The organism is Rhodoferax sp. (assembly GCF_018063565.1).
Taxonomy (GTDB): Bacteria; Pseudomonadota; Gammaproteobacteria; order Burkholderiales; family Burkholderiaceae_C; genus Rhodoferax.
Genome location: NZ_JAGPBB010000028.1, coordinates 1 through 42,191, shown reverse-complemented (window position 1 = coordinate 42,191; position 42,191 = coordinate 1). Strand labels below are relative to the sequence as shown.

At 59.3% G+C, this 42,191-nt stretch carries 37 protein-coding genes and 1 pseudogene; 33 read left to right on the top strand and 5 right to left on the bottom strand.

Features of this window, described 5'->3' with window-relative positions; translation table 11 throughout:
• From KBF66_RS08720 to KBF66_RS08700, 5 genes are all read right to left on the bottom strand, one after another.
• On the bottom strand, window positions 1-800 hold an 800-nt coding region (locus KBF66_RS08720), incomplete at its 3' end, for an efflux RND transporter permease subunit (protein ID WP_296655186.1).
• Entirely contained in the window at window positions 797-2,098 is a 1,302-nt protein-coding gene (locus KBF66_RS08715) for an efflux RND transporter periplasmic adaptor subunit (protein WP_296655184.1), read from the bottom strand. The genes KBF66_RS08720 and KBF66_RS08715, both read right to left, overlap by 4 nt.
• 90 nt (window positions 2,099-2,188) lie before the next feature.
• Window positions 2,189-2,809, bottom strand: a complete 621-nt coding sequence (locus tag KBF66_RS08710; RefSeq protein ID WP_296655182.1) for a glutathione S-transferase family protein — start codon at window positions 2,807-2,809, stop codon at window positions 2,189-2,191.
• A gap of 2 nt (window positions 2,810-2,811) precedes the next feature.
• Window positions 2,812-3,522 carry a glutathione S-transferase N-terminal domain-containing protein gene (locus KBF66_RS08705; RefSeq protein ID WP_296655179.1) on the bottom strand — a complete coding sequence of 237 codons (711 nt, stop codon included), beginning with the start codon at window positions 3,520-3,522 and terminating at the stop codon, window positions 2,812-2,814.
• On the bottom strand, window positions 3,519-4,007 hold the full coding sequence (locus tag KBF66_RS08700) for a type II secretion system protein N (protein ID WP_296655178.1): 489 nt from the start codon (window positions 4,005-4,007) through the stop codon (window positions 3,519-3,521). The genes KBF66_RS08705 and KBF66_RS08700 overlap by 4 nt, the downstream gene beginning before the upstream one ends.
• A gap of 34 nt (window positions 4,008-4,041) precedes the next feature.
• Between KBF66_RS08700 and gspG the strand changes: the two genes are divergently transcribed.
• The 33 genes and pseudogenes from gspG to KBF66_RS08535 form a co-directional block, all read left to right on the top strand.
• Entirely contained in the window at window positions 4,042-4,500 is a 459-nt protein-coding gene (gene gspG, locus KBF66_RS08695) for a type II secretion system major pseudopilin GspG (protein WP_296655176.1), read from the top strand.
• Window positions 4,472-5,008 carry a prepilin-type N-terminal cleavage/methylation domain-containing protein gene (locus KBF66_RS08690; RefSeq protein ID WP_296655174.1) on the top strand — a complete coding sequence of 179 codons (537 nt, stop codon included), beginning with the start codon at window positions 4,472-4,474 and terminating at the stop codon, window positions 5,006-5,008. The genes gspG and KBF66_RS08690 overlap by 29 nt, the downstream gene beginning before the upstream one ends.
• Window positions 5,005-5,379 (top strand): type II secretion system minor pseudopilin GspI, encoded by a 375-nt coding sequence (gspI, locus tag KBF66_RS08685; RefSeq protein ID WP_296655172.1) that lies wholly within the window; start codon window positions 5,005-5,007, stop codon window positions 5,377-5,379. Before KBF66_RS08690 ends, gspI begins: the two co-directional genes overlap by 4 nt.
• A gap of 1 nt (window position 5,380) precedes the next feature.
• Window positions 5,381-6,049, top strand: a complete 669-nt coding sequence (locus tag KBF66_RS08680) for a prepilin-type N-terminal cleavage/methylation domain-containing protein (RefSeq protein WP_296655169.1) — start codon at window positions 5,381-5,383, stop codon at window positions 6,047-6,049.
• Window positions 6,046-7,056, top strand: a complete 1,011-nt coding sequence (gspK, locus tag KBF66_RS08675; protein WP_296655166.1) for a type II secretion system minor pseudopilin GspK — start codon at window positions 6,046-6,048, stop codon at window positions 7,054-7,056. Before KBF66_RS08680 ends, gspK begins: the two co-directional genes overlap by 4 nt.
• A 14-nt stretch (window positions 7,057-7,070) precedes the next feature.
• Complete coding sequence (gene gspL, locus KBF66_RS08670; RefSeq protein ID WP_296655163.1) at window positions 7,071-8,381, top strand: type II secretion system protein GspL; 1,311 nt, start codon at window positions 7,071-7,073, stop codon at window positions 8,379-8,381.
• A complete protein-coding gene (gene gspM, locus KBF66_RS08665; protein ID WP_296655159.1) occupies window positions 8,378-8,857 on the top strand; it encodes a type II secretion system protein GspM in 480 nt (159 codons plus the stop codon). Before gspL ends, gspM begins: the two co-directional genes overlap by 4 nt.
• Window positions 8,854-9,654: a type II secretion system protein N gene (gene gspN / locus KBF66_RS08660; protein ID WP_296655157.1), complete on the top strand. Its 801-nt coding sequence runs from the start codon at window positions 8,854-8,856 to the stop codon at window positions 9,652-9,654. Before gspM ends, gspN begins: the two co-directional genes overlap by 4 nt.
• Before the next feature lie 6 nt (window positions 9,655-9,660).
• Window positions 9,661-11,769, top strand: coding sequence for a type II secretion system secretin GspD (gene gspD, locus KBF66_RS08655; RefSeq protein WP_296655154.1), 2,109 nt, complete (start codon window positions 9,661-9,663; stop codon window positions 11,767-11,769).
• 36 nt (window positions 11,770-11,805) lie between these two features.
• Window positions 11,806-13,245: a type II secretion system ATPase GspE gene (gene gspE / locus KBF66_RS08650; protein ID WP_296655151.1), complete on the top strand. Its 1,440-nt coding sequence runs from the start codon at window positions 11,806-11,808 to the stop codon at window positions 13,243-13,245.
• Window positions 13,246-13,344: 99 nt separating this feature from the next.
• Window positions 13,345-13,899: a thioredoxin family protein gene (locus KBF66_RS08645; RefSeq protein ID WP_296655148.1), complete on the top strand. Its 555-nt coding sequence runs from the start codon at window positions 13,345-13,347 to the stop codon at window positions 13,897-13,899.
• Window positions 13,900-13,905: 6 nt separating this feature from the next.
• A complete protein-coding gene (gspF, locus tag KBF66_RS08640; protein WP_296655146.1) occupies window positions 13,906-15,129 on the top strand; it encodes a type II secretion system inner membrane protein GspF in 1,224 nt (407 codons plus the stop codon).
• A 191-nt stretch (window positions 15,130-15,320) separates the two neighbouring features.
• Window positions 15,321-17,159, top strand: a complete 1,839-nt coding sequence (locus tag KBF66_RS08635; RefSeq protein WP_296655142.1) for a hypothetical protein — start codon at window positions 15,321-15,323, stop codon at window positions 17,157-17,159.
• A 65-nt stretch (window positions 17,160-17,224) separates the two neighbouring features.
• Window positions 17,225-18,787, top strand: a complete 1,563-nt coding sequence (locus tag KBF66_RS08630; protein ID WP_296655139.1) for a serine/threonine-protein kinase — start codon at window positions 17,225-17,227, stop codon at window positions 18,785-18,787.
• Between the two features lie 7 nt (window positions 18,788-18,794).
• A complete protein-coding gene (locus KBF66_RS08625; protein ID WP_296655137.1) occupies window positions 18,795-20,582 on the top strand; it encodes a serine/threonine-protein kinase in 1,788 nt (595 codons plus the stop codon).
• 24 nt (window positions 20,583-20,606) lie between these two features.
• Window positions 20,607-21,098, top strand: a complete 492-nt coding sequence (locus KBF66_RS08620) for a TssQ family T6SS-associated lipoprotein (protein WP_296655135.1) — start codon at window positions 20,607-20,609, stop codon at window positions 21,096-21,098.
• Window positions 21,099-21,140: 42 nt separating this feature from the next.
• The gene (gene tagH, locus KBF66_RS08615; protein ID WP_296655133.1) at window positions 21,141-23,081 is read left to right on the top strand and encodes a type VI secretion system-associated FHA domain protein TagH; all 1,941 of its coding nucleotides are present in this window, start codon (window positions 21,141-21,143) and stop codon (window positions 23,079-23,081) included.
• Window positions 23,081-23,914 (top strand): PP2C family serine/threonine-protein phosphatase, encoded by an 834-nt coding sequence (locus KBF66_RS08610; RefSeq protein WP_296655131.1) that lies wholly within the window; start codon window positions 23,081-23,083, stop codon window positions 23,912-23,914. Before tagH ends, KBF66_RS08610 begins: the two co-directional genes overlap by 1 nt.
• 120 nt (window positions 23,915-24,034) lie before the next feature.
• Entirely contained in the window at window positions 24,035-25,069 is a 1,035-nt protein-coding gene (gene tssA, locus KBF66_RS08605; RefSeq protein ID WP_296655130.1) for a type VI secretion system protein TssA, read from the top strand.
• 62 nt (window positions 25,070-25,131) lie between these two features.
• Window positions 25,132-25,644: a type VI secretion system contractile sheath small subunit gene (gene tssB / locus KBF66_RS08600; RefSeq protein WP_296655127.1), complete on the top strand. Its 513-nt coding sequence runs from the start codon at window positions 25,132-25,134 to the stop codon at window positions 25,642-25,644.
• A gap of 24 nt (window positions 25,645-25,668) precedes the next feature.
• Window positions 25,669-27,165, top strand: coding sequence for a type VI secretion system contractile sheath large subunit (gene tssC, locus KBF66_RS08595; protein ID WP_296655125.1), 1,497 nt, complete (start codon window positions 25,669-25,671; stop codon window positions 27,163-27,165).
• A 111-nt stretch (window positions 27,166-27,276) separates the two neighbouring features.
• The gene (locus KBF66_RS08590) at window positions 27,277-27,765 is read left to right on the top strand and encodes a type VI secretion system tube protein Hcp (protein ID WP_296655123.1); all 489 of its coding nucleotides are present in this window, start codon (window positions 27,277-27,279) and stop codon (window positions 27,763-27,765) included.
• Between the two features lie 47 nt (window positions 27,766-27,812).
• On the top strand, window positions 27,813-28,616 hold the full coding sequence (locus KBF66_RS08585) for a type VI secretion system accessory protein TagJ (protein WP_296655121.1): 804 nt from the start codon (window positions 27,813-27,815) through the stop codon (window positions 28,614-28,616).
• Between the two features lie 54 nt (window positions 28,617-28,670).
• Window positions 28,671-29,201, top strand: a complete 531-nt coding sequence (tssE, locus tag KBF66_RS08580; RefSeq protein WP_296655119.1) for a type VI secretion system baseplate subunit TssE — start codon at window positions 28,671-28,673, stop codon at window positions 29,199-29,201.
• 1 nt (window position 29,202) lies between these two features.
• Window positions 29,203-31,077: a type VI secretion system baseplate subunit TssF gene (tssF, locus tag KBF66_RS08575; protein ID WP_296655117.1), complete on the top strand. Its 1,875-nt coding sequence runs from the start codon at window positions 29,203-29,205 to the stop codon at window positions 31,075-31,077.
• Window positions 31,074-32,189, top strand: coding sequence for a type VI secretion system baseplate subunit TssG (tssG, locus tag KBF66_RS08570; RefSeq protein WP_296655115.1), 1,116 nt, complete (start codon window positions 31,074-31,076; stop codon window positions 32,187-32,189). The genes tssF and tssG overlap by 4 nt, the downstream gene beginning before the upstream one ends.
• A gap of 33 nt (window positions 32,190-32,222) precedes the next feature.
• Window positions 32,223-34,901, top strand: coding sequence for a type VI secretion system ATPase TssH (gene tssH, locus KBF66_RS08565; protein WP_296655113.1), 2,679 nt, complete (start codon window positions 32,223-32,225; stop codon window positions 34,899-34,901).
• Window positions 34,888-37,302, top strand: coding sequence for a type VI secretion system tip protein TssI/VgrG (gene tssI, locus KBF66_RS08560; protein ID WP_296655110.1), 2,415 nt, complete (start codon window positions 34,888-34,890; stop codon window positions 37,300-37,302). Before tssH ends, tssI begins: the two co-directional genes overlap by 14 nt.
• 6 nt (window positions 37,303-37,308) lie before the next feature.
• On the top strand, window positions 37,309-38,403 hold the full coding sequence (locus KBF66_RS08555) for a hypothetical protein (protein ID WP_296655107.1): 1,095 nt from the start codon (window positions 37,309-37,311) through the stop codon (window positions 38,401-38,403).
• Window positions 38,400-38,792 (top strand): hypothetical protein, encoded by a 393-nt coding sequence (locus tag KBF66_RS08550; RefSeq protein WP_296655106.1) that lies wholly within the window; start codon window positions 38,400-38,402, stop codon window positions 38,790-38,792. The genes KBF66_RS08555 and KBF66_RS08550 overlap by 4 nt, the downstream gene beginning before the upstream one ends.
• Before the next feature lie 18 nt (window positions 38,793-38,810).
• The gene (gene tssK, locus KBF66_RS08545) at window positions 38,811-40,145 is read left to right on the top strand and encodes a type VI secretion system baseplate subunit TssK (protein ID WP_296655103.1); all 1,335 of its coding nucleotides are present in this window, start codon (window positions 38,811-38,813) and stop codon (window positions 40,143-40,145) included.
• Window positions 40,142-41,488, top strand: a complete 1,347-nt coding sequence (locus KBF66_RS08540; protein WP_296655100.1) for a DotU family type VI secretion system protein — start codon at window positions 40,142-40,144, stop codon at window positions 41,486-41,488. Before tssK ends, KBF66_RS08540 begins: the two co-directional genes overlap by 4 nt.
• A gap of 11 nt (window positions 41,489-41,499) precedes the next feature.
• Window positions 41,500-42,191 (top strand): annotated as a pseudogene (locus KBF66_RS08535) (type VI secretion system membrane subunit TssM); the annotation flags it as partial.

Genomic DNA, 42,191 nt, shown 5'->3' with positions numbered 1-42,191 from the left:
TCCAGGCTGTCTTCCACGCGCGCCACGTCTTTCAGGCGCACTGGGTTGCCGCCACGCACACTGACGATCAGGTCGCCAAATTCGGCGGCATTTTTCAGCTGCTTGTTGGCTTGCAGCACCAGCGTTTGTTTGGGGCCTTCGAGCGTGCCGACTGGTGTGTTGACGTTGGCGGCGCGCAGGGCGGCGGCCACCTCGTCCAGGCCCATGTTACGCGCCGCCAGTGCGTCGGGCTGCACCCGCACCCGCACGGCATAGCGTTTGGCGCCAAAGATGTTGATCTGTGCCACGCCGCTGATGGTCGAGAGGGTGGGTGAAATCAAATGCTCGGCATAGTCCTGCAAATCGGCTGGCGCGATGGAGGGCGAGCGCAGCGAAATCAGCAGCACCGGCGCATCAGCCGGGTTGACCTTGCGGTACGACGGCGGGCTGGTCATGTCGTCAGGCAAGGCACGCTGGGCGCGCAACAGCGCAGCCTGAACATCTACCGAGGCCGCGTCAATGTTGCGGCCTTCTTCAAATTCAAGCGTCAGCGAGGTGTTTCCCAGGGTGCTGGTGGAGCTGATGGTTTGCAGGCCGGGCACCGTCTGGAACTGTTTCTCCAGAGGCAACGCCACCGAGGTGGCCATGGTTTCCGGGCTGGCACCGGGCAGACTCGCGCTGACACTGATCACCGGCGTGTCGTAACTGGGCAGCGCCGCAATCGGGATGCTTCGAAAACCAATCACGCCGGCCATCACAATGGCCAGGTTCAGCAGCACCGTCATCACCGGACGGCGGATAAACAGTTCGGACAAATTCATGGCTGGCTCGACTTCTTGCCCATGGCAGACGCCGGCGCTTCAGCGGCCTGTGCACTGGCATCTGCAGGCGGTGCAGCACCGCCACCGCCTCCCATGCCGGCACCTTTGCCCATGCCTTTGCCGGCGCCCGAGGCCGCGCTGGCTGGCGGGCGCACCACCACGGCAGCATTGGGGCGCAGGTTTTGCCGACCGTCCAGCGCCAATTCCTCGCCGGGCTTCACGCCGCTGATGGCGGCATCGCCGCCATCAGCGTGCAGCAGTTTGACGGGTCGCAGTGTGGCCACGCCATCGGCAATCACATAAACGATAGGTCCGCGAATGCTCTGGATCACCGCTGGCTGCGGTACCACCACCACGTCCTTGAGTGTGTTGACGGTTTGCGCCACTTCCACAAACGCGCCCGGCCACAGTTTGGCGTCGGGGTTGGCAAACACCGCCTTGGCCTTGACCGTGCCCGAGCTGGTATCGACCGCGTTGTCCATGAATTGCAGGCGCCCTTTGAAACTGCCACCACCGTCGGCCAAGGTTGCCGAGACTTGGGCACCACCGTCCTTGAGGGCAGCAAGCGCGCTGGCAATATCGCGCTGCGGCACGCTAAAGGCAACGCCAATCGGGTCTAGCTGCGTCACTGTCACCAGTGTGGTCTGGTTGGCCAGCACCGCACTGCCGGCAAAAACCGCCACCGCCCCGGCACGCCCGGCATGCGGCGCGCTGATGCGTGCATACGAAAGTGCCACCTTGCTGGCGGACACCGCTGCCTCGTCGGCCACCAGCGTCGCGCCCCAGGATTCCACCTGGGTTTGAGCCGTATCGACGGCCACCTGCGACACAAAGTTCTGCGCCAGCAATTGCCGGGCGCGATCAAGCTGCCGTTTGGCATCGGCCAGGCTGACCTTGTCTTTGGCCAGCTGCGCCTGCGCGCGGGCCAGGTTGGCTTCTTCGGTGCGTGCATCCAACGTAAACAGCAGTTGCCCGGCTTTGACAAACTGGCCTTCCTTGAAGTGCACCTGGCGCACCGTGCTGGTGACCTGCGCCTTGACGTCCACCACAGTCAGTGGCACGACTGTTCCGGTTGCCTTCAGGTTGACGGCGAGGTCGCGCTTTTTGGCTTTGACCGTGGTGATCGACACCGGAGGTGAGGACCCTGAAGCGGCTTTGGCGGGCGCGCTGGCACCGGGTGTCGCCCCCGAGGCTGGGTTGGCCGGCGCATCTGCCGGTTTGGAGCAGCCCGCAAGGGCCAGACAGGCCAGCGCAGCAAAGCTACTGGCCGTAACAGAGAGGCGGCGTGTGAGGTTCATGACCCATGATAAATCAGTCAAATGAAATGTCTGGCTCGTGCCCACGAAGGCCGTGCAAAACTTTTGTAAAGCGCGCGACGCCGCGGCCTTTTAGCGTGCCTTGGCGCTGGGCCGCTCAGCGACCTTGTCGCGCCACGCCTGAAGCGCCGGCAAACCGTGAGCGGCGGGTTTGAACTTCATCAGTTTGGCAAACTCGATGGCGCAAAACGCGGTGATGTCGGCCACAGTGAATCGCTCGCCCGCCATCCAGGGCTGGTGGCCCAGCAGTTGGTCAAACCACTGCGCAGCCTCCAGCACCTTTTGCGCCTGCGACTGCCCAAAACTGGCAAACTGTGGCTGCTCCAGCACTGCCAGGCCAGGGTGAGTGTGACGCACGCTGTTGGCAATCCCCAAAAACAGCGACCACTCCACCCGTCGGTCGGCCATCTCGATGAAGGCGCGCTCCTCAAAGTTGCTGCCCATCAGGTTGGGTCCAGGATAGAGACCCTCAAGGTAGGTGCAGATGGCACGGGTTTCGGTCAGCACCCGCCCGTCGTCAAGTTCCAGCGCTGGCACTTTGGCCAACGGGCTCTTGGCACGGTAAATCTCACCTTTGTGTTCCAGCGTATTGAGGTCGATGTTCACCAGTTCGATGTTTGTGATGTTTTTTTCGACCAGGAACATGGTCACGCGGCGCGGGTTGGGTGCACCTTGGGCAACGTAGAGCTTCACAATCAAACTCCTGAGCGGGTGGATTGGCCTGTTTCGAGCATTTTGCGGGCGTTTTCGACAAACTGCTTGATCTGTTGCGGGTCGTCCCGCTGGGTATCCCGGACTGACGGCGGGTTGTTGATGCCACGTTGCACGGCAGGTCGGGCGCGTATCTGGTCGCACCAGCGCTGCAGATGGGGCAGATCGTCCAAGTCAACGCCCGACCAGCGGTGCGTGCGCACCCAGGCCCAGTTCGCAATGTCGGCGATCGAGTAGTCACCTGCCAGAAACTCATGCTGTTTCAAATGGGTGTCCAGTACCCGAAACAGTCGCTTGCTTTCACCCTGGTAACGGTCGATCACGCTGGGTATCTTTTCTGGAAAATATCGGTAGAACACGTTGGCCTGGCCCATCATGGGGCCGATGCCACCCATCTGGAACATCAGCCACTGCACTACCCGTGAGCGCCCTTTGGCATCGCGCGGCATGAGCTGGCCGGTTTTTTCGGCCAGATACATCAGGCAGGCACCCGATTCAAACACCGCAAAATCATCCGCCTCCCGGTCCACCAATGCTGGAATGCGTCCGTTGGGGTTAATGGCCAGGAACTCAGGACGTTTCTGCTCTCCCAGGCCGAGGTCCAGCACGATCAGGTGATAGGGCAGGCCAAGCTCTTCCAGGGTGATGGAGACTTTGTGGCCGTTTGGTGTCGCGGCACTGTACAGGTCGATCATGGCAGCTTCACCAGTGGAGGCAGCTCCAGTTTCACCGTGGCCGCGCTTTGCAGATCAGGGGCCAGGTAGGCGCTGCGCGCCTTGACTGAATGCAAGACCAACCCGTCCACGATGGCTTGCCCGACGCGATAGGGTTTGGCCGTGGCGCCTTCGATGGCAATCAAGGCACTGCCACGGGAACCGGCGCCACCCTGCGCGATCACGCCCAGCAGTTTCAGATTGCTTTGCGGAACCACCGCGCTGGTCGCGGATGGCGCTTGCCCGGGCCGCGCACCCAGCAGCCTGGCCACGGCCTCCGGGTCTGTGGGAGGGGTGTCCGTCATTAGCGGTGCTGACGGTTGCGCCATGTCGCGCCCGGGCCACTTCAGCACCCAGTATGTCGCGCTGGCAGCGGCCAGTGCGGCCAACAAAAGTGTCAGCAAACGTATCAACCAGGGGTTGGCAGGGGTTGGCTCGGGGTGGCGCAGCATGGGCACGATTATCATCGCATCACCCTTCGATTCACCATTGCCACAGGCCATGACCACTTCAATCCGTTCACCCCTCCCGTTTGACATCGCTCGCCGCTTCAGCCGGGGCTTTACTTTGATTGAGCTGATGGTGGTGTTGCTGATCATCGGTGTGCTGGCCGCGCTGGTGGTACCCAATGTGCTGGACCGTGCCGATGACGCGCGGGTGACCGCAGCCAAAACAGATGTCACCAACCTGATGCAGGCGCTCAAACTCTACCGGCTCGACAACCAGCGTTATCCGACGGCCGAACAGGGTTTGCAGGCGCTGCTGACCAAGCCGACCAGCCCGCCGGTCCCGACCAACTGGAAAACCTACCTCGATCAGTTGCCCAAAGACCCTTGGGGGCAGGCCTATGTTTACCTTAACCCCGGGATCAAAGGCGACGTGGATGTGATGTCCTACGGTGCCGACGGCCAGTCGGGTGGTGAAGGCAAGAATGCTGATATTGGCAGCTGGCAACCCTGATCCGAGCATCCGTCCACCGGCCGGTGGGGACGCGGCTGGCTTCACACTGCTGGAGTTGCTGGTGGTGCTGGCCATTGTGGGTCTGGCGTCGACAGGTGTGGGGCTGGCGCTGCGTGATGGTACGCAGGACCGGCTCGAACGTGAGGCGTTGCGTCTGGGGGCGCTGATGGAAGCGGCACGGGCACAATCACAGGCGCTCGGAGTGCCGCTGCGCTGGCAACCCACTGCGGCGGGTTTTGCGTTCTCAGGTGCCAACGGGCCAGCGGCTGAAGCAGCACCGATCACGCCGTGGCTGGATGCCGATACCCGAGCCAGCGTGATGGGGCCTTTGCCGGCCTCCACGCGTCCGCCGGGCCGCAAGGCAGAAGTCGGCCAGGCACTGCTCCTGGGCCCGGATCCGATCATCGCGCCTCAAGCGGTCACCCTGTTTTCAGCCAGTGAACCGCAGCGTCAGGTTCTGCTGGCGACCGATGGTGTACGGCCTTTTGCGGTGCAGGGCCAGCCATGAGCGGTGTTGAGGGTGCGCGTCGGTCAGCAGGGTTCACCCTGGTTGAAGTATTGGTCGCACTGGGGATTGTGGCGATTGCCCTGACGGCCGGGTTGCAGGCCAGCTCGGCACTGACACGCCACGCCAATCGGCAGAGTGACATGCTGCTGGCCCAGTTGTGCGCCGAAAACGAGCTGGTCAAGATTCGTCTGGCGCGCCAGATGCCCGGCGTGGGCGATACCAGCCTGACCTGTGAGCAGGGCGGGCGCCGCTTGCGTGTGGACTTGGTGGTGCGCCCTACACCCAACCCGAATTTTCGGCGCGTGGATGCGCAAGTGCTGGATGACACCTTGCCGATCTGGCGATTGACCACGGTCGTGGGACGGTACTGAGATGTTGGGTCACCCAAAGCGACTGGGATCTGGCGGCTTTACCCTGATCGAGCTGCTGGTGGCGATCGCCTTGATGGCGCTGATGACGGTGCTGAGCTGGCGTGGACTGGACGGCATCAGTCGCACCCAGACGCAGTTGCAGCAGCGCTCTGATGCGGTGCTGACCTTGCAGGCCACGCTGGCGCAGTGGGCAGCCGACATGGAAGCGATGACGTCACAGCCGGGTCAGCCCGGACTGGATTGGGATGGGCGGGTGTTGCGGATTCTGCGTCGCAGCAGCGTGGCTGCGGCCGAGGGCCTGCACGTGGTGGCCTGGGCCAGGCGCAGCGAAGCGGGCCAGGGCCAGTGGCTGCGCTGGCAGTCGCCCGCCTTGCAGGACCGATCCACCCTCGATCTGGCCTGGCAAAAAGCCGCACTCTGGGCGCAAACCCCCAGCGACGAAGACCGGCTGCGCGAGGTGCGCACCATCGCGCTGGAGGGGTGGCAGGTGTTCTACTTTCGTGAAAATGCCTGGAGCAACCCCTTGTCCAGCGTGGGCGGCAGCGCTTTGGGCGCCAGTGTCACGCTGCCTGACGGGGTGCGATTGGTGTTGCAACTGCCTGAGGGGTCAGGCATCAGCGGTACGCTGACCCGGGATTGGTCTCAGCCTTTGCTGGGCGGCGGCAAATGAGGCGTAAAGTGGTCCCGGCGCGCCGCTGTGCGGCCACACGCCAGTGTGGCGCGGCCATCCTGACCGCCATGTTGACCGTGGTGTTGGTGGCGACCCTGGCCTCGGCCATGTTGTGGCAGCAATGGCGCGGGGTGGAGGTGGAGACAGCGCAACGGGGCCGGGTGCAGGCCGCCTGGATTCTGGTGGGCGCGCTCGATTGGGCGCGCCTGATCCTGCGCGAGGATGCACGCCGTGGCGGCGCTGATTACCTGGCCGAGCCTTGGGCGGTGCCATTGGCCCCGGCACGCTTGGCCACTTTCTTGGCGGCGGAAGGCGGGCAGTCGTTGGTCACGGACGGACTCGCAGGCGAGGAAGAGGTTTTTTTGTCAGGCGTCATGGAGGATATGCAGGCGCGTCTGAATGTCACCAATCTGCTGGATGCTGGCAAGCTGCATGAGCCAACGCTGGCCGCATGGACGCGTCTGTTTGATCACCTCAAGCTGCCCGAGGCGGAGCTCGCCCAGATGGCGCAGGCCCTGTTGCGTGCCAGCCAGCCGATGCCTGCAGGTCAGGTGGCTGATCACCGACCCTTGCTGCCCCACGCGGTGCCAGAACTGCGCTGGCTGGGATTGACTGAGGCCACGTTGCAGGCGCTGGAGCCCTATGTGACCTTGTTGCCGGAGCGATCGGTGGTGAATCTCAACACCGCGCCGCCCGAGGTTCTGCTGGCCAGCGTGGCGGGTCTTGACATGGCGCAGGCGCAGCGCATGGCACAGGCACGCGCGACCCGCCACTTTGAAACGCTGATGGATGCCGGGCGTCTCCTTGGCGATCCCGGCATCCATTTTGATGCCAATGAGCACGGCGTCGCTTCGCGCTTCTTTAGCGTCACCGGCCAACTGCGGCTTGGCTTGGCCGTGGTGCAGGAGCGTTCGATATTGCAGCGCGACGGGTTGCTGGTCAAGACACTCAGTCGTCATCGCGAGGTGGTGTCGCCCGAGGCGACCCAGGTGCCCCCCCTACAATGAGTTGACCTCGTTTTATGTCCCAGTTGATTCTTTACCTGCCACCGGATAGTGCCAACCCCTCGGCGCTGTTTGATTACGTGCTCAGCCTTGACGGCAGCACAGTGGCCGCTCACGCCCGTGTGCCGTTGTCCTTGTTGCCCACCTCGGCGCAGCATGAGGTGGTGCTGGTTCTGCCGGCGCAAGGGTTGTCGTGGCATCAGGTCAAGTTGCCACCCGGCAGCCTGCCGCGCCAGGTGCTTGGTGAACGTGGTGGCACGCGGTTACGCGCGATTCTGGAGGGGTTGCTCGAAGACCAGTTGCTCGACGAGCCCGCACAGCTGCATTTGGCGCTGCAGCCACAGGCGGTGACGGGGACACCGGTCTGGGTGGTCGCCACGGCCCGGGAGGCCATACATGCCGCGCTGAAAACGCTGGCCCTTGCCGGTCACGAGGTGGTTCGCATCGTTCCGGAGCTGTCAGTCCAGGCGCTGGCAGACGATCTGTATGTGACGGAACAGACCAACGGTGCACAACTGGCGGGACTGCTGCGGGCAGACGCGCCGGATCACAAGACGGTGTTGAGCGACGGGGTGCTGGTGTGCCCGCTGACGGCCGAGTCGATTGCCTTGCTGGAGCCCGCCGCTGATGCGGCTGGACCATCGCCTGCGAGTTTGACGCCTGCAGGTCAGGCAGCGATGCTGCGCCAGGTGGTCGCGGAACCTGCCGTGGCGCAACTGGCCGAGCAATTGTTTCGTCGCCCTGTAGTGCTGCAACAGCGGGCGCAGCGACTGCTGCAAGCGGCACAAAGCGCCTGGGATCTGGCTCAGTTTGATCTGGCGCATGCACGGCGTGACCGGCGCTGGGCCATGTGGTCACAAGCGCTTCGCAGTTTGCTGCGGGCACCGGCCTGGCGCGCGGCACGCTGGTCGCTGCTGGCATTGGTGGCGGTGAACCTGATCGGTCTGAACGCGTGGGCGCTGCGCGAGCAGGCCAAGCTGCAGGCACAGCGTGATCAGATCCGTGCGGTGCTGACGCAGACATTTCCCAAAATTGCGGTGGTGGTGGATGCGCCGCTGCAAATGGCGCGTGAACTGGCGCTGTTGCAGCGAACCCGGGCCAAGTTGGGGGGCGCTGATCTGGAAGGCATTTTGTCGTCATTCTCGACTCTGGCGCCCGAAGGATACTCGCCAACAGCTATAGAGTATGTAGCTGGTGAGTTGCGTCTTACTGGCCCTGGTCTGGCGCCAGAGCAGCAACAGCAGCTGATCCGCGCGCTGCAGTCCCGTGGTTTGAAAGTCAGTCTGCAGGCCGACACCTGGCTGCTTGGCGCCGGAGGCCAGCCATGAGCTGGCGCGGCACCGTGCAATCGTATTGGCAGGCGCTTGCGCGCCGGGAACAGCGGCTGCTGTTGATGGCCCTGACTGTGGTGGGTGGAGCACTGCTGTGGTGGCTGGCGCTGGCGCCAGCGTTGGCGGTGCTCAAGGTGGCTGATCCGCAACGGCTGGCGCTGGATGCCCAGTTGCAGCAGATGCAGCGCCTGCAGCAGCAGGCACGTGCTTTGCTCGCGCTGCCCACGCTGACTGAACCTGAGGCGCGGCGCGCCTTTGATACCGCGCTCAAGTCGCTGGGTGAATCGGCCGGGCTGACGGTGCAAATGGAGCGTCTGGTGGTCACGCTCAAAGGCACACAAGCGCAGCCGCTGGCGTTATGGTTGGCCAGTGTTCGGCAAAACGCGCACCTGTTACCGGTGGAGGTGCGACTCAAGCGCAACACGTTGGGCAGCTGGGATGGTGTGGTGGTGTTTGTGTTGCCAACGTCATGAGACATTCTGGTGTACGCACGCCGAGTTCGCCGTGGGGCTGGGCCGTCTCGGGCATGGTGTTGGGTGGCTTGGGTGCGGTGCTGCTGTTTGCCCCGGCGCGCTGGCTCGGTGGCCTGGTCAGCCAGGTCAGTGGCGGGCAATTGACACTCGATGACCCGCTGGGCTCGGTGTGGGACGGATCGGCTCGCGTGAAATTGACCGGTGGTGCCGGCAGTCTGGATGCTGCGAGTCTGCCCGGTCGGATGGTGTGGCGCTTGCGACCTGCCTATTCTTCAGGTCCGGTACTGGCCCTGCAGCTGCAAGCCGACTGCTGCCTGACGCAACCCTGGGTATGGCGCCTTTCACCCGGCTGGCGCGGCGCGGCACTGGCGTTTTCAGACCATCAGTCGCAGTGGCCAGCGCAATGGCTCAGTGGTTTGGGTACGCCGTGGAACACCATCCAGGCGCAGGGGCAACTGGCATTGCACACGCAGGGCTTGCATGTCAACTGGGTGCAAGGTCGCGTGCAGCTCAGCGGCAATGCCCGCCTGGACGCGCTGGATATGGCATCGCGTCTGAGCACTTTGCGGCCCATGGGCAGCTACCGGGTCAGCCTGAATGGTGGCGCGGCACCCGAGCTGCTGCTGGCCACGCTGTCCGGGCAGCTGCAACTTTCCGGGCGTGGCGAGTGGGTCGGTGGCAAACTGCGTTTTGTGGGCGAGGCCAGCAGTGCGCCGGAGTCGCAGGCTGCATTGTCGAATCTTTTGAACATCATCGGGCGGCGCAGTGGCGAGCGCTCGTTCATCAAGCTAGGTTGAATCCGAATGGCAAATTGGCAAACCCGGTCCTCCAGGTCGACTCTTGCATCGATCGCTGTCAGCGCTTTTTTGACGGGCGCTATTGGCGTTTTTTCAAGCAATCTGCTGGCACAGACCAAGGCACCGGCGGCGCGAGGTGAGCCGGTCACCCTGAACTTTCAGGCGGCCGAGATCGAGGCGGTCGCGCGCACCTTTGCCAGTATCACCGGACGCAATGTGGTGGTGGACCCGCGTGTCAAGGGGGTGCTGAATCTGGTGACCGAAAAGCCGGTCAGTCCCGCCGTGGCGCTTGACCAGTTTGTGGCCGCACTGCGCTTGCAGGGCTACACCCTGGTCGATGCGGGGGGGCTCTACAAAGTGGTGCCAGAGGCCGATGCCAAGCTGCAAACCGCGGGTGTCACCGTGAGTGGTGGCGACACCGAGGGGTCGCCGCAGGGCAACCAGATCGTGACGCAGATTTTTCGCCTCAATCACGAAAACGCCAATAACCTGGTGCCGGTGCTACGCCCCCTGATCAGCCCCAACAACACCATCAACGCCAACCCGAGCAACAACTCGCTGGTGATCACCGACTACGGCGACAACCTGCGCCGCCTGGGGCGCATCATCACCGCGATGGATGTGGCCAACGCCACCGATGTCGAGGTGATTGTGCTCAAACACGCCATGGCCACCGACCTGGCACCGCTGGTGTTGCGCTTGATGGGCAACAGCACGGGCGCAGCGCCGGCCGGCCAGGCCGACACCTCGTTCAAGACCACGCTGCTGGCCGAGCCACGCGCCAATGCCTTGATTTTGCGGGCCGCCAATGCCGCGCAACTGGCGCTGGCGCGCTCGCTGATTGGCAAACTTGATCAGCCCGATGCGCAGGCCGGTGGCGGCGCGGCGGGCAATATCCATGTGGTGTACCTGAAAAACGCCGATGCCACCAAGCTGGCAACTACCTTGCGCGCGGCCGTCAGCGGTGTGGCGGCGGCCAGCCCGATTCCGGTGGCCACACCGGGTGCGCCAGCCATCGCCTCGACGGCGACGACCGGCGGGCAGATCCAGGCCGATGCCTCAACCAACGCGCTGATCATCACCGCGCCTGAGCCCCAGTACCGTCAGCTACGGGCGGTGATCGACCAGTTGGATGCCAGGCGTGCCCAGGTGTTTGTCGAAAGCCTGATTGCCGAGGTGAGTGTTGACAAGGCGGCCGAATTTGGCATCCAGTGGCAAAGCGCGCTCGGGTCGGCCGGCAACAGCGTGATCGGGTTGCTGGGCAGCAACTTTGGCACCGCCGGCAAGAACATCATCAGCTTGGCTGCAGGCGCGGCGACCGGTGCGGTGCTGCCGGCGCGCGGCCTGAACTTTGGCGCGGTCAAAGACACCAATGGCGTGTATGTGCTGAGCTTCCTGGCGCGTTTTCTGGAAGATTCGGGCAGCGGCAACGTGCTCTCCACCCCGAATCTGCTCACGCTGGACAACGAGGAGGCCAAGATCGTGATTGGCCAGAACGTGCCTTTTGTCACAGGACAGTTCACCAACAGCAGCACTGGCAGCAGCGCCACGGTGAGCCCGTTTCAGACCATCGAGCGCAAGGATGTGGGCCTGACGCTCAAGGTCAAGCCGCAAATCAGCGAGAACGGCTCGGTCAAACTCACCATTTACCAGGAGGTCTCGAGCGTGCTGGCCTCTACCCTGAACAATGTGCTGGGTCCGACCACCAACAAGCGCACCATCGAATCCAATGTGCTGGTCGACGACGGCAACATTGTGGTGCTGGGTGGGTTGTTGCAGGACGAATACTCCGGTAATACCGAAAAAGTGCCGGGTCTGGGTGATGTGCCGGTGCTTGGCAACCTGTTCAAGAGCGAAACCCGCAGTCGCAAGAAGACCAATTTGATGGTGTTCCTGCGCCCGGTGGTGGTGCGCGATGCGCGCGATTCCGAGCGCCTGTCGCTGGACCGCTACGACATGATGCGCTCAGGCCTCAAAGACAACCAGCCGTTGCCCAGCAGCCTGGTGCCGGTGAACGATTCACCCATGCTGCCCAGCGCACCCCCACCGGCCGGCGTAAAGAGCCTGACGGGTAACGGCACGCTGCCCGTGGCACCGTCTGCGCCAGCCAAATAAGGCCCGGTCGCAGATCTCTGTCTTTTGCACCACACCATGCGTTATCCATTGCCCTACGCCTTTGCCCGCACCCACCAGGTGCTGCTTGAAGACGACGCCGAGCAGCTCACCCTGCGGGTGCACGCCCAATCAATCCCGGCGGCGCTGGGCGAGGTGCTTCGTAAATACCCGCACTGTCGGCTGCAAAGCCAGGGCGGTGCGGCGCTGGTTCAGCGCATCAGCGCGGCCTACGCCCAGGGGGAGTCGAGTGCTGCCGCGGTGGTCAGCGAGGTCGAGAGCGACGCCGACCTCGGCCGCATGATGCAGGCGCTGCCGGCCATCGAAGACCTGCTGGAGACCGCCGACGACGCGCCCATCATCCGCATGCTCAATGCCTTGCTGACGCAGGCGGCACGCGACGGCGCCAGCGACATTCACATTGAACCCTACGAGCGCCACTCATCGGTGCGTTTTCGGGTCGATGGCACGCTGCGCGAGGTGGTGCAGCCCAACCGGGCGCTGCACGCGGCGCTCATCAGCCGGCTGAAGATCATGGCCGAGCTCGACATTGCCGAACGTCGCTTGCCGCAGGACGGGCGCATCTCATTGCGCATCGGCACGCGGGCGGTCGACGTGCGGGTGTCGACCCTGCCCAGCGCCCACGGCGAGCGCGCGGTGCTGCGTCTGCTGGATAAGTCTGAGGGGCGCTTAAGCCTGGAAGCCCTGGGAATGCAAGGTGATGTGCTGCAGAAATTTGAGCGGCTGATTGCCCAGCCACACGGCATTGTGCTGGTGACCGGACCGACTGGCTCGGGCAAGACGACTACTTTATACGCCGCCTTGAGCCGGCTCGACGCCGGTCGCAACAACATCATGACGGTGGAGGATCCGATCGAGTACGAGCTGGCCGGGGTGGGTCAAACCCAGGTCAACCCCAAGATCGAGCTCGACTTTGCCAAGGCACTGCGCGCTATCCTGCGGCAAGACCCGGACATCATCATGATTGGCGAAATCCGTGATTTCGAGACAGCGCAGATTGCCATTCAGGCCTCGCTGACCGGTCACCTGGTGCTGGCGACCTTGCACACCAACGACGCCGCCAGTGCCGTGACACGACTGACCGACATGGGCGTGGAGCCGTTCCTGTTGTCGAGTTCCTTGCTGGGGGTGCTGGCGCAGCGTCTGGTGCGAAAACTGTGTTCGCAGTGCAGGCAGGGTGCGCTCCCGGGTGCAACCGCCGTGGATCTGAGCGGCGTCTATCAGCCGGCCGGCTGTGAGCATTGTGGCCACACCGGTTATGCGGGGCGCAGTGGCGTGTTTGAGTTGCTGGTCACCGATGATGCTATCCGTGCCCAGATTCACGGCCGCGCGGCCGAGGCCGATATCCGTGCGGCGGCGCAAGCTGCTGGCATGATGCTGATGCGGGAAGACGGTGAGCGGCTGGTACAACGGGGGCTGACCAGCCGCGAGGAACTTTTGCGGGTCACGCGCGATTGAGCCAAGTTGAGTGAGATTTTTACATCTAGCCCATACCTGTAAAGCATTGTTAGCTATTGAAATTGATTATTTTTCTGCATTTCATCTGGAGCAAAGCCCATGGCAGCGATTCCCCCGGTATGTGAGTTCGGCTGGTTAGCCCCCAGCTTTAACCTGCCTGGTGTGGATGGGCGGCGCTGGACCTTGTCTGAAGTGCAAGGACAGCACGGCACGCTGGTGATGTTCATTTGCAACCATTGCCCGTATGTGCAGGCGATTTTGCCGCGCGTACTGGGCGTCGCACGTGAACTGCTGACGCTCGGTCTGGGTGTGGTGGCCATCTCATCGAACGATGCCACGACATATCCACAAGACAGTTTTGACAACATGAAGGCACTGGCGCGCGCGCAGGATTTTCCGTTCCCCTATTTGTACGACGAAGACCAGTCGGTTGCCCGGTCCTGGGGGGCCGTATGTACACCGGACTTTTTTGGTTTGAACGCAGCCGGGCAGTTGCAGTATCGGGGTCGCTTTGATGCGTCACGCAAGGAGGCGGCTCCCGCGGGAAGTGCGTGTGATCTGCTGGAGGCCATGCGACAGGTGGCGCAGACCGGCCACGGTCCGGCTCAGCAGGTTGCCAGCATCGGCTGTTCCATCAAGTGGAAAGACGGTTGACTCTGCATGCCAGTCTACGCTTTCGAAGCCCTTGGCACCGCCGGTGATACACGCCGCGGCGTGATCGACGCGGACTCTGCCAAAGCGGCGCGGGGACAGTTGCGCCAGCAAGGACTGGTGCCCTTAAAGGTGGAACCTGCGGGCACGTCGACTGCGGCAGGCGCGACCGGTGCGGGCTGGAGCTCGCGACGTCCGGTGTTCAGCGCGGTTGCCCTGACGGTCTGGACGAGACAGTTGGCGGGCCTGGTTTCGTCGGGCTTGCCATTGGAGCGCGCGCTTACTTCGCTGTCCGATGAGGCGGAGAAAGCACCGGAGCGCGAGTTGGTGGCAACCCTGCGGGCCGAGGTGAATGGCGGATCCCCATTTGCCAAAGCCTTGTCCCAGCATCCGCGCGAGTTTTCAGCGATCTACGTGGCCGTGATCGGTGCCGGTGAACAAAGTGGCGACCTCGGGCTGGTGCTGGAGCGACTGGCTGACGATCTGGAAGAGCAGCAGGCGCTCAAGGCCAAGCTGATCGGCGCGGCACTTTACCCGGTCATCGTGTCACTGGTGGCGCTGGTGATCGTGCTGTTCTTGGTGACCTATGTCGTGCCTCAGGTGGCGCAGGTGTTTGCCAGCAGCAAACGGGCGCTGCCGCTGTTGACCGTGGTGATGATTGGTGTGAGCAGTTTTGTGCGCAGCTATGGCTGGCTGCTCCTGCTTGCCATGATTTCGGGAGCGATCAGTTTAAGACTGGCCATGGCTAACGCACAGTTTCATGAAAAAGTGGATGCTGCCTGGTTGAATCTGCCGATATTGGGCCGTTTGTCACGCAGTTACAACGCCGCGCGGTTTGCCAGCACGCTGGCCATGCTGGCAGCGGCCGGTGTCCCGATTTTGAAGGCACTGCAAGCAGCGGCAGAGACCTTGTCGAACCGCGCCTTGCAACAAGACGCTCAGGATGCTTTGGTGCTGGTGCGCGAGGGCGCGCCGCTGGCCACTGCGCTGGCACAGAAAAAGCGGTTCCCGCCGCTTTTGGCCATGTTTGCCCGCCTGGGCGAGCAAACCGGGCAACTCCCGCTGATGCTGCAACGCGCCGCCAGGCAATTGGGCACCGAGGTGCAACGCCGTGCCATGCAACTGGCGACCCTGCTGGAGCCGCTACTGATTGTGGCCATGGGTCTGGTGGTGATGTTGATTGTGCTGGCGGTTTTGCTGCCCATCATTCAGCTGAACCAGCTCGTTAAATGATTGAAAGGCTGGGATGGCCCGGGATTTTGCGATGGCTCACCGTCGCATTTATGTAAGAATCAGCTCAACATGCCTTGGCAGGCATCCGTATGGCGTTTATATTGGCGCTGACCATAGGGCGGATAGCCTAGGCGTCTATGCGCTGCTGTCCTATAGTTCCATGTTTTAGTATGAATGTCCGAATTCGACTCGTGAATGCAATCCTGTGTTTCAGCCTGGCGGCTGGAATAGCGTTTCACGCCCACGCGCAGTCAAAGGCAAGTGCCCAGGACATTCAGAATCAGTGCACGGTGGGGGAAATTCCGGCTATTGATCAGTTGACGGTGTCGTGGACGGGCGATTGTGTAGAGGGCAAGGCCGCGGGCGTGGGCGATGTTTTGGGTTTTGGTGCGGGGGAGCTGCGATACATCCTGCGCGGCCTGTTTACCGCTGGTAGATTGACCCGTCTGGATGACATTCAGGACTGTAGCAATGACCGCTGTGTCGAGAAGGTGGCACCTGCTTTGCTGCGCCAGCATGTTGTTCTGCACCAGTTGCGTCAGACAAGCCCAAAATCTGCAGCGCCGGCACCCGGTCCGGCGCCGGTGGTCCGTCCAACTGTTCAGGGTACGTCCCCTGTAGCCGAATCGCCTGTCGCAGTCTCAACGCTAGCAAATGGCCCGATCGTTGAAATTCGGGCGGAAGACGCAGTTTATAAAGGTCGATTCACGCTCGACAAGAAGTCGGGGCTGATTTCCGGTGAAGGGCGGGTCGAGTTTTTTGACCGGAGGTCATTTGAGGGTCGCTTGGAGGCTGGGCAAAAAATCGGGCAAGGCACCTATGTCTGGTTGGACGGCCAACGCTACAAGGGCGAATGGCGCAACGATCAACCGGACGGCGAGGGGGAATGGTCGTCGCCAAAGGGTGATGTATATACCGGCGGCTTCCGCGCCGGCAAACGGATGGGGCAAGGTCGGATGGTATATGCCGAAAAGACCGAATACAACGGTGCCTGGCAGGACGATCGCCCGTCCGGGCAAGGGGTGTTCAAGTTTTCTAACGGTGACGTTTATCAGGGCCAGTTTTTGGCTGGTGAGCAGTCGGGCATTGGCACGCTGACCCATCGCAACGGGGACCGTCATACCGGCACCTGGCTCAAAGGTATGCGTGACGGCAAAGGTGTGGCAGAGTGGAAGGATGGTCAGCGTTATGAGGGCGACTGGCGCGCCAACCGTAAGGAAGGGCAGGGCGTCATGCGTTTTGCCGACGGTGGCAGTTATGACGGTGCCTGGGTGAATGACAGACCGGTGGGGCAAGGTGTGATCAAGTTTGCCTCGGGCGACACTTATACCGGGCAGGTCCTTGACGGTGTACCGCAGGGCAAGGGTGTGTATACCTGGGGTTCTGGTGACAAGTTTGAAGGTGAGTTTGCGGCGGGCCGCCCGACGGCCAGTGGGGTGATGACGTTTTATATCCCACCGCCTGCGGAGGCGGCAGCGGCGGCTGATGCGCCGGCGGGTGCTGCTTCGGCGGAAGGGCCGGTCGCCGAGGCATCGGCCAGTGTATCTGCGGCCACCTTGTGTTCGCGTGCCTATAACCGCGCCCGGAATGTCGCAGCCCTGAAGAAGTTCATGGAGTCTTTCCCGCAGGATGAATGTGATCGCCATACACTGGCTAAAAACAAGATCGCTGCACTGGAAGAAAACGAGCGCAAGTTGGCCAAGCAGCGGGAAGATCGCGAGGCGCAGGCCAAGGCGCTGGTGGGCCTGGCGGTAGCTTACCGGCAGGACTTTACCCATTGTGTCGGCCCTCAAGGCAAATGCCAGAACGTGGTGTACAGTTTTGAAGTCAAAGGCAAGATACGCGAAGTCAGCGTAGCGCGACAGAATGTGATGTTGCTGGTGACCGCTGTGACCTTGCTGGGCAACGAAAAAGGCGCACCCGCCGATCTTTTTGCCGAGGGCAAGGCAGCCGCAGTCGACGCGGTCAGAAAACGCATGGTTGGCAGCACGCAAACCAAGACCGAAGCTGAAGTCGGCATGGAGTTTTAGAAACACCGCTGCAGGAAGGTTTATTTGCTGTTATCTTTTGTCGCAACGAAATCTGAAAGTCCATAGTGTCAACTCCGTCAACCAATTTGCTGGCCACACACGCCAATTGCCTGCCCATCGGTACGGTGATTGCCGACTTCGAGATCATTGGTCTGGTCGGTGAGGGCGGGTTCGGCATTGTTTACCTGGCCAAGGACGTAAATCTTGACCGCGTGGTGGCGGTCAAGGAGTTCATGCCATCGGCTTTCGCAGGGCGGGTGGAAGGGGTGCGGGTCGCCGTGCGCGCGGCCAATCACCAAGCGACCTACGAGGCTGGATTGCGCAGCTTTATCAACGAAGCCAAGATGCTGGCCAAGTTTGCCCATCCTTCTCTGGTGGAGGTCTATCGATTCTGGGAGGGTAACGGCACCGCCTACATGGCCATGCGTTATTACTCCGGCGAGACGCTGCGCCAGCATCTGGCACGCGGCGACATGGTTTTTGATGAAGAAACCATCGCCCAGACCATGGCACCGGTGTTTGACGCGCTGGAGATGTTGCACCGTGAGCAGGTTTACCACCGTGACATCGCCCCTGACAACATCATGTTGGCGGACGGGCGGCCCGTGCTGCTTGACTTTGGCTCGGCCCGCCGCATCATTGGTGACGGGACGCAGGCACTGACCACAGTGCTCAAGCCGGGCTACGCACCCATCGAACAGTATGTGGATGACGGCACCATGAAGCAGGGTCCGTGGACCGATGTATACGCGCTGGGCGGGGTGCTTTACCACCTGGCAACCGGCAAACCGCCCATGCAAGCGGTTTCGCGTTTGCTCTCTGATCCGCTGCAAACGGTTCAGGCGCTCACGGGTGAGCGGTTTTCGAGTGTGTTTTCGGAAGCCGTGTCCAAGGCCATGGCGGTCCGGGTTGAAGACCGCTTGCAGAACATCCAGCAGTTCAGTGAGATGCTGGGCTGGACCATCGCCAAGCCCACGCGGGTCATGACCTTGCCCAGCGCATCGTATGCGCGTCCCGGGGACCGGATTGAGCCGACCTTGCTGGCCGATTCGGATGCCACGGTGGTGGTTTCCCCCAGCGTCAGTCGGCAAATCACGCAAAATGTGACGCAAATGGCGGCGCAATCTGTGAGCACCCCATCGACACGTGCTGATCGTTCAGCGAAGGCTGCCGCAGGACCCCTGGCAGCGCCCGTTGCCAAGAAGGACATCAAGGTGCCGTTGATAACGGTCGGTCTGGGGGTAGCCATCATTGCCGGTTACCTGGTGATGCGGCCGGCCGCAGTCGAGAGTCCGTCTCCGGCCAGCAAGCCAACCACACCCGAGACAAAGGCCGCGTTGCCTGCGCCATCGGTGCAGACCATGCCAGGACTAGTGGTCGCTGCGAGCGCAGTGCCCGCAGTGTCAGTGGCGACCACCGGTCTGGTGAAGCTCAATATCGTACCTTGGGGCACTGTGGTGGTCGACGGGATTACCCGCGGCATCTCCAACAGCACGCAGTTGCGCCAGCTCGAACTGTCGATCGGGCCGCATACCATCGAAATCGCCAAGCCTGACTCACCAACCTTTACCCAAACCATTGTGGTGACGGCTGAGTCTGCGCAGTCCATATCGCATACATTCAAATGAAAACGACATGAATACTCCGAGTCCTGTGTTGAAAACTGCCTCCAGCTCGCTTCCGGTCGGGACGCGACTGGCCGAGTTTGAGATCACTGGCGTGATTGGTGAGGGTGGCTTCGGAATTGTTTACAGTGCACACGACTCGAGTCTTGAGCGCATCGTGGCACTCAAGGAGTATTTGCCTTCCGCGTTCGCGCAGCGTGCGTCCGATGGCGGGGTGACGGTGAAGTCTGAGGAGCATCGAAAGACCTTCACTGCGGGTTTGTCGAGCTTCATCAACGAGGCCAAGATGCTGGCCAAGTTTTCGCACCCCGGCCTGGTTGAAGTGTTTCGCTTTTGGGAGGCCAATGGAACCGGCTACATGGCAATGCGGTATTACCGGGGCGTCACTTTGCGCGAGACCTTGAGGTCGTCGCGGCAACAGATTACTGAGCAGTGGCTGTGCGAGACACTTGACCCCATTTTGCTGGCGCTCAAGGAACTGCACAACGAGCGTTGTTTTCATCGCGATATCGCACCCGACAACATTTTGGTATTGCCCAACGGCAAGTCGGTGTTGATGGATTTTGGCGCGGCACGCCGGATCATCAGTGGCATGACCCAGGCGTTGACCACGGTTTTGAAGCCAGGGTATGCGCCTATTGAGCAGTATTACGATGATGGGTCGATGCCGCAAGGTGCCTGGACCGACATCTACGCCATTGGTGGCTTGTTGTACCACGTGATGACCGGCAAAGTGCCTGTTCAGGCCATCTCACGCATGATGAGTGACCCGCTCAAGCCAGTGGCCGAAATCGCCGTTGGAGAATTCTCCGAGCGACTGTCAGGCGTTGTCATGAAATGTATGGCGGTGTTGCCCGAAAACCGGTATCAGAGTATCGAGGAGTTACGCGCCGCGTTGGGTTGGGTCACCACGCCCTTGGTCTCGACCGTCATCCATAAACCAATCACCAAACCGGCACCGGAAGCAGATTTTCAAGCCACCATGCTGATGACTCCCGCCGCACCTGAGCGACAGGCTGTCGTCGAGTTTGCGGCGTCAGCAAACAAACCGCCGCCGGCAGTGCCAGAGCCAGTGGCTGCTGCGTCCGGTGCGTCGATTGACGATTTGTTGTTGGCACCGGTTGATGCGCCCAGGGCACCTGTCACGCCTGTGCCAGCCAAGGTGCTCGAACCAAACAAGAAAGCAGCGGTGCCGGGGGCGAGCTCGACGGTGGCTGCTGCGAGCAAACCCAAACCCAAGTCTTCTTCAGGCCTATGGTTGGGCCTCGCTGCCGTGGCTTTGTTGCTGGTCGGCGTGGGTCTATTTATGTCGGGTGCATTCAACGCATCTGGCCCTGGTGAGCCACCTGCGCCGCTGGCTGGCCCGGTTGCCAGTGTGCCCGCTCCAGCTCCCGTGGCGTCAGCACCGGAGGTGGTTAGCGCCCCGGCTGTGGCTGTGGCTGCGTCAGAATCCGTCAGTCCATCCCCGGTGCCTCCAGAGCCGACTGTCGTGCCGGTTGTCGCTCCTGTTGAGGCGGCACCCGTGGCCAGCCCGGTCGCTTTGCCAGTCGCCTCCGCGGCAAAACCCCCGGCAGATCCGACAACCGGTCTGGTGCGTGTCGAACTGGTGGGCGGCTGGGGCACAGTTTTTGTGGACGGCCAAGCGAAGGGCACCGTCCCACCGGTGTTGTCGATCAGGTTGCCGGCGGGTTCCCATGACATTGAAATCCAGAACCCTGCTGTTGAAACCGTCAAACGGACGGTCAAGGTGACGCCAGGCAAGACCTCGGTGCTGCGGCATAACTTTGCCAAATACTAATTTTCGATTTCAGTTGGAGTATTCATGAACAAGACATCTACGTGGCTGTTGATCGGCCTGATCGGTATCGCTGTAGCGGGTTGTGCAACCGCGCCAGCGCCTTACAAGCAGCCAGCCGCGGCACCCGCGCAAGCGCCTGCGCCGCAACCGCCGGTGGTGCCCGTTGTGACCCCACCGCCACCGCCACCTCCTGTGGTTGTGGCTCCAGAACCCTCTCCCAGTGAGAAGAACCTCGCTGATGCCGTAGCAAGTTTTGAGCGCGGCGAGTACACATCGGCCATGAAGCAGTTGTCACCGCTCACCACGGACCCGGCCCTGAACATACCCGGGCAGCTCAAGGCGTTGAAAACTCTGGCCTTTTCCCAGTGTCTGACCCGTGCAGTCGTTGCCTGCCGCAAAACCTTCGAGCTTGCCTTCAAACTGGACCCGGGATTTGATCTGGCTGCAGCTGAGCAGGGGCATCCGGTGTGGGGTCCCCAGTTCTTGAGCGCGCGCAAGAACATGAAAATCAAGTAGACGCCTACACTGGGCAAGCATCGATTCGAGGCAACGCGTTTCATGTCTGAAATCACTCTGGAGGTGGTGTCGATCGATTCGGTTCCCGCGTCGGATCGCCGCTGCGCTTTTTCCGGGGTGGGTGGCACCATTGGGCGGGACGAAGGCAACACAATGGTGTTGCAGGACAAGCACCGCAGGGTATCGCGCCTTCACGCGTCGATCACCTTTCCCGACGGTGTGCCGACCGTTGCCAATGCCAGTACCACGCTGCCGATCAGTGTCGGGACCACGCTGTTGAACCATGGTGAAAAAATGCGGCTGCACGCCGGTGATCTGATCGAGATCGGACCGTTTGTCTTGCGGGTCAGAACCCATGGACGCAGCGATACCGAAGATACACTCATCGCGCACGTGCAGCCCACCTTGCAGCTCCAGCCGATCAAGCTTGCCGAACCGATTGTCTCGAGTCTCGCCTTGGGGCAGCCAGACCCGCTGGCTGCGCTGATGGGTATCCCTGCGCCCGCTAACGCAGGGGACCCGTTTGCCGATTTATTTGCGGACTTGATGCCCGCCAAAGCCATCCCGGAAGTCATCGCGCCGCTAGCACCTGCACCTGCACCTGCACCTGCACCTGCACTGCCGCCGGTTCCGCGACCAGCACCCGCACCGCCACCAACGGTAGCCCAATATATGCCAGCTGGAATACCGGCGGCTTCGCCACACGGAGAAGTCGATCCGTTTGCAGACTTGCTTGGGTTGGGTGTGCCGTCCAATGGTTCCGGGATGCATGCTGCGGGTTACGGGGGGCCTTCCGGGTTTTACGGTGCCGCCCATTCGGCACCGAATCCGGCACCCTCTCCAACCGTAACCTCAGCCTCGGTGTTTGCACCGATGCCATCCAGTCTGCCATCGCAGCGCCCACAGGTTGCCATCATTCCGGAAGACTTCAATCCGTTTGCCCTGCCATCCGAGGTGTCTCGCAACTCAGCGGATCCGTTGTCGCAAATGTTGGGTGGTGGTGCAGCGCAGGCTGATGTCGCGATCGGCGGCGGGGATTTATCGATTGATGCCCTGTTTTCTCCCTCCGCAGCATCACCTTTTGCGGGTTTGATCGGCGCCGAGCCTTCTGCTGGGATGGGTCCGGCACCCACCATCAACGGGTTGACAGCCAACACCGAGAACAGCGATCCCCTGGCGATGTTTGGAGTCGCTGCTGACGCACCTGGTGCGTCGATGTATGCACCGGTTCGTGACGATTTGCCGGAGATCGGCGGCGCTTACCAGCCACCCAAGGCCTTTTTTCCAGACGCTCGCCCGTCCTATGGTGCGTCATCGCCATCGCCATTTTTTGCCGGTGCAAGCCAGGGTCAACCTGCGGCAAATGCGAATGCCGACGCATTGACCGCTGCGTTCCTCAACGCTGTCGGGCTGCCGCCCGGTGCCCTGCCAGGTGGGTTGACACCTGAATTGATGACCGTGATTGGCGGACTGCTGCGTACCGCGACGGCTGGTGCCATCGATATGCTGGCGGCGCGTGCGGCGACCAAACTTGAACTTCAGGCCAGTGTCACGATCATTTCGTCGCAGTCCAACAATCCGCTTAAGTTCCTGCCCAACGCCGAGTCGGCGCTTCAACAGATGTTGGGCAAGAAGATGCCGGGTTTCATGCGTGCGGATCAGGCGATGCGCGATGCGTTTGATGACTTGCGGGCGCACGAGATCGGTGTGATTGCCGGAACGCGCGCCGCCTTAACGGAAGTATTGGGGCGATTTGATCCGTCTGCCCTTGAAAAACGGCTTGCGGGCGGTTCATTGCTTGATAGTCTCATGCCGTCGATCCGAAAAACCAAGCTTTGGGAGATTTATCTGGAGCAGTATGCCAAGATCAGGCGTGAAGCCGAGGATGATTTCCAAAGCATCTTTGGGCGCTCCTTTCTGGAGGCCTATGAGCAGGAAACCAATCGCGTCAAGTCGCACGCCACACATTCCGGAAGTATTTAATGAGTTCAACCAGTGCATTTCGCATCGGCAGCACCACGTTCACGCACAGTGGGGGCCGGGATTACAACGAAGATGCGATCGGTCAATGCGAGGCATTCGGCGCGGTTCAGTTGTTCTTGCTGGCCGATGGTGCCGGCGGGCAGGGTGGCGGCGATGTCGCTTCCAGAACGGCAATTGACGCGGCCAAGACAGTTTTTATGGGCTTGCCGGTTTTTTCCCCGGATACATTGCAACTCTGCATAGAGAAAGCGGATGAAGCGGTCACCCAGAAGCAAAAGAACGAACCTCGGCTGGCGCATATGGCGTCCACCTTTGTGGCTGTCATGATCAATTACGAACGTCGGCAGGCTTTGCTGGGTAATTTGGGCGATTCGCGCTGTTATATTTTTCGTGGAGATCGGGTGATCGCGCAGTCCTACGATCACAGTTTGGTTCAGCGTTTTGTCGATGCGGGTCTTTATCCGGTCGATAAACTGCGTCAACATCCACGGCGCAATGTGCTGTATGCCTCACTCGGGGCCAATGCCGAGAGAATTTCACCGTATATCACCAAAACACCGATTGAGCTGCAGACTGGTGATGCAGTCATGCTTTGTAGTGACGGTGTCTGGGAGTTGCTCGAAGATCAAGTACTGTGCGAACTCAATCGAACCAGTGAAACACTGGAGATTTGGGCCAGCCGACTGCAGCAACTGGTCCAGACCCGCATGCCCTCGGGGCATGATAATTTCAGCGCGATACTGGTGAGGGTTTTGGCGAACGAACAAGATGAGTCGGGCGACGAACTCAGCACGGTGATTCCGGTGATGTGGGGCTATGCGCCTCAGTCGTGAACGAGAATATTTTGTTTCAAGAAGCCTTGCAGGCGTCATAAAAAAATAGTTTAATAGTCTCCTTAGTACTGCCTGACATTGTGGCGGTCTTTGATATAGGTCAAACAATAAGGAAATGCTTTGGTTGATTTAAGTCGGCTTGCAGAGCCCTTGTCGGATGCGTCGCCCTGTGGGATCGACTGCGAGTACGAAGGGGACTTTTTGGCGTTGTCCCAGGCCGTTGTGGGAAAGCCAGAACAGCAGTTTGGCGACACCGTCATCCCTGCCGTCGAGCCAGAGTGGCGTTCTGTAGAGCGCATGGCCACCGAACTGCTGAGCCGGACAAAAGACATCCGTGTGGTGGTCTGGTTGACCTTGGCTTCAACCCATCTTCACGGTGTCGCTGGTTTTTCAGCCGGCGTCTCTTTGGTGTTGAGCCTGTGCGAGCGTTATTGGGATGACGTGCATCCGCGCATGGTCATTGATGGGGATGAAGATCCTTACTTGCGGATCAATGCCCTATCGGCGTTGTCCGACAGCGGAGGTGGTTTTTCTGATGGCTCAGGCATCATGCGAACCTTTCGTGCCAGCAGTCTCGTCAGTCAGCCCCTGCAAATCACGGTTCGAGATGTCGAGCTGTGCATGGCAAAAGATTCTTCTGCCCGTTATTCAGACGCTCAGATCACCATGGCGCTGGCGAACGCAGCCAAGGCAAACGTTGGTGCCGTGGACGACTTCAGGCAAGCACGTGCCGCCATAACCGCCTTGAACGTATTGGTGGGAGAGCGATTTGGCTCAGGCGAGCAACCTGACCTTTCTGCCATGATGGCTTTGCTTAAGTCTGTGAGCCTCATGATTGACCGGGTCGGTGAAGGATCAACTGGCTCGGCCAGTGACGATTCTGGCCCCGAAGAACTGGAAAACCCAGGTGCGGTTGAGAATTCCGGTTCGCTGGTAGCATCAGGAGCCATTCGGTCACGGGCCGACGTCAACCGGGCTTTGGAGCGTATCTGCGAGTATCTGGAGCGGTACGAACCGAGCAACCCCGCTGTTTTATTTGCGCGTCGCGCTCAAAACATGTTGGACCGAAATTTCCTTGACATCATGTTGGAGTTGTCGCCAGATTCGGTCCAGCAATTGCAACTCATCACCGGGGGTAAGTTGCCAGAACAGTAGATGAATGCAGAGACGGTCATTGGAAGATTTCAATCGCAGCTTTTTAACAGGAGTAGTTAACCATGTCAGCAAAGAAAAGTGGACAAAAGTGGATCGCCAAGAACCGTGCACCACGTGTTCAGATCGAATACGATGTTGAGGTTTACGGATCGGAAAAAAAGGTTCAGATTCCGTTCGTGATGGGCGTGATGGCGGACTTGGCTGGCAAGTCTGAGGTGGAGATGCCGGATATTGCTGACCGGAAGTTTGCCGAGATCGATTACGACAATTTTGATGCGCGTATGAAGGCCATGAAGCCGCGCGTCGCCTTCAACGTTCCCAACACCCTGACCGGTGACGGTTATCTGTCGGTTGATGTCAGTTTTGAAAGCATGGATGACTTTTCTCCTGCCGCTGTTGCCAAAAAGGTCGGTGCACTCAATCAGTTGCTGGAAGCACGCACTCAACTGCACAATCTGCTGTCATACATGGATGGCAAGTCCGGCGCGGAAGAACTATTGGCCAAAGTCCTGCAAGATCCGGCCTTGTTGAATTCCTTGTCGGCAGTGCCAAAACCTGCTGACTCTGCAGCATAAGTTAAACCCGAATAGGATAAAGAAATGGCAACCGAATCCCAATCCGTATCGGCTCTGAGTCAAGTCGAATTTCAGGGTAACGAATTTGCGTCTTTGCTGAGCAAAGAGTTCAAACCAAAAACCGATGAAGCGCGTGGGGCCATCGAGTCAGCGGTTCAAACCTTGGCGCAACAGGCGCTTGCATTCAGCGGCACGATCTCCACCGATGCCTACCGCACCATCGAGGCACTGATTGCGCAGCTGGATAAAAAACTCTCTGACCAGGTGAATTTGATCATTCACCATGACGACTTCCAAAGGTTGGAAGGATCCTGGCGGGGTTTGAAGTATCTGATTGACAATTCCGATCCGGACGAAATGCTGAAAATCCGGGTTCTCAATATTTCCAAAAAGGAACTGCACAAAACCATGCGCCGTTACAAGGGCGCGGGGTGGGATCAGAGCCCGATCTTCAAAAAACTCTACGAAGAAGAGTACGGACAGTTTGGCGGTGAGCCCTATGGCTGCCTGGTCGGGGATTATCACTTTGACCATAGCGCACCTGATGTGGAATTGCTGGGTGAGATGGCCAAGGTTGCAGCATCTGCCCATGCACCCTTTATTGCCGGCGCGTCGCCAAACCTGATGCAGATGACATCCTGGCAAGAGCTGTCCAATCCCCGTGACTTGACCAAGATTTTCTCGAACACCGAGTATGCAGCGTGGCGTAGCCTGCGCGAGTCTGATGACTCCAAGTATGTCGGCCTGGCGATGCCGCGCTATTTGTCGCGGATGCCCTATGGTGCCAAAACCAATCCGGTGGATGAGTTTGATTTTGAAGAGGACACGGAAGGCGGCAGTCACGCCAAGTACACCTGGTCGAACTCGGCTTTTGCTATGGCGGCCAACATCAACCGCTCGTTCAAAGAGTATGGTTGGTGTACTTCCATCCGGGGTGTCGAGTCCGGTGGGGTTGTAACCGATTTGCCTGCTCATGCCTTCCCATCAGATGATGGTGGGGTTGATCTGAAATGCCCGACTGAGATCGCCATCAGCGATCGCCGCGAAGCCGAGTTGGCAAAAAATGGCTTCATGCCATTGGTGCACCGGAAGAACTCGGATATCGCCGCGTTCATCGGTGCTCAATCACTCAACAAGCCGTCCGAGTACTACGATGCTGATGCGACCGCCAACGCCAATCTCGCCGCTCGGTTACCTTATATGTTTGCCTGCTGCCGGTTTGCGCATTACCTCAAGTGCATCGTGCGCGACAAAATTGGGTCATTCAAAGAGCGTTCTGACATGGAGCGCTGGCTGAATGACTGGATCACCAACTATGTTGATGGCAACCCGGAAACCTCAAGCCAGGAAACCAAGGCCCGTCGTCCATTGGCGGCTGCTGAAGTGATTGTGGAAGAGGTGGAAGGAAATCCGGGTTACTACACCTCCAAGTTTTTCCTGCGGCCACATTACCAGCTTGAAGGTCTGACGGTGTCGTTGCGCCTGGTGTCCAAACTGCCTTCAGCAAAATCGGCTGGTTGATTTTGCTGACGTTGAAGCACTTTTTTTCGATGTTCTGACCCCGTTTCTTTGTGGCGCGTTAAGGGGGCGCGCCGTAGTTGTCTTACTTTTATCACACCAAAGGAGTATGTCATGGCAAATTCTATGTATTTGAATGTTGAGGGCGCAAAAGGGACCTGCGGGGAAAAAGCGCACAAAGACTGGATCGAAATTGAGACTTATAGTTTTGGCGGTAGCCAGGCCTCAACACAATCCTACGGATCTGGTGCTGGCTCTGGCAAGGTGTCGTTCCAGGACTTCCACTTCACCGTGAAGGCGGGCAAGGAAAGCCCGGTGTTGTTTGGCTTCATGTGCTCAGGCCAGCACATCGGCAAGATAGAGTTGCATGAGTCGAAGGCGGGCGGGGCATCTCCAGTTAATTTTGTTGAAGTGGTTCTCGAAGACTGTTTTGTCACCAGTTACCAGATGTCGGATAGCACTGGCGCGCCGGAACCAACCTGCAGCTATAGCATCAACTTCTCCAAGAGCAAGTTCAAATATCAACCGCAAAACGACAAGGGCGGAAAAGAAGGTGGCCCGATCGAGAGCGGTTGGGATGCGAAGGCCAATACGAAATATTGATCGTCGCTGGAGCAAGATTCTGTGCCATCACCACGAAAGGCGGCCCCTTGAGTGCCAATAAGACCCTGAACGAAGAACTCAGTGAACTCCAGAAGCAAGTGCGTGGGGATGCCAGCAACGCCAAGCTTCGGGTTCACTTGTTTCAGTTGCTTTGCCTGCTGGGCGATTGGCAGCGCGCGCTGGCCCAACTTCAGGTGTGTGCCCAGCTTGATGCCAAGGCGTTGCCAATGGCTCAGGCTTACCGCGAAGCCATTCGTTGTGAAACTTTTCGCAACGATGTGTTTGCGGGCAAGAGGACGCCACAGATCATGGGAACGCCGCCTGCGTGGGTTGGTTTGATGATGGAGGCACTCAGGGTGGAAGGGGTGCAGCAGGACTCGGCAGCGGCGAGCGATTTACGAATGCGCGCCATGGACGAGGCCTCGGCGACACCGTGCACGGTTGACAATGTGACGTGCGAATGGGTGGCAGATGGCGATTCGCGCCTTGGGCCTATTTGTGAGGTGATTGTCAACGGGCAGTATTACTGGTTGCCGTTTGAATCCTGTTCAGCCATCAAGATTGACGCACCGGCAGATTTGCGTGATATGGTGTGGGCACCTGCGGAACTGAGTCTTCCGAACCAGGGTCGCGTGCCCGCATTTATTCCGTCCAGGTATCCGGAGACCGCCAAAACAGACTCACCTAATGGGGATGCTTTGCGTCGTTGCCGTGCCACTGACTGGGTTGAAAAAAGCCCCGATGTTTGGGTGGGTCTGGGTCAACGGATGTGGACTTCCGATGTGGGTGAGCATCCGATCCTGGACACCCGTGAGATCGTGTTTGCTCAGAAAACAATCGCGGCACCTTGACAGTTTCCGTTCGCTTCAGACGGATTAACCTGTAAAGATTTTTCCGCTACACCTATGAACGATCAAAGCATCAGTCGCGCTGTGGGAGATCGTCTCCAGCCCGCGTTGCTGGATCGTTTGACCGATGACGATCCCGACCAGCGAAACGAGACACTGCAAAATTCTGTTGTGTCGAAGGGGCGGCTAAAAAAAACCGTCTTGCGCGATTTGGTCTGGTTGTTGAATACCACGGCGTATGACACCGACGGGCAACTGGATTTGTATCCTGAAGTTCAGCGCTCGGTGATCAATTTCGGAATCCCGGTGTTGTCCGGTAAGAATTTTTCCGGTGTCGACTGGCTTGATCTGGAGCGCCGGATATTTGACGCGATCGTCAACTTCGAACCCAGAATACTCCCCGGCACACTGAGCGTGAAGGCGTCGGCACCAGCCGACCTGATGGGACACCACAATCTCTTGCAGTTTGAATTGCGAGGCGAGTTGTGGTCCATGCCTTATCCGGTGGAACTTCTGATTCGATCTGAACTTGATCTGGAAACCGGTTACATGAAGCTGACCGACCAGTTGGCCACCAGCGGGGCATGATATGGACCCGCGGATGCTCGACTACTACAACCGCGAATTGGCCTATGTGCGCGAGCAAGGGGCTGAGTTTGCCGAGCAGTTCCCAAAGGTTGCCGCACGTTTGGGAATGCGCGGCATTGAGGTGGCGGATCCGTATGTCGAACGCCTGCTGGAGGGGTTTGCTTTCATGTCGGCGCGTATCCAGCTCAAGATGGACGCTGAGTTTCCGCGCTTTTCGCAGCGCCTGCTCGATCTGGTGTACCCCGGGTATCTGGCACCCACACCCGCGATGGGGGTGATACGCCTTGAGCCCTCGGCGTCGCAAGGCGGTTCACCCGATGGGTACCAATTGCCGCGCCATTCCAGGTTACGGGCCAGGTTGCCTATGAACGAACAGACGGCCTGCGAATTCAGGACCGCACATGAGGCCGTACTCTGGCCGATTCGCTTGGCTGAAGTTCGTTTGACGGCGGCCCCACCTGATCTTCCTGTTGCCGGATTCCGCTGGAGTGCACCAGTCAGGGGTGCTTTGCGCTTTGTCTTTGAAACGACGGGCCAGCTTGAAGTCAGCAGTTTGAAACTGGATACGCTGTCCATGTACTTGGCTGGCGTACCTGAAGTTGCCTCGAAGTTGCAGGAGATCATTCACACACAGTGTGTTGGTATGCTGGTTCATGCGGGTGGCTTGCCCATTCGTGAGCTGGTGCCCTATGGCGCAGACGCGGTGACATGCGAGGGGTTCGCGTCAGACCAGGCGTTGTTGCCCTCAGGGTCGCGTGCGTTTGATGGGCACCGCTTATTGCACGAATATTTTGCCTTTCCAGAACGGTTTCGCTTTGTTTCCATCGCCGGTTTGCAGCGATGTTTACCAAGAATTTCAGGCCATCGCTTTGAAGTCGTGCTGCTTCTGAAGTCTGGACATGTCGGTCTGGAAGCCGTGACCGATGCCAAGAATTTCTTGTTGCATTGTGTGCCAGTTGTCAATTTGTTCAGTCGCAACTCGGACCGCATTCCGGTTGCCACAACGCGGTTTGAACATCACGCGGTGATGGACCGGGGGCGGCCCCTGGATTTCGAGATTCACAGCATTTCCCGGGTGGTGGGTCATCAAAATGATTCTGATCGGGAGATCAACTTTCAACCTTTTTATGCGGCGGCAGATGTCGATCGGCGGGGGGCGGGTGCCTATTTCTCTGTTCGACGTGAGCAACGCTTGCTTTCAGAAAAAGGCAAGCGCAATGGTCCCCGCACTGGTTACATCGGGAGCGAGTGTTTTGTTACCCTGGTTGATGCCAACGAAGCACCTTACAGTGCTGACTTGAGGCAAGTGACGGTGGAGGCCCTTTGCACAAATCGCGACCTGTCATTGTTGACGCCACTGGGCAATGCAGGTTCAGACCTCACACTGCTCGTTTCAGCGCCAGTGGACGACATTCGGTTTGTGGCAGGGCCGACGCGCCCGACGGCAGCCCTGGCTGAGCGCGAAATTACCTGGCGACTCATTTCGCATTTGAGCCTGAATTACCTGACCTTGACAGACTTGAGTGCTGAAGAAGGGGCCAGCGCATTGCGACAGTTGTTGGGTTTGTATGCCAGGCTGGGTGCGCAAGGTGCAGAGGCTCAGATTGGTGCCATACAGAAACTGGCTGTGAAAAGTGTCAACCGGCGAGTGCCAGGGCGAGGGCCGATTGTGTTCGGTCGCGGTGTTCAGCTGGATATGATGCTCGACGAAATACCTCTGGCTGGCGTCAGCCCGTGGTTGTTCGGTGCTGTGATTGAGCAGTTTTTCGCACGACATGTGAGCCTCAACTCATTTACAGAGTTTTCGATGTCGAGCACGCAGCGTGCCCATATTGCGAGCTGGCAGCCCCGCATTGGGCGGAGACCTACTGTATGAGTACGTCCAACCCGACTACCTCAGGATCCGATGGTGCTATGGCTCTGGCGAAGATTCAGCCTATCCTTGACGCATTGGCCAGTGATGCCACGCAGTATGATTTTTACAATATCTTGCGTCAGTTCGATGCGGTAGTTTCAGGTCCGGTGCCGCTGGGGCGGGCGCCGCGCCCGCAGAACGAGCCACTCAGACTTACCCAGCACGCGTCACTGTCGTTTGCACCGGCATCCTTGCATTCGTTTGAGCCCGGTGTTGCGGCTCGCGGCGTGGGGCGTCTGACCATCAATAATTTTGGACTGTATGGCCCCAATGGAGCGCTACCTCAGCACCTCACGGAATATGTCCAGGAGCGCTTACTGCACTACCGTGACCAGACGCTGGCCCGGTTCTGTGACGTGTTCCAGCATCGAATGATCTTGCTGTTTTACCGGGCATGGGCAGATTGCCAGGCAGCCACCAGCCTGGATCACCCTGACCGTGACAATTTCGGCCGATATGCAGCAAGTCTGGTTGGTCTGGGTCAAGACACGCTTCGCCATCGGGATTCAGTGCCAGACCATCTGAAGCTTCACCATGCAGGGCATCTGTGTCGCCAGACGCGCAATGTTGAGGGTCTGGTTCGACCCTTGGCGGCCCTGTTGCGGGTACCGGTTGCTCTCAAAGAGTACTGTATGCATTGGCTGAAACTGGCGGTCGAAGATCAGACCAGGCTGGTGTCTGCCACGCTTGCAGGCAAAGGCTCGGTCCATCGCATTGAACTCGGTCTGACATCGTCGCGGCTGGGTCTTGGTGCGGTGGCCGGCGTGCGGGTGCCTGACGTGCAGCACAAGTTTCGTTTGATTTTGGGCGCCATGAGCTTTCGCGAGTTCGAGCGCTTTTTGCCGGGCGGCAATCGTTTTGTCCAGGTTCGGGACTGGGTTCGGAACTATATTGGCGTCGAGTTGGTTTGGGATGCCCGCTTGGTGCTTGTCAAAGAAGAGGTTCCAGCCACCCGACTTGGGGTTTATGGTCAGCTTGGGTGGACCAGCTGGCTTGGCATGTCCCCCGGAAAACGGGCGAGAGATGCTGACGATGTACTGTTGAACATGGAGCGCCTAACCTGCGCTCGGTGAGCTGTTGCACATAATTTACTTAGGAGAATGACCATGTCTGAGATCAGTCGTACGGCACTTTTTGGCAAGTTGAATCCGCTTCTGTATAAGGCCATTGAAGGAGCAACCGTTTTTTGCAAACTGCGTGGCAACCCTTATGTTGAGCTGGTGCATTGGATGCACCAGATACTGAGCAGCAACGACAGCGACATCCATCGTATCGTGCGTCATTTTGATGTCGACGCTTCCAAATTGGCCGCAGATCTGACTCGATCGCTCGACAAGTTACCCCGAGGCGCCACCGCAATTTCAGATTTGTCCGAGCATATTGAGAATGCTGTAGAGCGGGCTTGGGTCTACGGGACCCTGAAATATGGGGATTCACAGGTCAGAAGCGCCTACATCCTGGTTGGATTGGTGAAGACCAGCGGTTTGCGCAGCATTTTGTATGGCATTTCCCGCGAGTTTGAAAAACTTGGCATTGATGCTCTGTCCGAGAAGTTGGGTGAAATTGTGAAAGGCTCGCCCGAAGACGCTTTGGCGGCGAGTGACGGCACCGGGCTTAGCGGTGTTCCGGGTGAGGCCAGTGGCGCGATGGCACCCGCCCAGATGGGCAAACAGGAGGCGTTGAAGAAATACGCGGTTGACCTGACTGAAAAGGCTCGCAACGGCGAGCTTGATCCGGTCACCGGCCGTGATGAAGAAATTCGGCAAATTGTTGACATTCTGATGCGGCGTCGGCAGAACAATCCGCTCTTGACGGGTGAGGCAGGTGTCGGCAAGACCGCAGTGGTCGAGGGTTTTGCCTTGCGACTGGCCAAAGGTGATGTGCCGCCACAACTCCAGGATGTCTCGCTGCTGTCGCTTGATATCGGTTTGCTGCAGGCAGGCGCCAGCATGAAAGGTGAGTTTGAGCAGCGTCTGCGCCAGGTGATCGATGAGGTTCAGGCCAGCCCCAAACCTGTGATTCTTTTTGTGGATGAGGTGCACACCTTGGTGGGCGCCGGGGGCCAGGCAGGCACGGGTGATGCAGCCAACCTGCTCAAGCCCGCTTTGGCACGTGGAACCTTGCGCACCATCGGTGCCACGACATGGGCGGAATATAAAAAGTACATCGAAAAGGACCCCGCCCTGACGCGTCGTTTTCAGGTGGTTCAGGTGCCCGAACCTGATGAGGCCAAGGCTGTTGCCATGTTGCGCGGGGTGGCCACGGTTCTTGAAAAGCACCACAAGGTACTTTTGCTTGATGAGGCCATTACGGCAGCGGTGAACCTGTCACACCGCTATATTCCGGCGCGTCAACTGCCGGACAAGGCCGTTAGCTTGCTTGATACCAGTTGTGCACGGGTTGCCGTGAGCCAGCATGCCACACCGCCTGAAGTCGAAAATGTTCAGCGTCGCATCGAGATGCTGGATGTAGAACTTGGGATCATCGAGCGTGAAGTGGCTGTCGGCATCCCGGTCGGGGCAAGACTGGTTGACGCAATGGCCAAACGCGATGAAGCATCGGCTTTGCTTGCCCTGCTGGACGCCCGTTGGAACGATGAGAAAGAACTCGTGGCCAAAGTTCTGGATTTGCGCGGGCAGTTGCGTGGCAGCGGTGATGGCAAGGTTGATACCGCCGTCCCGCTGGGTGACGAGGCGCGTGCATCCCTGCTGATCGAACTGGCCGCATTGCAGCAGAAACTGGCGCTCATGCAAGGTGACACGCCCCTGATTTTGCCCGCGGTGGATGCCCAGGCGGTGGCATCGGTTGTCGCCGACTGGACCGGCATCCCGGTTGGGCGCATGGTGAAGAACGAGGTGGAAGCCATCTTGCATGTGGCAGACACCTTGAACCAGCGCGTGATCGGACAACGGCATGGCCTGGACATGATCGCCAAGCGCATTCAGACCAGCCGGGCAAGGCTCGATAACCCCAACAAGCCCATCGGGGTGTTCATGCTGGTCGGACCGTCCGGGGTTGGCAAGACCGAGACTGCGCTGACCCTGGCAGAAACCCTGTATGGTGGTGAACAGAACATGATCACCATCAACATGAGCGAGTTTCAGGAGGCCCATACGGTGTCGACCCTCAAAGGCGCGCCTCCCGGGTATGTGGGCTATGGCGAAGGGGGTGTTCTGACCGAGGCCGTGCGGCGCAAGCCCTACAGCGTAGTGTTGCTGGACGAGGTGGAGAAAGCCCACAGCGATGTGCATGAGATCTTCTTCCAGGTGTTTGACAAAGGCATCATGGAGGATGGCGAGGGTCGATTGATCGACTTCAAGAACACGGTCATCATTCTGACCAGCAACGCTGGCAGCGACCTTGTCATGAGCATGACCCGTGACCCCGAACTCATGCCAGAGCCGGACGACATTGCCAAAGCCCTGCGAGAGCCTTTGCTCAAGGTGTTCCCGGCCGCTCTGCTGGGGCGTTTGCAGGTGATCCCGTACTACCCGCTGAGCGACGAAATGCTGGGCAATATCATTCGCTTGCAACTCAATCGCATCAAGAAGCGCATTGCCGAGAATCACAAAGCTGACTTCAGCTATACCGACGAGGTGGTCAAGTTGATCGCCTCCCGGTGCACCGAAGTTGAAAGTGGTGGCCGCATGATCGATGCCATACTGACCAATACGATTCTGCCCAGACTGTCCGAAGAGTATCTAAAGCGTACGATCGAAGGCAAGACGCTGGGTAACGTATCGATGGCAGTGTCAGACGGAGAATTTGAGTATGTCTTCGGCTAGCCAAGAACGGATTGTCGACGTCACCACGCCACTGGGCGAGGCCTTGTGGTTCCGTCAAATGCGGGGCACGGAGGCGCTGTCCGGCCTGTTTGAGTTTGATGTGGTGTTTCACAGCAAGCAGTCCGGACTTAGCGCCAAAGCCATGCTTGGCAAGGACGTCACGCTCAAGGTTGAAACCGAGAATGGCAAAAGCCCCAGGTTTTTCAGCGGTATTTGTACCCGGTTTGGCAGCGGCGGGCGTGAAGGCCAGCATCTTTTGTACACCGCCAAGTTACGACCCTGGTTGTGGCTGGCGAGTCGTCGCAGCGACTGCAAGATTTTCCAGTTCAAGAAAGTCCCTGACATCATTGCTGACGTGTTGGGCAAATATGGCTTTACCTTGCTGAACAAGCTCAAGAAAACCTATCGGGAGTGGGATTACTGTGTTCAGTATCAGGAAACTGACCTGAACTTTGTCATGCGATTGATGGAGCATGAAGGCATTTACTTCTTCTTTCAGCATGAACAAGGTAGCCACAAACTGGTGCTGGTGGACGAAATCAGCTGCCATGCACCACTGCCCGGCAAGCCGACCATCAAGTACTATGGACTCGACGCGGCGGCGGTCGTCGATGAAGAGCACATCAATAGCTGGCAGGTGCTGGAAGAGATCAACTCTGGCGAATACCTGACCGATGACTACGATTTTGAGAACCCGCGGGGTGACCTGAAAACCAAGCGGAAAAATCCGCTCGGACATTCGCAGGATGCATGGGAGCGTTACATGTGGCCAGGGGGCTATGTGAAGGTCGGCGATGGTGAAAACTATTCAGCCGCCCGACTGGAGTCGCTTGAATCCGAGCACGATCGGGCGCAAGGCAATACCACGGTGCGTACCATGGCGCCGGGTTATCTGTTCACGCTGGAGAGGTGTCCGCGTGCCGACCAGAACCGTGAGTACCTGGCGGTGGCGGTGAATTATTTCTTTCGAGACAACGCACGCATGTCAGCGGGCAGTGGAGACGGTGACGCGACATGGAATATCCTGGTGACATCGCACCCAACCTCCATACCCTTTCGCCCGCAGCCGGTCACTGCCAAACCGATCACCAACGGGCCCCAAACCGCGGTGGTCGTGGGGCCAGCCGGTGAAGAGATCTATACCGACAAGTACGGTCGCGTCAAGGTGCAGTTTTTCTGGGACCGTTACGGCAAGAAGAACGAGAACAGCAGCTGCTGGGTCCGCGTCAGCCAACCTTGGGCGGGTGAAAAGTGGGGGTTTATTCACATTCCCCGCATCGGGCAAGAGGTGATCGTCGACTTCATTGGAGGAGACCCCGACTACCCGATGATCACGGGGCGCGTCTACAACGCTGACCAGATGCCGCCCTATGGTCTGCCAGCCAACAAAACGGCCAGTGGCATCAAGTCGCGTTCAACCAAGGGGGGTAGCGACACAGATTTCAATGAAATCCGCATGGAAGACTTGAAGGGCAAAGAGCAACTGTACGTGCATGCGCAAAAGAACTTGGATACGGTTGTGGAAGACAGCGAGACTCGAACCGTCGGGCAAGACCGACGAAGCCGAATCGGTCACGACGACAACCGCTTTGTGGTCAATGATGATCGGCATGTGATCAACAACAACCAGGCCAATCAAATCGGTGTCAATCAGGATAACAGCGTTGGCGGCAATCAGAACACCAGCGTTGGCGGTGAACAAGCCATCAGCGTGGGCAAGGCGCGCGAGTTGTCGGTGGGCACAGCCCTCAGTGAGTCGGTCGGGTCCGACCATAACCAGGAGATTGGTGGGCGGCAAGCGATTTCAGTTGGCAAGTCCCAGACTGTTTCGGTCAGTGATAAGCAGTCGCTGAAAGTCGGTGCCGGCCGAGACACCTTGGTCACCGGTGACGACAAGATGGTCTGCGGGGGCAGCGCGTCCAACTCCACGGCACAAGACTACTCCGTGACGGCCGGGGTGAAATATTCAGAAACCTGCTTGAACCGCGAGGCCACGGTGATGGCGACCGATAAGGCCACCATTACGCTGACTCAGACCGAAACCATTGGTACCAAGCGGGACATCACCGTGGGTGGACAGGATGCACTCACGGTCGGTGGAATCAAGTCGACCGATGTGGGTGGAGCCTGTACGCTGAAAGCCGGCGCGGCGATCGACATGACCGCTGGCGCATCTTTCACGTTGAAAACCGGCGCGATTGTCAGTATCTCGGCGGGGGGCGCGATCACCATCACCGGCGCTGCGGTATCGATCAATGCAGCCGCGATCACCATGGCGGCTGGAGCCATCACCATGACAGGTGCGGTGACCGTGGCTGGTGTACTCACCGTCGCTGGCGCGGTCATCTCGACATCGATCGTATCGCCGACCTATACGCCTGGTGTCGGAAACATGGTCTGATGGTTTATGCAGCAGTCCTCGTCACCCGATGTACCTTTGAAGCCTGCCGTGTCCATGACGGGCGAGCAGTTGGCGGGGCAACTGCGGGCTGCTTCCGCGGAGGAGCGGTTCGAGGCACTGATGCAGTGCGTTCAGCCCGATGCACCCACCGACAGCTGCATCACTGAAATTATCCAGTGTGCAGTTCGTGCACCAAAGGATCCACTGGTCTTGCAGGCGGTGGCGGTGGCGCTGGGCGGGGTGACACTAGGGCGGCTGACACCTCAGGGTCTGGAGATGTTAAGCGCATTGAGTGATGCAACCCAGCCTGATCATGTGCGAGCGTTCGCAGCGCATGGGTTGTTTCGGCACAAACAGGTGCCGACCTCAGCCTTGAATCGCTTGGCGTCCATGCTGATTTTGCCAGACGTTGCGGCGCGCAAGATTGCCCTTTTGACTTTGACACTGGTGATCGCTGCTGCCACGCCGGCAATCGCGCAGACCGTGGCCTCCATGCAACCGCAAGCGTGGAACATTGAGGCCCTGACCGCCTTGGCACGCAGCGCGATGTCGTCTGAGAAACATCGCCATGATGTCGAGCAGTTCATTATCCGGTCCATGCGGGATACACCTCTGGTGCCCACAGGAATAGCCGGCTACAGCGCGTTAGCCCAGATTCGACCTGATGGACCCGCAGTGGCTGCGCTGGCGCAAGTTGCTGCACAAGCGCCAGAGACAGAGCAATGGCAAGCAGCCTTGGCTGCGTTGACAACGCTGGGTGAAAGTGCGCAACCGGCTGCGCCCAGCCTCGGCCAGGCGTTGCAAAACATTAATGACCCAGCGCGCGAGGAGGCGTTTTGTCGTGCTTTGGTGAGTGTGCGAGCGAAGGAGCGCGACATACCCATTGCGCGCGTTCTGGATCGTATACAAAACGGGCCAGAGCGCAGTGCTGCAGCGCATTGCGTGCTATTGTGTTTGCATGCAAAGCAATTTGCGCGTGGTGCGGCCGTGTTGGCGCAGCGTCACACGGTGGCCAGCGACGCGCTCAAGCCCACGCTGGAACAGACTTACCTGACCTTGACGGGTCAGAAAATTGGCGGCACTTCCGCCCAAAGGAGTTGATCGTGGCGGTCACTGATGCCCTGTCGAAAACCATCGAAGACACCAAGTCTTTTGTTGACACTTCAAAAGACAAAATGAAGAAGGCCACTGATCTGCTTGATGAAAACATCAAGACGGTCAACCAGGCCCGCAAAGATTACCAGGAGGTTCGCAAACTGCTTGATGAGGCCAAGGCAGACGTGATCGAGGCAACCAAAATTCTCTCTGATGGCGCACATGCAGCTTCAAGTGGTAACCTGCCCGGTCTGATTGCTGCCATCGCTCAAGGCGTTCCCAAGGTGATCGCTGCGGTAGCAAAATACAAACAGGTCGTCACTGACCTGAAGTCAAAAGCAGAGAACTACAAGAAAGCGGTTGAGAAAAATGTCGAAGTGGCCAAGGCTTTTTAATATGAACCGGGTTGAAGCATGAGTGATCGCAGCCGAGTTGTCTGGTCCGAGGGTATGTTCCTTCGGCCACAGCACTTTCAGCAGGCACAGCGCCAGCAGGAATTTGCTCAACGCCAATTGGTTTTGAGTGCACAGGGGCATTTTTGGGGTTTTCACTCGCTGTTGCTGGATGCGGCCTCGTTGGCGATCGGCAAAGTGGCCATCGCCAAAGCTACCGGTGTGATGCCGGATGGAACGCCGTTTGAGTTTCCGGGCGTGAACGACGCCCCCAGCGTACTCACCATCTCCGAAAACGTCAAAGCCAAACGTGTTTTTCTGTGCCTGCCCGTTTATCGACCGGGTAGCGAGGAAGTCTCCTTTGACGACGACGCACGTTCGCTGGCCCGTTTCAGGGTCTCGGAAGAAGAGGTGCCCGATCAGAATTCCATCGCCGGTGACCCCGCCCCCATTCAGACTGCGCATTTGCGCTTGCGACTGCTGGCTGAAGACGAGATTCCCGAAGACTGGATGACACTGGGTGTCTGCCAGGTGGTCGAGCGTCGCAACGATTTGTCCATCCTGCTTGACGAGAATCACATTCCTCCGGTGGTGGTGGTTCACGAGAGCGCTCTGTTGTCGGGTTTTTTGCGCGAGCTGGCAGGCCTTTTGCACCATCGGGGTGAGGCTTTGGCGGCCCGCCTGTCGGCTCCTGGACGAGGTGGCGTGTCTGAAATGGCAGACTTCCTGGTGCTGCAACTGGTGAATCGCTATGAGCCACAGGTGGTCCACTTGTCGCAGTTGCGTACTTTGCACCCGGAGCGCCTGTACGCCGAGCTGCTTACCTTGGCAGGAGACTTCACCACTTTCACCCGGGACACCCGGCGCCCCGGAGAATACCCGCCCTACAACCACGATGCACTGGCCAGCTGCTTCATCCCACTGATGGCGGATTTGCGGCGTTCCTTGTCGATGGTGCTGGAGCAAAACGCTTTCCAGATCGAACTGATGGAGCGCGCCTATGGTGTGCGGGTGGCGGTTATTGCCAATCAGGAACTGATCAAGTCCGCCACTTTTGTGCTGGCGGTGGCCTCCGATTTGCCAGGCGAGCAGGTTCGCAAGCAGTTCCCGACGCAGGTCAAGATCGGGCCGGTGGAGAAAATTCGCGATTTGGTCAATTTGCATCTGCCCGGCGTCGGATTGCGACCGTTGCCGGTGGCACCGCGTCAAATTCCCTATCATGCCGGTAACAACTATTTCGAGCTTGATACCGCCAGCGAGTTCTGGCGCGGTCTGGAGCGATCGGGTGGTCTGGCGATGCACATCGCAGGCGACTTTCCGGGCTTGAAACTTGAACTTTGGGCCATCAGAACATGACTGCCACACCCAATCCATCCGCCAATCTGGATCCGTTTGCGCTTTTTCAAGCGCAAGCTGCTGCGGTACCTGAACCTGTCGCACAACCCGGCGGGTCACCGCCGGCATTTGCCCAGGGACCGATGCTGGCGGCTGATCTTCCTGAAATCCTCAGCGGTGCCAACCCGCTGGCGATGTCGGCCAACCCGCTGCTTAATTTGATTCCACAGATCCGGGTCATGGCGCAACATCCGGATCCGGCGCAACTGCGCAACTACCTGGTCGAGCAGGTGCAGTTGTTTGAGCGGCGTGCCCGCGAAGTACCCTTGCCGCAGGAAACCGTGATTGGCGCGCGCTATGCCCTGTGCACCGCGCTGGACGAAACCGCGGCCAAAACCCCCTGGGGTGGCGGTGGTGCCTGGTCGCGCCACAGCCTGTTGGTGACGTTTCACAACGAAACCTGGGGTGGAGAGAAGTTCTTTCAGGTTTTGGCTCGGCTGGTGCAAGACCCCAAGAAGCACATTGATTTGATCGAAATGATGGCGGTGTGTATTGCATTGGGATTTGAGGGTCGGTTTGGGGTGGTTGATAACGGCCGGACGCAGCTGGAAACCCTGCGCCGCCGCCTGGTCGAGATCATCGCGGGCGTCCACGGCGAACTGCATCGCCCGCTGTCGCTGCACTGGCAGGGTGCGCAGTCTGACATGCGCGCCAAATGGGGGTTCCTGCCGCTATGGATCACAGCAGGTGCCACCTTGTTGGTGCTGGTGGCGATCTTCTTTCTGTACTCTTTTCTGCTGGCTGACAAGTCCAGCACCGTGTTCAGCACGATTGCCGGTATCCGCATGCCCAAAGCACAGGCGGTGGTGGTCAAGCCTGCCGCACCCGTGAATCGTTTCGCCCAGTTTCTTGAGCCCGAGATCCGCGAAGGTCTGGTCACCGTTCGGGACGAAGCAGACCGCAGCGTGGTGATCCTGCGCGGCGATGGTTTGTTTGATTCGGGCTCCACCGACGTCAAATCCCGCTACATGCCGGTGTTGGCCCGTGTTTCTGACGCCCTCAACACCGTGCCAGGGGCGGTCTTGGTGACGGGCTATACCGACAATGTGCCCATCCGCACCGTACGGTTTCCGTCCAATTTTGAGTTGTCACAGGCCCGGGCCGATGTGGTTCGGCGCATCGTGGATGAACGGCTGACGGTTCGTAACCGCACCCGTGCTGAAGGCCGCGCCGAAAGTGACCCGGTGGCGCCCAATGACAGCGCCGAGAACAAGTCAAGAAATCGTCGCGTCGAGGTGACCCTGTTGTTGTCGCCGCAAGAACGTGACCGTGAACTCAACGCTGCCACTTCGGCCAAACAGTAGGAGGACGGCACGTGTTCAGTTCATTTCGCCGTTTTGTGGGTATCTTTATCAACCGTACCACGCTGACGATCCTGCTTTTGCTGGTGTTGTCGCTGGTGATCTGGTTTGTCGGTCCGATCTTTGCCATGTCCCTGTCCGGTGCGCAGTGGCAACCGCTGGGGCCGGAATGGGTGCGCTGGAGCGTCATTGCTGGCATCTGGCTGTTCTGGTTGGTCAAGCGGCTGATTCATTGGTGGCGTCAGCGCAACATCAATGGAGCCTTGCTCGGTCAACTGGCCAAAATGCAGGCCACACCGGTCGAGGGTCAAGCCGCCGGTTCAGAAGAGGTGGCAGAACTCAACAAGCGCTTCAAGGAAGCGGCAGATGTTCTCAAGAAAACACGGTTCTCTTCGACCGAGAAAAGCGGTCTGCTGGCCGGTCTGTCCAAGCAGTATGTTTACCAGTTGCCGTGGTATGCCTTCATTGGTGCGCCAGGGTCCGGCAAGACCACCGCGCTGGTCAACGCCGGTCTGACTTTTCCGCTGGCCGAGCAGTTTGGCAAGGCCGCGATTCGTGGCATCGGCGGCACGCGCAATTGTGACTGGTGGTTTACCAACGAGGCCGTGCTGATTGACACCGCAGGCCGGTACACCACGCAGGAGAGCAATCAGTCGATCGACAAGGCCGAATGGCAGGGCTTTTTGAATCTGCTCAAGCGCTTCCG

What these genes read in the sequence shown, in the direction of transcription:
- gspL (WP_296655163.1), top strand. Translation starts at nt 7,071, where the DNA reads ATGTCCCAGTTGATTCTTTACCTGCCACCGGATAGTGCCAACCCCTCG.
- gspN (WP_296655157.1), top strand. Translation starts at nt 8,854, where the DNA reads ATGAGACATTCTGGTGTACGCACGCCGAGTTCGCCGTGGGGCTGGGCC.
- KBF66_RS08690 (WP_296655174.1), top strand. Translation starts at nt 4,472, where the DNA reads ATGCTGATATTGGCAGCTGGCAACCCTGATCCGAGCATCCGTCCACCG.
- gspK (WP_296655166.1), top strand. Translation starts at nt 6,046, where the DNA reads ATGAGGCGTAAAGTGGTCCCGGCGCGCCGCTGTGCGGCCACACGCCAG.
- gspD (WP_296655154.1), top strand. Translation starts at nt 9,661, where the DNA reads ATGGCAAATTGGCAAACCCGGTCCTCCAGGTCGACTCTTGCATCGATC.
- KBF66_RS08590 (WP_296655123.1), top strand. Translation starts at nt 27,277, where the DNA reads ATGGCAAATTCTATGTATTTGAATGTTGAGGGCGCAAAAGGGACCTGC.
- tagH (WP_296655133.1), top strand. Translation starts at nt 21,141, where the DNA reads ATGTCTGAAATCACTCTGGAGGTGGTGTCGATCGATTCGGTTCCCGCG.
- KBF66_RS08555 (WP_296655107.1), top strand. Translation starts at nt 37,309, where the DNA reads ATGCAGCAGTCCTCGTCACCCGATGTACCTTTGAAGCCTGCCGTGTCC.
- KBF66_RS08700 (WP_296655178.1), bottom strand. Translation starts at nt 4,007, where the DNA reads ATGATAATCGTGCCCATGCTGCGCCACCCCGAGCCAACCCCTGCCAAC.
- tssF (WP_296655117.1), top strand. Translation starts at nt 29,203, where the DNA reads ATGGACCCGCGGATGCTCGACTACTACAACCGCGAATTGGCCTATGTG.
- KBF66_RS08705 (WP_296655179.1), bottom strand. Translation starts at nt 3,522, where the DNA reads ATGATCGACCTGTACAGTGCCGCGACACCAAACGGCCACAAAGTCTCC.
- KBF66_RS08610 (WP_296655131.1), top strand. Translation starts at nt 23,081, where the DNA reads ATGAGTTCAACCAGTGCATTTCGCATCGGCAGCACCACGTTCACGCAC.
- KBF66_RS08625 (WP_296655137.1), top strand. Translation starts at nt 18,795, where the DNA reads ATGAATACTCCGAGTCCTGTGTTGAAAACTGCCTCCAGCTCGCTTCCG.
- tssC (WP_296655125.1), top strand. Translation starts at nt 25,669, where the DNA reads ATGGCAACCGAATCCCAATCCGTATCGGCTCTGAGTCAAGTCGAATTT.
- tssB (WP_296655127.1), top strand. Translation starts at nt 25,132, where the DNA reads ATGTCAGCAAAGAAAAGTGGACAAAAGTGGATCGCCAAGAACCGTGCA.
- KBF66_RS08680 (WP_296655169.1), top strand. Translation starts at nt 5,381, where the DNA reads ATGTTGGGTCACCCAAAGCGACTGGGATCTGGCGGCTTTACCCTGATC.
- tssH (WP_296655113.1), top strand. Translation starts at nt 32,223, where the DNA reads ATGTCTGAGATCAGTCGTACGGCACTTTTTGGCAAGTTGAATCCGCTT.
- gspG (WP_296655176.1), top strand. Translation starts at nt 4,042, where the DNA reads ATGACCACTTCAATCCGTTCACCCCTCCCGTTTGACATCGCTCGCCGC.
- gspM (WP_296655159.1), top strand. Translation starts at nt 8,378, where the DNA reads ATGAGCTGGCGCGGCACCGTGCAATCGTATTGGCAGGCGCTTGCGCGC.
- tssI (WP_296655110.1), top strand. Translation starts at nt 34,888, where the DNA reads ATGTCTTCGGCTAGCCAAGAACGGATTGTCGACGTCACCACGCCACTG.
- tssK (WP_296655103.1), top strand. Translation starts at nt 38,811, where the DNA reads ATGAGTGATCGCAGCCGAGTTGTCTGGTCCGAGGGTATGTTCCTTCGG.
- KBF66_RS08620 (WP_296655135.1), top strand. Translation starts at nt 20,607, where the DNA reads ATGAACAAGACATCTACGTGGCTGTTGATCGGCCTGATCGGTATCGCT.
- gspE (WP_296655151.1), top strand. Translation starts at nt 11,806, where the DNA reads ATGCGTTATCCATTGCCCTACGCCTTTGCCCGCACCCACCAGGTGCTG.
- KBF66_RS08645 (WP_296655148.1), top strand. Translation starts at nt 13,345, where the DNA reads ATGGCAGCGATTCCCCCGGTATGTGAGTTCGGCTGGTTAGCCCCCAGC.
- gspF (WP_296655146.1), top strand. Translation starts at nt 13,906, where the DNA reads ATGCCAGTCTACGCTTTCGAAGCCCTTGGCACCGCCGGTGATACACGC.
- tssE (WP_296655119.1), top strand. Translation starts at nt 28,671, where the DNA reads ATGAACGATCAAAGCATCAGTCGCGCTGTGGGAGATCGTCTCCAGCCC.
- gspI (WP_296655172.1), top strand. Translation starts at nt 5,005, where the DNA reads ATGAGCGGTGTTGAGGGTGCGCGTCGGTCAGCAGGGTTCACCCTGGTT.
- tssG (WP_296655115.1), top strand. Translation starts at nt 31,074, where the DNA reads ATGAGTACGTCCAACCCGACTACCTCAGGATCCGATGGTGCTATGGCT.
- KBF66_RS08540 (WP_296655100.1), top strand. Translation starts at nt 40,142, where the DNA reads ATGACTGCCACACCCAATCCATCCGCCAATCTGGATCCGTTTGCGCTT.
- KBF66_RS08715 (WP_296655184.1), bottom strand. Translation starts at nt 2,098, where the DNA reads ATGAACCTCACACGCCGCCTCTCTGTTACGGCCAGTAGCTTTGCTGCG.